Origin of the sequence: Kitasatospora sp. NPDC087271, assembly GCF_044744605.1 — a bacterium.
Classification (GTDB): domain Bacteria; phylum Actinomycetota; class Actinomycetes; order Streptomycetales; family Streptomycetaceae; genus Kitasatospora.
Map to the genome: position 1 here is coordinate 56235 of NZ_JBIUYQ010000014.1, position 57671 is coordinate 113905.

The 57671-nt window shown below is 71.1% G+C and carries 37 protein-coding genes (2 of these 37 cut by a window edge); 17 read left to right on the forward strand and 20 right to left on the reverse strand.

From position 1 onward, the window contains the following. Both ACIO9K_RS23175 and ACIO9K_RS23180 read left to right on the forward strand, forming a co-directional pair. A protein-coding gene (locus ACIO9K_RS23175; RefSeq protein ID WP_400332573.1) for a thiolase family protein crosses the window boundary here: on the forward strand, positions 1–533 show its 3' end. It extends 712 nt beyond the left edge of the window; only the last 533 of its 1245 coding nucleotides appear in the window; its start codon lies off the left edge, out of view; the stop codon is at positions 531–533. A gap of 2 nt (positions 534–535) precedes the next feature. Continuing rightward, positions 536–2665 carry a 3-hydroxyacyl-CoA dehydrogenase NAD-binding domain-containing protein gene (locus ACIO9K_RS23180; RefSeq protein ID WP_400332576.1) on the forward strand — a complete coding sequence of 710 codons (2130 nt, stop codon included), beginning with the start codon at positions 536–538 and terminating at the stop codon, positions 2663–2665. A gap of 75 nt (positions 2666–2740) precedes the next feature. Here the strand turns inward: ACIO9K_RS23180 and ACIO9K_RS23185 are convergent, their stop codons facing one another. From ACIO9K_RS23185 to ACIO9K_RS23195, 3 genes are all read right to left on the reverse strand, one after another. Then, on the reverse strand, positions 2741–4270 hold the full coding sequence (locus ACIO9K_RS23185) for an ArnT family glycosyltransferase (RefSeq protein ID WP_371519210.1): 1530 nt from the start codon (positions 4268–4270) through the stop codon (positions 2741–2743). Positions 4271–4407: 137 nt separating this feature from the next. Then, positions 4408–6315, reverse strand: coding sequence for a 1-deoxy-D-xylulose-5-phosphate synthase (dxs, locus tag ACIO9K_RS23190; RefSeq protein ID WP_400332580.1), 1908 nt, complete (start codon positions 6313–6315; stop codon positions 4408–4410). A 245-nt stretch (positions 6316–6560) separates the two neighbouring features. Beyond that, the gene (locus tag ACIO9K_RS23195; RefSeq protein ID WP_363618753.1) at positions 6561–7739 is read right to left on the reverse strand and encodes an ROK family transcriptional regulator; all 1179 of its coding nucleotides are present in this window, start codon (positions 7737–7739) and stop codon (positions 6561–6563) included. A 417-nt stretch (positions 7740–8156) separates the two neighbouring features. On the opposite strand from ACIO9K_RS23195, the gene ACIO9K_RS23200 reads away from it, so the two are divergent. Both ACIO9K_RS23200 and pepN read left to right on the forward strand, forming a co-directional pair. Next, positions 8157–9866 (forward strand): PQQ-binding-like beta-propeller repeat protein, encoded by a 1710-nt coding sequence (locus ACIO9K_RS23200; RefSeq protein ID WP_400332584.1) that lies wholly within the window; start codon positions 8157–8159, stop codon positions 9864–9866. Between the two features lie 165 nt (positions 9867–10031). After that, positions 10032–12614: an aminopeptidase N gene (gene pepN / locus ACIO9K_RS23205; RefSeq protein WP_371519204.1), complete on the forward strand. Its 2583-nt coding sequence runs from the start codon at positions 10032–10034 to the stop codon at positions 12612–12614. A 173-nt stretch (positions 12615–12787) separates the two neighbouring features. Here the strand turns inward: pepN and ACIO9K_RS23210 are convergent, their stop codons facing one another. The 7 genes from ACIO9K_RS23210 to ACIO9K_RS23240 form a co-directional block, all read right to left on the reverse strand. Next, on the reverse strand, positions 12788–13021 hold the full coding sequence (locus ACIO9K_RS23210; protein ID WP_363580370.1) for a hypothetical protein: 234 nt from the start codon (positions 13019–13021) through the stop codon (positions 12788–12790). A gap of 106 nt (positions 13022–13127) precedes the next feature. Continuing rightward, positions 13128–15263: a 4-alpha-glucanotransferase gene (gene malQ, locus ACIO9K_RS23215; protein ID WP_400332589.1), complete on the reverse strand. Its 2136-nt coding sequence runs from the start codon at positions 15261–15263 to the stop codon at positions 13128–13130. 101 nt (positions 15264–15364) lie between these two features. Continuing rightward, a complete protein-coding gene (locus ACIO9K_RS23220; RefSeq protein ID WP_400332766.1) occupies positions 15365–15757 on the reverse strand; it encodes a DUF3710 domain-containing protein in 393 nt (130 codons plus the stop codon). Continuing rightward, the gene (locus ACIO9K_RS23225; RefSeq protein ID WP_400332592.1) at positions 15717–16088 is read right to left on the reverse strand and encodes a DUF3710 domain-containing protein; all 372 of its coding nucleotides are present in this window, start codon (positions 16086–16088) and stop codon (positions 15717–15719) included. Before ACIO9K_RS23225 ends, ACIO9K_RS23220 begins: the two co-directional genes overlap by 41 nt. A gap of 1422 nt (positions 16089–17510) precedes the next feature. Next, complete coding sequence (locus ACIO9K_RS23230; protein WP_400332595.1) at positions 17511–18539, reverse strand: DUF3710 domain-containing protein; 1029 nt, start codon at positions 18537–18539, stop codon at positions 17511–17513. A 541-nt stretch (positions 18540–19080) separates the two neighbouring features. Then, a complete protein-coding gene (locus tag ACIO9K_RS23235) occupies positions 19081–19332 on the reverse strand; it encodes a hypothetical protein (protein WP_400332598.1) in 252 nt (83 codons plus the stop codon). Beyond that, positions 19332–19838 (reverse strand): hypothetical protein, encoded by a 507-nt coding sequence (locus ACIO9K_RS23240; protein ID WP_400332601.1) that lies wholly within the window; start codon positions 19836–19838, stop codon positions 19332–19334. The genes ACIO9K_RS23235 and ACIO9K_RS23240 overlap by 1 nt, the downstream gene beginning before the upstream one ends. 104 nt (positions 19839–19942) lie before the next feature. On the opposite strand from ACIO9K_RS23240, the gene ACIO9K_RS23245 reads away from it, so the two are divergent. Continuing rightward, positions 19943–21145 carry a helix-turn-helix domain-containing protein gene (locus ACIO9K_RS23245; RefSeq protein ID WP_400332604.1) on the forward strand — a complete coding sequence of 401 codons (1203 nt, stop codon included), beginning with the start codon at positions 19943–19945 and terminating at the stop codon, positions 21143–21145. 713 nt (positions 21146–21858) lie between these two features. On the opposite strand, the gene ACIO9K_RS23250 is transcribed toward ACIO9K_RS23245, so the two are convergent. From ACIO9K_RS23250 to ACIO9K_RS23275, 6 genes are all read right to left on the reverse strand, one after another. Next, a complete protein-coding gene (locus tag ACIO9K_RS23250; protein ID WP_400332607.1) occupies positions 21859–22413 on the reverse strand; it encodes a hypothetical protein in 555 nt (184 codons plus the stop codon). 613 nt (positions 22414–23026) lie between these two features. After that, a complete protein-coding gene (locus ACIO9K_RS23255; protein WP_400332610.1) occupies positions 23027–23278 on the reverse strand; it encodes a hypothetical protein in 252 nt (83 codons plus the stop codon). After that, on the reverse strand, positions 23278–23685 hold the full coding sequence (locus ACIO9K_RS23260) for a hypothetical protein (RefSeq protein ID WP_400332613.1): 408 nt from the start codon (positions 23683–23685) through the stop codon (positions 23278–23280). Before ACIO9K_RS23260 ends, ACIO9K_RS23255 begins: the two co-directional genes overlap by 1 nt. Before the next feature lie 134 nt (positions 23686–23819). Next, a complete protein-coding gene (locus tag ACIO9K_RS23265) occupies positions 23820–25067 on the reverse strand; it encodes a helix-turn-helix domain-containing protein (RefSeq protein WP_400332615.1) in 1248 nt (415 codons plus the stop codon). A 1061-nt stretch (positions 25068–26128) separates the two neighbouring features. Continuing rightward, the gene (locus ACIO9K_RS23270) at positions 26129–26512 is read right to left on the reverse strand and encodes an SMI1/KNR4 family protein (protein WP_363613232.1); all 384 of its coding nucleotides are present in this window, start codon (positions 26510–26512) and stop codon (positions 26129–26131) included. Between the two features lie 62 nt (positions 26513–26574). Beyond that, positions 26575–33909, reverse strand: a complete 7335-nt coding sequence (locus ACIO9K_RS23275) for an RHS repeat-associated core domain-containing protein (protein ID WP_400332621.1) — start codon at positions 33907–33909, stop codon at positions 26575–26577. 305 nt (positions 33910–34214) lie between these two features. Between ACIO9K_RS23275 and ACIO9K_RS23280 the strand changes: the two genes are divergently transcribed. Further along, positions 34215–38558, forward strand: a complete 4344-nt coding sequence (locus ACIO9K_RS23280; protein WP_400332623.1) for a ricin-type beta-trefoil lectin domain protein — start codon at positions 34215–34217, stop codon at positions 38556–38558. A 199-nt stretch (positions 38559–38757) separates the two neighbouring features. Beyond that, positions 38758–42762: a beta-N-acetylglucosaminidase domain-containing protein gene (locus ACIO9K_RS23285; protein ID WP_400332625.1), complete on the forward strand. Its 4005-nt coding sequence runs from the start codon at positions 38758–38760 to the stop codon at positions 42760–42762. Positions 42763–42874: 112 nt separating this feature from the next. Here ACIO9K_RS23285 and ACIO9K_RS23290 read toward each other — a convergent pair whose 3' ends face one another. Beyond that, entirely contained in the window at positions 42875–43519 is a 645-nt protein-coding gene (locus ACIO9K_RS23290) for an HNH endonuclease (RefSeq protein ID WP_363580364.1), read from the reverse strand. A 436-nt stretch (positions 43520–43955) separates the two neighbouring features. On the opposite strand from ACIO9K_RS23290, the gene ACIO9K_RS23295 reads away from it, so the two are divergent. From ACIO9K_RS23295 to ACIO9K_RS23330, 8 genes are all read left to right on the forward strand, one after another. Further along, a complete protein-coding gene (locus tag ACIO9K_RS23295) occupies positions 43956–45137 on the forward strand; it encodes a mechanosensitive ion channel family protein (protein WP_400332628.1) in 1182 nt (393 codons plus the stop codon). Positions 45138–45370: 233 nt separating this feature from the next. Further along, on the forward strand, positions 45371–46561 hold the full coding sequence (locus ACIO9K_RS23300) for an ROK family transcriptional regulator (protein WP_400332630.1): 1191 nt from the start codon (positions 45371–45373) through the stop codon (positions 46559–46561). A 165-nt stretch (positions 46562–46726) separates the two neighbouring features. Beyond that, on the forward strand, positions 46727–48082 hold the full coding sequence (locus ACIO9K_RS23305; protein ID WP_363618758.1) for an ABC transporter substrate-binding protein: 1356 nt from the start codon (positions 46727–46729) through the stop codon (positions 48080–48082). A gap of 23 nt (positions 48083–48105) precedes the next feature. Next, positions 48106–49104, forward strand: coding sequence for a sugar ABC transporter permease (locus tag ACIO9K_RS23310; protein ID WP_363618759.1), 999 nt, complete (start codon positions 48106–48108; stop codon positions 49102–49104). Positions 49105–49145: 41 nt separating this feature from the next. Continuing rightward, positions 49146–50054, forward strand: coding sequence for a carbohydrate ABC transporter permease (locus ACIO9K_RS23315; RefSeq protein WP_371519194.1), 909 nt, complete (start codon positions 49146–49148; stop codon positions 50052–50054). After that, positions 50054–51343: a 6-phospho-beta-glucosidase gene (locus ACIO9K_RS23320; RefSeq protein WP_400332631.1), complete on the forward strand. Its 1290-nt coding sequence runs from the start codon at positions 50054–50056 to the stop codon at positions 51341–51343. Before ACIO9K_RS23315 ends, ACIO9K_RS23320 begins: the two co-directional genes overlap by 1 nt. Before the next feature lie 153 nt (positions 51344–51496). Continuing rightward, on the forward strand, positions 51497–52516 hold the full coding sequence (locus ACIO9K_RS23325) for an N-acetylglucosamine kinase (protein WP_400332632.1): 1020 nt from the start codon (positions 51497–51499) through the stop codon (positions 52514–52516). Between the two features lie 130 nt (positions 52517–52646). Then, positions 52647–53225: a hypothetical protein gene (locus ACIO9K_RS23330; protein WP_400332633.1), complete on the forward strand. Its 579-nt coding sequence runs from the start codon at positions 52647–52649 to the stop codon at positions 53223–53225. A gap of 132 nt (positions 53226–53357) precedes the next feature. On the opposite strand, the gene ACIO9K_RS23335 is transcribed toward ACIO9K_RS23330, so the two are convergent. Continuing rightward, positions 53358–54020: a response regulator transcription factor gene (locus ACIO9K_RS23335; RefSeq protein WP_363618764.1), complete on the reverse strand. Its 663-nt coding sequence runs from the start codon at positions 54018–54020 to the stop codon at positions 53358–53360. Further along, positions 54017–55192, reverse strand: coding sequence for a sensor histidine kinase (locus ACIO9K_RS23340; protein ID WP_400332635.1), 1176 nt, complete (start codon positions 55190–55192; stop codon positions 54017–54019). Before ACIO9K_RS23340 ends, ACIO9K_RS23335 begins: the two co-directional genes overlap by 4 nt. Before the next feature lie 134 nt (positions 55193–55326). On the opposite strand from ACIO9K_RS23340, the gene ACIO9K_RS23345 reads away from it, so the two are divergent. Next, entirely contained in the window at positions 55327–56241 is a 915-nt protein-coding gene (locus ACIO9K_RS23345; protein WP_400332638.1) for an ABC transporter ATP-binding protein, read from the forward strand. Further along, positions 56238–57101 carry an ABC transporter permease gene (locus ACIO9K_RS23350; protein WP_363618767.1) on the forward strand — a complete coding sequence of 288 codons (864 nt, stop codon included), beginning with the start codon at positions 56238–56240 and terminating at the stop codon, positions 57099–57101. The genes ACIO9K_RS23345 and ACIO9K_RS23350 overlap by 4 nt, the downstream gene beginning before the upstream one ends. Positions 57102–57120: 19 nt before the next feature. Here ACIO9K_RS23350 and ACIO9K_RS23355 read toward each other — a convergent pair whose 3' ends face one another. Continuing rightward, positions 57121–57671, reverse strand: partial view of a tyrosine-protein phosphatase gene (locus tag ACIO9K_RS23355; protein WP_400332641.1) — the 3' portion only. Its footprint extends 217 nt past the window's final position; the window shows 551 of its 768 coding nt (coding positions 218–768); the start codon falls outside the window, past its right edge; it ends in the stop codon at positions 57121–57123.

A 57671-nucleotide genomic window follows, 5' to 3' on the forward strand; every position in this document is an offset into this window, starting at 1 on the left:
CCTTCCGCCCGCACGGCAACATCACCGCGGGCAACTCGGCCGGCCTCAACGACGGCGCCACCGCCTCGCTGCTGGCCGCCGAGGACGTCGCCGAGGAGCTCGGCCTCCCGGTCAGGATGCGCCTGGTCTCCTACGCCTTCGCGGGCGTGGAGCCCGAGGTCATGGGCATCGGCCCGGTGCCGGCCACCGAGAAGGCGCTGGCCAAGGCCGGTCTGACCATCGACGACATCCAGGCCTTCGAGGTCAACGAGGCCTTCGCCGTCCAGGTGCTGTCCTTCCTCGACCACTACGGCATCGCGGACGACGACGAGCGGGTCAACCCGTACGGCGGCGCGATCGCCTTCGGCCACCCGCTGGCCTCCTCCGGCGTGCGCCTGATGAACCAGCTGGCCCGCCGCTTCGAGCAGCGCCCGGACGTCCGCTACGGCCTCACCACGATGTGCATCGGCTTCGGCATGGGCGGGACCGTCATCTGGGAGAACCCGCACTGGAGCGGAGCGGAAAAGTCGTCCGAGCTCGAGGGTGGTAAGTGAACATGACGAGCACCACTGAGCTGCTGCAGCACGGCGCCGAGCTGTTCCCCGGCGAGGTCGTCACGACCGCGCACGTGCGCCACCTGGACCTGCCGCTGCAGGCCGGCAAGCTGGCCCTGATCACCCTGGACAACGGCTTCGACCACACCAAGCCGACCACCTTCGGCCCGGGCTCGCTGCTGAAGCTGTCCACCGCGCTGGACCAGGTCGAGGCCGAGGCCGCCGAGGGCAAGGTCGTCGCCGTCGCCGTCACCGGCAAGCCGTTCATCTTCGCGGTCGGCGCCGACCTCAAGGGCGTCGAGCTGCTCAAGGAGCACGCGGACGCGCTGGCCATCGGCAAGGGCGGCCACGAGGTCTTCAAGCGGATCGCCGCGCTGCCCGTCCCCTCCTTCGCCTTCTACAACGGCGCGGCGATGGGCGGCGGCGTCGAGGTCGGCCTGCACGCCACCTACCGCACGGTCAGCGCGGGCGTCCCGGCGTTCTCGCTGCCGGAGGTCTTCCTGGGCCTCGTCCCCGGCTGGGGCGGCTGCACCCTGCTGCCGAACCTGATCGGCCCCTCGAGGGCGATCAAGGTCATCATCGAGAACTCGATGAACCAGAACAAGCAGCTCAAGGGCAAGGACGTGTTCGAGCTGGGGATCGCCGACGCGATCTTCGAGCCGGCCGACTTCCTGGAGCAGTCGCTGCTGTGGGCCGCCAAGGTCCTCAAGGGCGACGTCGTCGTCGAGCGCGAGGAGATCGACCGCGGCAAGGCCTGGGACGACGCCGTCGCCTGGGGCCGCCTGGTCGCCGACGCCAAGGTGCACGGCGCCGCGCCGGCCGCCTACAAGGCGCTGGACATCATCCAGCAGGTCAAGGACTCCGATCTCCAGGCCGGCTTCGACGCCGAGGACGCGGCCCTGGCCGACCTCATCATGAGCGGCGAGCTGCGCAGCGGCATCTACGCCTTCAACCTGGTGCAGCGCCGGGCGAAGCGCCCGGTCGGCGCGCCGGACAAGTCGCTGGCCCGCCCGGTCAGCAAGGTCGGCGTCGTCGGCGCCGGTCTGATGGCCTCGCAGCTGGCGCTGCTGTTCGCCCGCCGTCTGGAGGTGCCGGTGGTCCTCACCGACATCGACCAGGAGCGCGTCGACAAGGGCGTCGGCTACGTCCACGCCGAGATCGACAAGCTGCTCGGCAAGGGCCGGATCGGCCAGGACAAGGCCAACCGTCTCAAGGGCCTGGTCAGCGGCTCGCTCGACAAGGCCGCCGCCTTCGGCGACGCGGACTTCGTGATCGAGGCCGTGTTCGAGGAGATGGGCGTCAAGCAGACCGTCTTCGCGGACCTGGAGAACGTGGTCTCGCCGACCTGCGTGCTGGCGACCAACACCTCCTCGCTGTCGGTCACCGAGATGGCCTCGAAGCTGAAGCACCCCGAGCGGGTCGTCGGCTTCCACTTCTTCAACCCGGTCGCGATCCTGCCGCTGCTGGAGATCGTCCGCGGCGAGCAGACCGACGACGCCTCGCTGGCCACCGCCTTCGGCGTCTCGAAGAAGCTGAAGAAGACCTCGGTGCTGGTCAAGGACGCCCCGGCGTTCGTGGTGAACCGCATCCTGACCCGCTTCATGGGCGAGATCCAGACCGTCATCGACGAGGGCACCCCGATCGCCACCGTCGAGAAGGGCGTCGAGCCGCTCGGCCTGCCGATGTCCCCGATCGTGCTGCTGGAGCTGGTCGGCCCGGCCATCGCGCTGCACGTCTCGGAGACCCTGCACGGCGCGTTCCCGGAGCGGTTCGCCGTCTCCGAGAACCTCGGCAAGGTGGTCAAGGCCGGCAAGCGCGGCTTCTACACCTGGGTGGACGGCAAGCAGGTCCTCGACCCCGAGGTGCTGGAGCTGCTGACCTTCGGCGACACCGTGCTGACCGAGGAGCAGGTCCTGGACCGCGCCCTGGAGGCCGTGGCCCAGGAGATCGGCCTGATGCTGGAGGAGGGTGTCGTCGCCGAGGCGCAGGACATCGACCTCTGCATGATCACCGGTGCCGGCTGGCCCTTCCACCTGGGCGGGATCACCCCGTACCTGGACCGCGAGGGCGTCTCGGAGCGGGTGAACGGCAAGCGCTTCCTCGCCCCCGGCGTGGCTTCGGTGCCCGCGTAACGCGCAGCGCCCCCGCACCCGCCGGAGCCCCGGTGACCTGGACGGTCACCGGGGCTCCGGCGTGTGCGGGGGTGGTCAGCTCTTCTTGAGGCGGTAGACCACGGTGTCGGCGAAGACGCCGACCATCTCGTAGTGGGTGTCCAGCAGGTTCTCGATCCGCGGGACCAGCACCGGCTGGTACGGGGCGATGCCGGAGTCGTCCACCACGACCTCGGGCAGGTTGTCGGCGAGCTCCTTGTCGAAGGTCTGCCAGGCGTTGCTGACGCTGAACTGCTCGCCCACGTTGGCGTTGCCGTCCTTGCCGCCGCTGTAGTTGGTCAGGAAGCCGGCGGTCAGGTAGCGGGTGGCGGGCTTGCGGTCGGCCAGCCAGTACAGCTCGGGGTGCATGCCCCAGACCAGGACGGTGTCCTTGGGGGTGGTCTGGGCGGCGACCGCGGTGGCGACCTCGGTGGTGCGGTTGAGCCGCTCCCCCGGCCAGGCCAGGGCCAGCGCCCAGAAGACCGTCGAGGCGACCGTGGTGTACACCAGGACGGGCTTCCAGCGGACCGCCGAGGTGGCCACCGCCCCGGTGCCCAGCAGCACCAGAGGGGGGATCAGCTGTAGGTAGTAGTGGCCGAAGAAGTGGAAGCCCACGCTGACCGCGACGACCGAGGAGGCCAGCCAGACCCACAGGTCGCCGGTGGAGCCGTGTTCCTCCCCGGCGACGGGCAGCGGCCGGTGGCGGTGCTTGAGCCAGAGCCGGCGCCCGACCGGGAGCAGGAAGCCCAGCCCGGCCGCGACCAGGATGGCCGAGTTGCCGAGCGCGCGGCCGATCATCTGGAGCCAGGCGCCACCGAAGGAGGCGTAGTCCCCGCTGCCGGTGACCACCCAGAACAGGAAGCCCTTGGGCTTGGTCAGGATGACCGCGACCAGCGCTATCGGCAGGATGAAGCCGAAGCCGATCTTGAACAGGGCGGGCGGCCAGCGCACCCCGCGCCGGCGGGCGTCCTGGAACAGCATCCAGAGCACGGGCAGCAGCACCGCGCCGCCGGTCTGCTTGGTCAGCGAGCAGAGCGCCACCGCGATGCCCGCGGCCAGCCAGCGGCGACGCTCGGCGTACCGGAACGCGGCCACCATGGCGGGCAGCATGAAGACCTCGAAGGTCGCCGCCTGGGTGTCCTCCGGGGAGAGCCCGATGGAGACCAGCAGGTAGAGCAGCCCCGCACCGGCCCCGGCCCGGTTGCCCCAGCGGCCGCGGGCGATGGACGCCAGCAGGATCGCGGTGACCAGGTGGGCGCCCACCGCCAGGGTGCGCAGCGGCCACAGCGAGGCGGAGCCGAAGATCGTGAAGCAGGCCTGGTAGAGCCAGGGGAGCAACGGCGGCTTGCGGTCCACCACGGTGTCGTACAGCACTCCGCCGTCGGCCAGCATCCGGGCCTGGGTGGCCAGGAACCCCTCGTCGGGGCTCCAGACGGGCCGGGCGAAGGACGGGATGTGGGTGAGCAGTGCGACCAGCGCGAGCACCGGCACCAGCCTCGTCCAGTACCCGGTCTGCACATGGGTACGGACGCGCTCGGGCAGGCGCTCGGCCAGTCCGGCGAAGCGGAAGCGGGTGGGGGTGGGCACGGATGACAACCTACCGGGCGGGATCGGCGCGGGCGGCGCCGGTCCCGCCTTTCGGTGCGATTGTCAGCTTGTTTCGTGACGAACTGTTACGGAGTTACGACGAACGGTCGTCGGTGGAACGCGTTCCGGGCCCGTTCTCAGGCCTCGACCCGAGCCGCGTCCAGGCTGGCGACCAGGGCCGTCACCTTTCGGGCGATGTCCGGGGCGTTCAGGCCGATCTCGGCCAGGATCTCGTTCCGGCTCGCGTGGTCCAGGAACTCCTGCGGAATCCCGAAGTCGCGCACCGGCAGATCCACGTCCGCGTCGCGCAGCGCCTGCGCCACGGCGGCGCCGACACCGCCCACCCGGCCGTTGTCCTCGATGGTGACGACCACCCGGTGCTCGGCCGCCAGCCCCGGCAGGGCGGCGTCCACCGGCTTGACCCAGCGCGGGTCCACCACGGTGGCGGTGATGCCCTGGGCGGCCAGCAGGTCCGCGACCTCCAGGCTGGTGGCGGCCATCGCGCCGACCGAGACGACCAGCACGTCCGCGCGGTGCGTGCCGCCCGGCTCCTCGGCGGCGCGCAGCACGTCCATGCCGCCGATCCGGCCGACCGCCGGGACGGCCGGGCCGACGGTGCCCTTGGAGTAGCGGACCACGGTCGGGGCGTCCTTGACCTCGACGGCCTCGCGCAGCTGGGCGCGGACCTGGTCGGCGTCGCGCGGGGCGGCCAGCCGCAGGGTCGGGACGATCTGCAGCATCGACATGTCCCACATGCCGTTGTGCGAGGCGCCGTCGTCGCCGGTGACGCCGGCCCGGTCGAGCACGAAGGTGACGCCCAGCCTGTGCAGGGCGACGTCCATCAGGACCTGGTCGAAGGCCCGGTTCAGGAAGGTCGCGTAGACCGCGAAGACCGGGTGCAGGCCGTTGGTGGCCAGGCCGGCGGCGCTGGTGACGGCGTGCTGCTCGGCGATGCCGACGTCGAAGATGCGGTCCGGGAAGGCCTCGGCGAAGGGCGCGAGGCCGACCGGGTGGAGCATGGCGGCGGTGATGCCGACGATGTCGTCCCGCTCGTGGCCGAGCGCGACCATCTCCTCGGCGAAGACCGAGGTCCAGCTCCGGCCGCCGGCGTTCTTGATCGGCAGGCCGGTCTCCGGGTGGATCTTGCCGACCGCGTGGAAGCGGTCCTCGTCGTTGTTCTCCGCGGCGTGGTAGCCGCGGCCCTTCTCGGTGAGGCAGTGCACGATCACCGGGCCGCCGAAGCCGCGCGCCTTGGTCAGCGCGGACTCCAGGGCGGTCAGGTCGTGGCCGTCGATCGGGCCGATGTACTTGAGGCCGAGGTCCTCGAACATGCCCTGCGGGGCGATGAAGTCCTTGAGGCCCTTCTTGGCGCCGTGCAGCGTCTCGAACAGCTGCTGGCCGACCACCGGGGTGCGCTGCAGCGCGTCCTTGCCCCAGGAGAGGAAGCGCTCGTAGCCCTGGGTGGTGCGCAGGGTGGCGAGGTGGTTGGCCAGGCCGCCGATGGTCGGCGAGTAGGAGCGCTCGTTGTCGTTGACGACGATGACCAGCGGGCGGTCCTTGGCGTCGGCGATGTTGTTGAGCGCCTCCCAGGCCATGCCGCCGGTGAGCGCGCCGTCGCCGATGACCGCGACGACCGGGTCCGGCTTGCCGAGGATCTTGTTGGCCTTGGCCAGGCCGTCGGCGTAGGAGAGCACGGTGGAGGCGTGCGAGTTCTCGATCACGTCGTGCTCGGACTCGGCGCGGGACGGGTAGCCGGACAGGCCGCCCTTCATCCGCAGCATCGAGAAGTCCTGGCGGCCGGTGAGCAGCTTGTGGACGTAGCTCTGGTGGCCGGTGTCGAAGAGGATGCGGTCGCGCGGCGAGTCGAAGACCCGGTGCAGCGCGATGGTGAGCTCCACCACGCCGAGGTTGGGGCCGAGGTGGCCGCCCGTCTTGGCGACCTCGGTCACCAGGAAGGTCCGGATCTCCTGGGCCAGTGCGGCCAGCTGTCCCGGCGTGAGCCGGTCGAGATCACGCGGTCCCCGAATGCGGGTCAGCAGGGCCACCCGTTCCTCCTCGTTCAGTGTTCGCGGACCGCGGGCGGTCCGACGGGCGTCGCTGCCCGGTCTGGCGGCGGGCCGGCGGTCGCGGCCGGTGCCGACCGGTCGAGTCTAATGTCCGCTTGCCGGACACCGAGCGGCGCGCCCGGTGCCACCGACCCGTTACCGCCATTCCCGGAGGTCGGCCCGGGGGTCGCGCGTCACCCTGGATTGACGAACGGACGTTCGGGAACGATCCGGGCCGCAGCGGCTCAGCCCCGCCCCAGCGCCCCGGACTCCCCCATCTCGCTCATCACCAGGGCCAGCGCGCCGAGCACCTCGGCCCGGCCGCCCAGCGTGCCGGGGACCACCGAGAGCTGGCGGGCGGCGCTCGGGATGGCGTAGCGGGCCACCGAGTCGCGGATCGGGGAGAGCACCAGCTCACCGGCCTCGGCGAGGTCGCCGCCGAGGATCACCCGGCGCGGGTTGAGCAGGTTGCACAGGGTGGCGACGCCGGTGCCGATCTGCCGGCCGGCGTCGGCGATCACCCGGCGGCAGCCGAGGTCACCCCGATGGGCCAGCTCGACCACCCGGGGCAGGGTGAGGTCCGGGCCGAGGGTCGGGGTCAGCAGGGAGAGCAGGTAGCGGGAGCCCACGAAGGTCTCCAGGCAGCCGCGGTTGCCGCAGCGGCAGACCGGCCCGGCCTCGTCCAGGGTGATGTGCCCGATCTCACCGGCGGTGCCGCCCGGCCCACGGTAGATCTGGCCGTTGACCACCAGTCCGGCGCCGACCCCGCTGGCGACCTTGATGTACGCGAGGTCGCTCAGCCCCCGCCCGGCCCCCCAGACCAGTTCGCCGAGCGCGCCCAGGTTGGCGTCGTTGTCCACGTGCACCGGCATGCCGAGCCGTTCGGCCAGCTCCCGGCCCGGGGCGATGCCCGTCCAGCCGGGCAGGATCGCGGTGGAACCCAGCGCGCCGGTCTCCACGTCGATCGGGCCGGGCACGCCGAGGCCGACGCCGATCACCTTCTCCGGGCGGAACCCGGCCTGCCGGAGCAGCCTTTCCACCATCGCCTCGGCCCGGTCGAAGCCCTGCGCCGCGGAGACGTCCACGTCGATCGGGGCGCTCTCCTCGGCGAGCACCCGGTGCGCGAGGTTGCCGACCGCGACCCGCAGGTGGGTGTGGCCGAAGTCGATGCCCACCACGATGCCCGCGTCCCCGCTGAGCGAGACGCTGCGCGCCCGCCGGCCGCCGGAGGAGGTGTCGGCGACCACGACGGTGCCGCTCTCCTTCAACTCCCGCACGATGTTGGAGACGGTGGCCGCGGACAGGCCGGTGCCGCGGGCGATCTCGGCCTGGGTCAGCGAACCGGCCGTCCGCACCGCGCGCAGCACCCGCTCCAGGTTCGCCCGGTGCAAGGACGACTGCGAGCCCGGTGTGTCCGTCGACATGATCCACCCTCCCAGGGCGGGGACCCCTCCGCCGGGACGTCCCCTTCAACTCCTGAAGGGTAGGGCCTGTGCCGCGGATCGGCGCTGATCGGGCCGGGACGGGGCGACGGGGACCGGCGGCGGGCCCGGGAGCGGCGGGGGAAAGTGGCGGGGGAGGTGGCGGGGGAACGGACGGAAACGGGCCGACGGAGTCCTGGGTTCGACCGAAAAACACCCACCACTAGCATGGTGCCCTATCTCACGCGTCCCCCCGGACCGCGGGGCGGTACCGGCAGGGGGACGCTTCCAGGAATGACGGGGAATCAGATGGCAGGGGATCACCCTACGCCGGGGGCAGGCGCAGTGCCGGGCAGCGGCCCGCAGGACAATCGGGGCGTCTCGTTCGGGCGCCCGCCCGGCGGCGTGGATCCGGCCGCCGTGGCGGACCAGGTGACACAGCTCGACGGCGCGGCGATCCCGGGCCCGGCCTCGCCCGCCGGGCCGCCGCCGGCCCAGCCGCCGGCTCCGCCCGTACAGCCGCCCGCGCAGCCGCCCGCCGCCGGTGCCGGCTACCAGCCGTACGCGCCGACCGCGGCCGCCTTCCCCGGCCAGGCTCCGCCGCCGCCGGCCGGGGCGCCGGTCGGCCCGTACGACCCGATGCCCGGTGGCGCCTACGGCGCGCCGGACGGCGGGCAGGCCTACGGCGCCGGCTACGGATACCCGCAGCAGCAGCCCGGGTACTACCCGGGCGCGCCGCTGCCCCCCGCGCCCAAGCAGCGCAACCCCGTGATGCTGTGGGGCGGGATCATCGGCGGCGTCCTGGCGATCGCCATCGTCGCCGGGCTGGTCGTGCTCCTCAAGGGCAACGACCCCGACCCCACGCCGAACGCCAGCTCCGGCGGCACCACCACGTCCGGTGGCACCACGTCCGGAGGCACCGTCACCAGCGCCCCGACCGCCGACAGCACCAGCGGCAGCACCACCGGTGGCACCGGCGGGGCCGGCTACAACATCGCCTGGAACGCCCCCAAGGCCGCCAACGCGGACAGCGGCTCGCAACTGCTCGGCATCTGGGGCAGCGACAAGGTCGCGGTGCGCGCCGACAGCACCGGCATCCGGGCGTTCAACACCTCCGACGGCAAGGAGGCCTGGAACATCCCGGTCCCGGCCGGCAGCAAGGAGGTGTGCACCGCCTCCTACTCGGCCAACTCGAAGAACATCGCCGCCGTCTCCTTCAACACCGGTGACAGCGACTGCTCCACCATCGGCGCCGTCGACGTCAGCCAGGGCAAGCTGCTCTGGAGCGTCAAGGTCTCCACCGACCGGATGTCCTCGCCGACGCTCAGCGTCACCGACAAGGTGGTCGCCATCGGCGGCAACGTGGTCGGCGGCCTGAACATCGACAACGGCTCGGCGGCCTGGCAGTTCCAGCCGCGCGACAAGGACTGCAGCCTCTACGGCCGCGCGGCCGGCAGCCAGATCGCGGTCAGCGACCGCTGCTACGGCGGCTCCGGCCCGAAGTCGCAGCTGGTCATCGTGGACGCCGACAGCGGCAAGGCCGCCAGCACGCCGATCACCCTCACCGGCAGCATCGAGCGGATCGACAAGGTCGTCCAGGACCAGCCGCTGGTGCTGCTGATGAGCAGCGGCCCCAACGGCGACTACATCCTGCCGTTCGACAAGAGCAACAAGCCCGGCAACCAGATGTCGGTCAAGGAGCCCGGCGCGGACAGCCTGCGGCTGTCCGGCCAGTCCGACGCCTACAGCCAGAACGTGGTCAGCGGCACCACCCTGTACGCCCAGATCACCGGCGCCAAGTCGGCCGTCAACGCGTACGACCTGACCACCGGCAAGCGGATCTGGTCCGCCGCCAGCGCCACGTCCAACCAGGACATCCGGCTGGTGTCCGGCACCGACAAGGACGGCAAGGTCCGCGCCATCGTCAGCCAGGGCTACAACAAGCCCGCCCGGCTGGTGACGCTCTCGCCGGCCGACGGCTCGATGACCGACCTCGGCACCATGGCCATGCCCAACGGCCTGGACATCGGGATGAGCATGTCCGAGTACGTCCTCTCCAGCGACGGCAGCGCCGTGTACGCCTTCCGCCGCGGCAGCTCCGACGCGCCGCTGACCAAGTGGAAGAAGTGACGGCGGGGGGCTGAGCACCCCTCGGACACGAGCCCTCGCGGCTCGTCCTGGCGGGGCGGGAACGGGCGATCCGTCCGGACCCGCCCCGCCTGCGATTTTTCCGGGAGCCCGTCCGTTGGGTCATGGGAGGATTCGCCCCATCAGCCTGACGAAGGAGTGCAGCGAGTGCCCGGCACCAACCTGACCCGCGAGGAGGCCCGCACCCGGGCCGACCTCCTCCACGTGGACGCGTACGACATCGAGCTCGACCTGAGTTCGGCCCGCGAAGGAGGCACCTTCCGGTCCACCACCGTGGTCCGGTTCACGGCCACGACCCCCGGCGCGGACACGTTCATCGACCTCGTCGCGCCGAGCGTCGAGGAGATCACCCTCAACGGCGCGCCGCTCGACCCGGAGAGCTTCGCCGACAGCCGGATCCCGCTGCCGAACCTGGCCGCCGAGAACGAGCTGCGCGTCGTCGCCAACTGCGCCTACACCAACACCGGTGAGGGCCTGCACCGGTTCGTCGACCCGGTCGACGGCGAGACCTACCTGTACACCCAGTTCGAGGTGCCGGACGCCCGCCGCGTCTTCGCCTCCTTCGAACAGCCCGACCTGAAGGCCGCGTTCGCGTTCACCGTGACCGCCCCCACCGGCTGGGTCGTGGTCTCCAACTCGCCCACCCCGACCCCGGTCGGCGAGGGCGCCTCGCAGGTCTGGACGTTCGAGCCCACCGGCCGGATCTCCACCTACATCACCGCGCTCGTCGCCGGCCCGTACGTCGGCGTCTTCGACACCTACGAGAACGGCGCGCAGAAGGTGCCGCTGGGCGTCTACTGCCGCCCCTCGCTGCGCGAGTTCCTGGACGCCGAGGACATCTTCGCCGTCACCAAGCAGGGCTTCGACTACTTCCAGGAGAAGTTCGACTTCCCCTACCCGTTCGCCAAGTACGACCAGCTGTTCGTCCCGGAGTTCAACGCCGGCGCGATGGAGAACGCGGGCGCCGTCACCCTGCGCGACCAGTACGTGTTCCGCTCCAAGGTCACCGACGCCGCCTACGAGGCCCGCGCGGCGACGATCCTGCACGAGCTCGCCCACATGTGGTTCGGCGACCTCGTCACCATGGAGTGGTGGAACGACCTCTGGCTCAACGAGTCCTTCGCCACCTTCGCCGAGGCCGTCTGCCAGGCCGAGGCCCCCGGCTCCAAGTGGCCGCACTCCTGGACCACGTTCGCCAACCAGATGAAGACCTGGGCCTACCGGCAGGACCAACTGCCCTCCACCCACCCGATCATGGCGGACATCAACGACCTGGAGGACGTCCAGGTCAACTTCGACGGCATCACCTACGCCAAGGGCGCCTCGGTGCTCAAGCAACTGGTGGCGTACGTCGGCCAGGACGCCTTCTTCCAGGGCGTGCAGGCCTACTTCAAGCGCCACGCCTGGGGCAACACCCGGCTCACCGACCTGCTCGGGGCCCTGGAGGAGGCCAGCGGCCGCGACCTGCGGACCTGGTCCCAGGCCTGGCTGGAGACCGCCGGCATCAACGTGCTGCGGCCCGCCATCACGCTGAACACCGACGGCGAGATCGAGTCCTTCGCCGTCCTCCAGGAGGCCCCCGCGCTGCCCGCCGGCGCCAAGGGCGAGGCCGTGCTGCGCCCGCACCGCATCGCCATCGGCCTGTACGAGCTCGCCGACGGCGCGCTGGTGCGCACCGACCGGATCGAGCTCGACGTCGACGGCCCGCGCACCGAGGTGCCCGAGCTCGTCGGCCGGCACCGCCCGGCCGTCGTGCTGCTCAACGACGACGACCTCTCGTACGCCAAGATCCGGCTCGACGAGGACTCGATGGCCGTCGTCACCGAGCACCTCGGCGGCTTCACCGAGTCGCTGCCGCGCGCCCTGTGCTGGGCCTCCGCCTGGGACATGACCCGCGACGGCGAACTCGCCGCCCGCGACTACCTGGCGCTCGCCCTCTCCGGCATCGGGCGGGAGAGCGACATCGGCGTCGTGCAGTCCGTGCAGCGCCAGGTCCGGCTCGCCCTCGACGCCTACACCGACCCCGACTGGCGCGAGCAGGGCCTCGCCCAGTGGGCCGCCGCCGCCGAGGAGCACCTGCGCGCCGCCGAGCCCGGCAGCGACCACCAGCTCTCCTGGGCCCGCACCCTCGCCTCCGTCGCCCGCACCGACGGGCAGCTCGGCCTGCTCGCCGGCCTGCTCGACGGCACCGCCGAGATCAAGGGCCTCGCCGTCGACACCGAGCTGCGCTGGACCCTGCTCACCCGGCTCTGCGCCACCGGGCGCGCCGACGAGGCCGCCGTGACGGCCGAGCTGGCCCGCGACAACACCGCGGCCGGCCAGGAGCACGCCGCCACCTGCCGCGCCGCCCGGCCCACCGCCGAGGCCAAGGCCGAGGCCTGGACCGCCGTCGTCGAGTCGGACACCCTCACCAACTACGTCCAGGAAGCGACCATCGCGGGCTTCCAGCAGTCCGACCAGCAGGAGCTGCTCGCGCCGTACGCGGCGAAGTACTTCGCCGCCGTCAAGGAGGTCTGGGAGACCCGCAGCCACGAGATCTCGCAGCAGATCATCGGCGGGCTGTACCCGGCCCTGCAGGTCACGCAGGCCACCGTGGACGCGACCGACGCTTGGCTGGCCGAGGCCGAGCCGGCCCCGGCGCTGCGGCGCCAGGTCGTCGAGGCCCGGGCCGGGATCGAGCGCGCGCTCAAGGCCCAGGCGGTCGACCGGGCGGCGGGCGCCGGGCGCTGACCTGCCGGGGCGCCCGGCGGGGTCCCGGTCGGGGTCCCGTCGGGCGCTGTCGGGGCTCCGACGGACGCCTCGGGGCGCCGGCGGGGCGCCGTCAAGGTGCTGGAACGCCTGAAGGGGCACCGGAGATCTCCGGTGCCCCTTCGGGGTCGTGCAGGTCCTGGTGGACGCGGTGGTTACTTCTTCTTGCCCTTGCCCTTGCCGTACGGCAGGCCCGCGAGGGCGGCGATGATCACGAAGGCGGCGATCGGGATCAGCACGTACAGGCCGATGGTCTGGCCGACGCTCAGGCCAGGACCCGGGTCGTCGCCGTCGTCCCTGGTGAAGGCCATGGCGGGCGACGACAGCAGCATCATCAGCGTGACCGTTGCGGAGACCGCGCCGGCTCGCAAAGCGTTCCTCTTGTCCACGTTTCCAACTTACCCGCCGCTTATGACCCCCCGCGCGTCGGGGTCGGCCTTCCGGAAGGGGGCCGTCCGCGGTGCCGGGGTCAGGCGGCGGGGCCGCACGGCGGGGTCAGACGGCGGGGTGGGCGCCGGGCGGGGCCAGCAGGTGGGCGAGCAGGCGGGCGGCCGGGGTGGCGGCCAGCCGGTCGAGGGTGACCGGGTCGCCGGCTCCGTCGGCGACCGGCAGACGCCAGTTCGGGTACTGGTCCCAGGTGCCGGGCAGGTTCTGCGGGCGCGGATCGCCGACCAGATCCGGCAGCCAGACGCCGACCAGCTCCGCCGGGGTCGCGCGCAGGAAGCGGTACAGCACCGGCATCGACAGCGGCTCGCCCGGCGCGAGCAGCCCCCGCGCGGTCAGCTCGGCCCGCCAGTCCGCCAGCTCGGCCACCGCCTCCTCCTGCTCCTCGCCCAGCGGACGGGCCAGCAGCCCGAGCCGGTGCCGCAGCTCGACGTGCTCGCCGGAGAGCCGGGCGGCGGTGCTCGGCAGGTCGTGGGTGGTGAGGGTGGCCAGGCAGCCCTGGCGCCAGCGGTCCGGGGCGAGGATCTCCCCCGCCCCCTGCCAGTCCCGCTCGAACCAGAGCACGGAGGTGCCGAGGATCCCGCGCGCCGCCAGCTCCTCCCGGACGCCCGGCTCCACCGTGCCCAGGTCCTCGCCGATCACCGCCGTCCCGGCCCGGTGCGCCTCCAGGGCCAGCACGCCGAGCATCGCCTCGGCGTCGTAACGGACGTACGCGCCCTCGGTCGGCGGGTGGCCGTCCGGCACCCACCAGAGCCGGAACAGGCCCATCACGTGGTCGATCCGGACCGCGCCCGCGTGCCGGGCCGCCGCGCGCAGCAGCTCCGCGTACGGGGTGTAGCCGACCGCCGCCAGCGCGTCCGGGCGCCAGGGCGGCAGGCCCCAGTCCTGACCGTGGGCGTTGAAGGCGTCCGGCGGGGCGCCGACGGAGATGCCGCCGGCCAGCACGTCCTGGAGCGCCCAGGCGTCCGCGCCGTCCGGGTGGACGCCGACGGCCAGGTCGTGGATCAGGCCGACCGGCATGCCGGCCTGCCGGGCCGCGCGCTGGGCCTCCGCGAGCTGCTGGTCGACCTGCCAGGCGAGCCAGCGGTGGAACTCGACCCGGTCGGCGAGCTCCCGGGAGGCGTGCCCCACCTGTGGGCCGTCCGGGTGACGCAGCCCCTTCGGCCAGCCGTGCCAGTCGGCGCCGTGCGCCTCGGCGAGCGCGTTCCACAGTGCGTTCCGGCGCAGCCAGTCGCCCTCGCGGCGCTGGTAGGCCTCGTACGCGGCCTGGCGGCCGGGGCCGCGCGGCACCTCGTGCAGCAGTTCCAGCGCCTCGCGCTTGAGCGCCCAGACGGCGTCCCGGTCGATCAGGCCGTCGTGCCCCAGCACCTCGTCGCGCAGCCGGGCGGCCCGGCGGCCCAGCTCCTCCGCCTCGGCGCGCTGGTCACCCGTCAGGTAGGCGTACTCGGGGACGGCCTCGACCCGCAGGTGCACCGGATCGGCGAAGCGGCGGGAGGAGGGGCGGTAGGGGGACGGGTCGGTGGGGGCGGCGGGCGCGGCGGGCAGCGCCTGGTGCAGCGGGTTGATCTGGACGAAGCCCGCGCCGAGGCCGGCGCCCGCCCACTGGGCCAGCTCGGCGAGGTCGCCGAGGTCGCCCATGCCCCAGGAACGGTCGGACAGGACGGAGTACAGCTGGGCGAGGAAGCCCCAGCTGTAGCCGGGCAGCGGGGGCAGCTTCTCCGGTGCGACGATCAGCGCCGCCTGGGCCTTGCCCTCCCCGCTCTCCGCCCTGAGCACGTGCCGCCCGAGCGGCAGGTCCGGCGGCAGCCAGTGCGAGTGGCCGCGCGGCAGCTCCCACACCCCGCCGTCCTCCAGCTCCACGTGCAGCCGCGCGTCGGCCGGCACGTCCAGCGCCGTCCGACGCCCTTGACGGACCACCACGCAGGGCGGCAGCAACCGGGCTTGCTGCGCGGCCCGGTGACGATCCATCGCCTCGCGCGCCTGCTCCGGCGTCCCCGCCGCCACCCCCAGGGCCGCCAGCACCGCGACCAGCGTGCGCGCCCCCACGGTCACACCCCCCGGCCCGGGGTACCGGGTGTCCACCCCGTACGCCTGCGCCAGCGCCACCAGTTCGGGCGGTGGCGGCGGCGCGTCCTGCGTCGGCACCCTCAGCCCGTCGGCTCCGTCACGGTCGAGATAAGCGGCCACTCGCGGCTCCTGCGATGTCTCGGCAACGCCTGGTCAGGACGACCACAGTCCTACCCGGGTGACGGCCCGACGACGCTGCGCGACACGACCGCGCGGGTGGATCAGTCGGGTCGACGCAACGGGATCGGCTGATTGTCCGAGACCGACTGCAGGCCGACGAATCCACTCGGGGACAGGAGCGCGGCGGAAGGCGGATGGAAGGAGGGGACCACCACGATCCGTTCGAAGAACTCGTACACCCACTCGTCACGGGTCTCGGCAGCGCCTCCTTCGCCGGTCACGATCCCCCTCAGCAACCAGCCCGGGCCGTCGCAGCCGAGCACCCGGTTGACGGAGACTCCCCTGACACCCGGCCCCTTCTCCACGGGGACCTCACACCTGAGCTCCACCCCAGCCCGGCCCGCCCAGACGCGGGCCTCGCTTCCCGTCGCCAGGACGCCGGCCGTCAGACGTTCACGTGCCCTTTCCCAGGCATCCGGCCGGGTGGCGTGAATACGCCTGGAGTTGAAGCCCCGCCTGGCGACCCTTCACGACGACGGCCTCCACGAGATCGCCGGACGGCGCCCTGTTCAACTCGATCCTGACGCTCGGCTCCCGGGGAACCCTGAGCCCTCCGAGGTCGATGAGGTCCGTCCCCTGCCAGCCGCGCTCGCTCACGTCCCACGGACCGACCTCCTCGCCCCGCGCCGCCAGGCGGAACGGATCCTCGGCACCGAGGAACTCGTCCGTGGTCTCCTCCACAGCCTGGAGCAGCGCGGTCACCTCGCTCTCGCGCACAGTCCCGGCGTCCAGCAGAACCGCCAGTAGGAGAAGGGTGTTCCGCAACGTGAACAGGCCGTCGCCGCGCCCGACCCGGACTGCGGAGATCCCCGACCAGGGCTGCGACCATCGTGCCGGTCTCGTCCCTGCCGAGACCACGCGCGGCGAGCGCGGGCGCCTCCACCGGGAACTCCTCACCGGCCTCCCGCCTCAGTTGGAGAAGGATTTTCGTCGCAAACAGCAGGACCAGTGCGGGCGTGACCCGGGTCGGTCGGTCTTCCCAGCCCGCCTCGGTCTCGCTCTCGACGGACAGAGAGCCGCGCGTACGGAACTTGTGGAGGACCCGCGCTGCGGATCCGGCCCGCTGACCCATGCCCCCTCGCTCTGGACGGCTCGACGGCACACATCACGGCGATCGCCACCGCAGGACCACCTCGATGGTGCCGCGACCGATCTTGCCTTGCCCTCAGGGGAATTCGCCACACTTCTCTTCAACAAGGCACCGAGCCCGTCGTCATCAAGGAGTTACTCGACCACGCCCACATCGGCGTCACCGCCGCCATACTCCGGCTCCAGCGCGACGCCATCGACCTCCTCAGCCGTGCTCTCGGCCAATCCCCGAAGTCTGTCAGCGAGTCCCGCGACAATGATGCCCCACCGCTTTACGCAGTCCCCGTCCGTCCACGCTTGCCGTCAACTACTGTCGTCGGGACAACAAGCGGCCCCGCCGGATGGTTATCCGACGGGGCTCGGCAACACTCCCTTACCTATTCGACATCAGCTATCCCTCAAGGCGCCCACTGCAACTGAGCGAAGCTCGAAAGGGTCTGAATTTCAGGCAATCGAATCCCGATTGAAAGCTGAGGACCATCAATGGTTGCTGAGCCGGCGGCCCCACAAGCGCATACCAGCGCTGGGCGCAGTTCTAGGGCCTGCACTGCTGACAGGGCGAACGACGACCGGAAACCAGAACGCCCGATGGCGTGGCCGCCGGGCGGCTCTGATGTACAAGGGAGTTCTTACTTACTGAAGACCGGCCCCATCTGCAATTCATGGAGCAGCTCGGTCGCTGCGGCTGCGACCGAGCCACCCGCATCGTCTCGGAGTCCTGCAACGTCCATCGTGATATCCGAAAATGAGCGATCCACAGCAATCTCCCACGCGCCCCTGTGTGCGTACCGGCCCTTGTACTGAGGTAGTGCCAGATCTTCTGACGGACGCCACGCCCCGGAGGCGCGTCGGATGGTCGTCAAAAGTCCCAGAATTTCCTACAGGGACCGCCGCCTGCCCGGCTGGAACGCCGTCAACGGCAATCAGTTGCAGCTCTGGGACTGCCAACCGGCGCCTCCCAGCAGTGGACCACCACCACCCTGCGCACCCGGGTGATCCCCCCCCCCGAGGCCCCCCGAGGCCCGCCGCGCACCCCGCGCGGCGGGCCCGGGTACGTTCGGGGCCAGGGGGCTTCACCGGACCGGAACCGTCAGCCCGTCACTTGGGCATGCGCAGGAGGATCGGACTGTCCGACGGGGGCTTGAGTGAGCCGAACCCGGCTGGCGAAAGCAGCGGGTTGGGGACCTTTCGAAACGACGGGTCCACGACCACCCGCTCGACGTACCCGTAGGCCCAGTCGTCCTGGCCCCCGGGATCAGCGCCCTCCCCTGTCACAACGGCCCGCAGCAACCAGCCGGGCCCCTCGAAGCCGAGCACGAGAACCGTCTGCACCCCTCTATCCCCAGAAGGGAGCACGACGGGGACGTCGCACCTGAGCTCCACCCCAGCCCGCCCTGCCCACTCACGGGCCTCGCCGCCGAGCCCTCGCACGTTCTCCGCGAACGTCTCACGGGCCCGGCCCCAGGCATCGCCCTGAGCCGACCAGTACGCTTGGAGCTGTACCGACGTGGGCTTCCGCCGTACTCCGGCCTCCAACAGATCCGGGGACGACTTGTCCTGCTTCAGCTCGATCTTGCACCCCGGCTCACGTGGGATTCGGAGCCCGCCGAGGTCGATGAGATCGTCTTCCTGCCAACCGTCCTCATTGACGTCCCACGGCCCGACGTCGACTCCCCGTCGGGCCGGGCGAAACGGATTCTCGGCCTGGAGGAACTCATCGGCCATCTCCTCCGCAGCGCCAAGGAGAAAGTCGAGGTCGGCGCCACGGATGTCCTCGTCGTCCGTCAGCACCGCCAGCAGGACAAGAGTGTTCTGCAGCGTGAACAACGCGTCCCGACGTCCGTCCCTGACGGCTCGGAGGTCCCCCGTCAAGCCAGCGACCATCATCTCGACCTCGTTCGGAGCGAGGCCGTGCGAGGCTATCGCCTGCACATCGGCCGGAAACGGCTCACGTTCCTCCGCCCGCAGTCGCAGAAGCGTCTTGACCGCAAACATCAGCACCAGGGCGGGAGTCAGGCTCTCCGGCCGGTCCTCCCAGCGGGCCCTGGACGCCGTCTCCGGAGAAAGTGAACCATCGCGCTGGAACTCGTCCAGGACCTGTCGCGCAGCGCTACCGACGTCGCCCATTTCGCCACCCCTTGACAATCTTCGATGCCCGATAAGCGGTAATGCCAGCTGCAATAACTGCTTCCGTGATTCCAGCGGAGGCGCCACCGTGGTCAAAGGCCTTGACCATTTTCTCGGCTTGGACAGGGGCCCTCTGCATCGTGGACGCCCGTGTCTTCGTCTCCTCCGCGACCTCTTCACTGGCTCGACGCGAGGTTCCAGGGGCCTCAACGGCACGCGTGCCCAGTGGCCGTGCCTGGCCACCCGCGTCGGGGGCGAAGAAATCCGGTACATGCCCCGGGTCCGTCGATCCCCCGGGGCTCTTGGTGACCTCGGAGGCCTCCTCTCCGTTCCCGCAATTGTGCACGAGAACCGGCGTGGTACCTGCGAGCACATAGTACGTGTGCTACGCGACCCCTCCCCACCTGCTTTCTCGCAGGTCAACGGTGGTTTGACGGTCCGTCGGCGTCCGTGGATGTGCGCTGAAGTCCGTGGTTGTTGCCGTCGCTACTGCCGTCAGAGGTATAGACCAGTCGTGCTGTTGTCGGCCGCGCGCGTGATCCTACTGCCACGCTCCGGGCTCGGCACGGACGACGGTGCGCGTGGTCTGCTCGTACGTCTGGTGACCGGTCTGTGCGCAGTGCCCGGCGATCCAGCGCGTCAGCTCCTCGGGGGTGTGCAGCTCGCCGGACGTGGCAGCGCAGTCCCGCTCTTCGCCGGTGACGCAGCGCGCCTCGAAGGTTGGCAGCGCCATGGGGTCGGTCACGGTGGTCAGGTGATACTCGCGGAAGCGGTAGCGGCTGGTCTTGCCCATCAGCTTTTCCCGTCCTCCTCATGCGGCACCGGGATGCGCTGCCCGCGTGAGTCCGCGACCCTGAGCGCGTCCGACAGGGCCTCGGTCAGCCGGCAGGCCAGCCACCGGTACTCGACGCTCGGCGGCATCCGCTCTCCCGGGGCCAAGACGCTCCGGGCGTACTCCAACAGGTCCTCGCCCATGGTGAGCTGCATCGCCTCGATGCGGTCGGCGAGCGTCGAGACGTAGCCCTGACCGTTGGTGCTCAGGTAGCAGGGGCGACCGTCCGTGGCGGTCCACGGAAGCAGCCGCAGTCCGTCGATCGTGCGCTCTGCGTGGCTGTCGCTCTGGTCCGTCGGCGCCTGCTCGTGGTCGGCCTTGCGGTGGCGGTCCTGCATCGCCCGCACATCGGCCAGCCGGGACCGGTCGCGGCCGCGCACGGCTGCACGCGCACGCTTGCGCAGCCTGACACACTCCGCGCAGGCGGAGCCGGAGCGCTCCCGCCGCTGTGTCGTCTTGTGGGCCATGCTGCTTCCCTTCCTTGGGGCCGGGTCTCTTGATCAGGATCCCGTTGGCGTGAACCTTGCGGAGTAGCCAGCGTGTCTGCCTCTACGTCTGCCAAGCTGGCCTGGTGCGGGAGACGGTCGGGGAACTGGTCAGGCGACTGCGCCTAGCGCGCGGTTGGAGTCAGCGGCGGCTCGCCAAGGCGCTGGCCGATGCTGCTCCCGGACGCGTCCCGCCGACGCGAAACGACGTGTCACGCTGGGAGATCGGCACTCGATCCCCCCGCGAGTGGCTGCCCTTCCTCGCACGGGTGCTGGAGGTTCCCCGCGAGATGTTGGAAGCGGCGAAGGCCGTCCAGTCCCCCGAGCCCGCGCCGCGCGTGCTGACCGTGGCCGACTTCCTGCCCGGGAACGACCCACTGTCCGCGCTGACGGCGCGAACGGGTCGCCGGATCGGGGCCGGACAGGTCGCCGACCTGGTCCACCGGGTCCACGGCCTGCGGCTGGCCGACGATGTGGTGTACGGAAAGGACCTGATCGGGCCCGCTCTGCGGGAGTTGCGGGCAGCGGTGAAGCTCTACCGGGAAGGCAGCCACACCCAGGAAGTGGGACGCGAACTGCTGCGAACCATCGGCGAGTTGTCTCAGATCGCCGGGTGGGTGGCCTCCGACGCGGGCGAGTACGCCGAGGCTGAGCGGATCTACCGGCTCGGGATGAGCGCGGCCCGTGCGGCGGGGGACGGGGTGCTGTCCGGGAATGTGGCGGGCTCACTGGCCTACCAGTGGAGCAACACCGGACGTGCGGCGGACGCGGTGCATCTGGCCAACGCCGCTGTGGAGGAGGCCGGTCCGGACGCCCCGCCCAAGGCGCGCGCGCTCTACTTGGACCGTGTGGCCTGGGCGCACACCCGGGCAGGCCAGGATCGCCCGGCGATGATCGCTCTCGGTGAGGCGGGCGAAGCCTTGGCCGAGGACTCGGCCGGTACCGAATCGCCGTCGTACCTGTACTGGATGGACGCCGGCGAACTGCGGGTCATGGAAGCCCGCGTCTACACCGAGTTGCGGCGTCCTCTGCGTGCCGTTCCTCTGCTGACGGACGTCCTCGGTCGCTACGATGCCAGTCACGCACGCGAGTTGGCGCTGTACCTGTCGTGGCTGGCCGTGGCCTATGCCGACGCCAACGAGCCCGAGGCCGCAGCCGGGACGGCAGGCCGCATGCTCGCTCTCGGGCAGAGCGGCAGCGAGCGCACGGCAGAGCGCACGCGGATCGTCCTGGACCGGCTACGGGCCTTCCGCGGCGTACCCGAGGTCGCGGAAATACTGGCCTCCTGACAGCCCGGATCGCCCACCGGCCGGGGTTGGCGCCTCCGGCAGGCTGCGGGCCTGAGCGGGACGGGTCCCTCGTCGATCGGGCAGCTCCGCCGGACCAGGGTTCTCCGGGGGCCGCCAAGGCTCACCAGGTGACGCTTGCGCTCGGCCTTGGCGGCCCCCGGGGGTTCCTGGTACGCCTCCGGGGACCGGCCGGCGAGGGGCACGGCCCGCGACCCGCGACCTCTCACCACGACGGTGCCGCAGCAGTGCTCGGCCCCCGGTCCCTCGGAGGGAGGGCCTGGGGTGAGGTAGAGCCTTGTTGACCACGGCCGCTCTCGCTGGTGTTGCGCGCCCGGACGGGCGGGGGTGCCGCTAAGCGGGGCGGAGACAGGAGCGGGCGGCGGCCCCGCCGGGCCGGAGCGCGCGCGGCCCGCGACAGCGGGCCGCCTTGATCAAGTAAAGAAACTCTGAACAGCTCACCCTCCGACTCTGGTTCCAGCGCGACGCGTGGCACCCTCGGCACCGCCCTCGACGGCCCGACCGGTCCCGAGGCGGCCAGGATCGACGGTGAGGAACCGCCAGCCCTGCGCTGCTCCCGTCTGTTGACGTTGCCGTCAACTACTGCCGTCACCCCACGAAGAGGCCCCACCAGGAGTCACCTGGCGGGGCTTGGCTACCCCAACGACTTGAGGCCCCGTCCGGAGCGGACGGGGCCTCAAACCTGACACTTTGAGCTACACCTGATCCAGCTCCGCGAGCGAAGCGGAGATCAGGTCACTCAGTTCGACCAAGTCGCCGGAAGTCCTCGCCGATTCGAGCGCAAACTTGGCCGCCGGCCTCGCATCGGGATCATTCAATCCGCAAATCAGGAGGAGATCGATTGCCGAACTCCTACAGTCAATGTTCTTGGACATCTCCAAGATCTCGCAATAAGCAGGAAATCCGAGGAGGATACCCTTCAGGCATTCCTTGGTGATCTCTCCTGCCTGCGATTGGAGTTGCTTATGTCCTTCCGAGGCAATGATAGCCAGCGTTTCCAGAGCTCTGGCCAGGGTGTGACCATTGAAGCTGTAAATCCCGTGGACAAGACATCGAGCTGCTGCGGCGGAAGACTCCGACAGGGTACCCGGCGACACGCTCTCGTCCTCGATCCGCTGAACCGCCAGATCCACGTCATCGTCGGATACTGCTTCACGCAGGTCGATGAGTGCGGAGCGCAGGATCAGTGAGTCTTCAGCCCAAAGGCTCCGCAGCGAACTCCAATCATGCCGGTCGATCTCAACCTTCATGCCAGCCCTCCGCTTAGTCAAAGAGCCTAAGGACATCGGTATTGAATGCTGTCCCGGCTGCCGGGAACGCACCACGCCCGTATCTAGATTCACACGAGGAGCAGATTTTTACCTGCTTGAGTTCCGTCGGAGCCTTCCTTGGGCGTACCGCCGAAGTGAACACTATCTTGCTCGGATCGCCCCCAAGTGCGCTCACGACGCACGCCTCGGCACATGCCCCATTGAAAGCGTTGGCGGCGGCGGCAAACTGCCTTGTCTCCGTATTGTATCCAGCCGTGACTACCGCAGGTCGTTTGTTGGTAGGCATTGCTCCGATTTCCCTGGCAAAGCGATCCCTTTCGCCTTGCGCTGCTGTCAGAAGGTCCCCGTCCGAGAGCCCGGAACCATCCTGCGGAGTGCTCGTCGTGCAGTTGTGGACAAGGACCGCCGTGGCCCCCGCCAGCACATAGTACGTGTGCTACGCGACCCCTCTCCACCTGCTTTTTCGCAGGTCAGCGGTGGTTTGACGGTCCGTCGGTGTCCGTGGATGTGCGCTGAAGTCCGTGGTTGTTGCCGTCACTACTGCCGTCAGAGGTGTAGACCAGTAGTGTTGTCGTCGGCTGCGCGCGTGATCCTACTGCCATGCACCGGGCTCGGCACGGACGATAGTGCGGGTGGTCTGCTCGTACGACTGGTGACCGGTCTGCGCGCAGTGCCCGGCGATCCAGCGCGTCAGCTCCTCGGGGGTGTGCAGCTCGCCGGACGCGGCTCCGCAGTCCTGTTCTTCGCCGGTGATGCAGACGGCTTCGAAGGTCGGCAGCGCCAGGGGGTCGGTCACGGTGGTCACGTGGTACTCGCGGAAGCGGTAGCGGGTGGTCTTGCCCATCAGCCTTCCTCGTTCCCGGCAAGGGGGCTGGCGTTCGCAGGTTCACCCTCCTCGGCCGCCTCCTCCTGCGGCGCCGGGATGCGCTCTCCGCGCGACTCGGCGACCCTGAGCGCGTCCGACAGGGCCTCGGTCAGCCGGCGGGCGAGCCAGCGGTACTCGATGGCCGACTGCGCTTTGGCTCCGGAGGCCAGGATGCCCCGGGCGTACTCCAGCAGCTCCTGGCCCATGCCGAGCTGCACGGTTTCGATGCCGTCGGCGAGCGTCGAGATGTAGCCGCTGCCGTCGGTGCTCAGGTAGCAGGGGCGCCCACCCTCGGTGGTCCATGGCAGCAGCCGGGGTCCCGCCATGCCCGACGCCGCTTCGTGCAACTCCCTGCGACGCAGGCGATCCGCGTCGCTCCTCGGCATGCCCATAGTGGATCCCCGGCCTCGGTCGCTGGAACAGGACACGGCGACCGTAACGACCTGACCACACGTCAATCCACGGACCCAGCACGGCAGATAGCAACGCAATGTCCGTGAACTGCCACGCTACGTAGCAGCTATCCGACGACGCCCAGGTAGCCGGCCATCTCGCGCATGTCGCTGGTCAGCGTACGCTTGCGCTTGCTCAGGATCTCCTGCATCGTCTCGGCCGCCGAGTTCTGGTGCCTCAGCCACTCGGGGGCGGCTTCACGAGCGCGGGTCAGCTCGTCCATGGCGGCCGACAGGTCTCCGGTTCGGGTGTGGGCGCGCGCCATGTCCAGGGTGAAGCGGTTCCCGTCGTTCGTGCTGGGCCTGCCCAGTCGCTTCCACGCCTTCGGCGACAGCTCGACCTCTTCGCCCGCTTTGCGCACCACCGCGCGGGCATCGCCGACGACCATGGAGTCTTCGAGCGACTTGATGGCGGCGGTCACCGGTCCGAAGACGGACCAGTGCCGGGAGACGTTGCGGTGCGCCGTGCCGACGGCGGTTGCCGCCACCCGCGCCGCCCTGCGGTACTCCCTGGCCTCGTCCGGGCGGTTGTTACGTGCCGCCGCGGCTGCGGCCTCCATGGCCAACCCTCCCCACACCGCGTAGTGGTCGGGCTCGGCACCAGTGATCTTCGGCTCCACCACGTCCATGCTCTGGGCGGCGATCCGCTCCGCCTCCTCCAGCCGGCCTTGCCGCACCAGCAGCCAGCACATGCAGCCGACTCCGGAGCCAGCCGCGAGCAGGTCCCCGCCCTCCCGGGCGTCCGCGATGGCTCCTCGCAGGGCCGTGTAGGCGATGTCGTACTGCCTCACCTGCGTGAGATACGTGCCGGCCAGGCGCAACGCCTCGGCGCGGGCGAGCAGGGCCTGCCGGTGCTCTTCGCCGCTGTCGTAGTGGGCGACGGCCCGCGCGGCGTCCCGCAACAGGCCGGGCAGTTGGGCGGCGACGCTCTTGTAGCTGTCGGAGAAGTACAGCACCCGCGCGTCTCGAACCGTTCGGGCGTAGGCGCGCAGGTTCGGTTCCTCGCCCACGGCCTGGGCGTCCTGGTCCACGAGCCCGACCGCCGGGGTGAGTGCGGCGCGAAGCTGGATGAGGTTGAGCCGGTTCGGCTCCTCCGCCCGTCCCACGGGCTCCGGTGCGTCGGACGCGACGAGTGCCGCCGTGGGGATGCCCAGAGCGCGGGCCAGAGCGTGAAGCGTCTCCATGCGCACCGTTCCGCCTTGCTCGACCTTCCGGACGGTCGCCGGGGACAGGCCCGCTGCGTGGGCAAGTTCCTCCTGGCTCATCCCGGCGCGGCGCCGGTACTTCCGTACGTTGTCCGCGAGTTCCATCGTCATCTGCTCACCACCTCCAGCGCCACGGTACGCCTGATGGGCGAACTGACCGGGCTCTGTGGGCAGATACCCACCCGAGACGGTGACCCACCGCCACGCGCAACGCCGGGGGCACGCGGTTGACTGGAATGGCGCGGCGCCGGAGCCTCCGGCAGGCTGCGGGCCTGAGCGGGACGGGTCCCTCGTCGGTCGGGCAGCTTCGCCGGACCAGGGTTCTCCGGGGGCCGCCAAGGCTCACCAGGTGACGCTTGCGCTCGGCCTTGGCGGCCTCCGGGGGTTCCTGGTACGCCTTCGGGGACCGGCCGGCGAGGGGCACGGCCCGCGACCCGCGACCTCTCACCACGACGGTGCCGCAGCAGTGCTCGGCCTCTGGTCCCTCGGAGGGAGGGCCTGGGGTGAGGTAGAGCCTTGTTGACCACGGCCGCTCTCGCTGGTGTTGCGCGCCCGGACGGGCGGGGGTGCCGCTAAGCGGGGCGGAGACAGGAGCGGGCGGCGGCCCCGCCGGGCCGGAGCGCGCGCGGCCCGCGACAGCGGGCCGCCTTGATCAAGTAAAGAAACTCTAAACAGTTCTCCAGGGCGCTGCACCCGCCGCCTGATGCGGCACCGGCCAGCTGTCAGCTACGGGGACGTTGCAGACGATGCCTGAACTGTTCCAGGGCTGCTGCCAGGTACTCGCCTGGGCGAGGATTCCTGAGTCCTTGGCCGTTGTGGAGGGTCGGTAGGTTCAGGCTGTGTCGTGTGATCGCCCGATCCCCGCCGCCACACCTCCGCAGCCCTCAGAGCCCGGGGATTCCGGCTGAGGGCTGCCACGACCCGCCTCCCGGCGAAGCCCCCCGTCCGTTGACGTTGCCGTCAACTACTGCCGTCACCCCACGCAGAGGCCCCGCCAGGAGTCACCTGGCGGGGCCTCTGTTCGCTCGCGTTACAGCGTGATCGACGCTCTGCTACCGCGTCCAGGCGAAGCGTTGTGGCAGCCCCCCACACAGCGGGGCAGGGATGCGCTCGGATTGCGAGACAGGATCCGGACCGTAAGCCCCACGAAACAACGGGACTGACAAATCGAATCAAAAGTCCGGATAGGTGTTCACATATTCAGAGTTTAGGAATTCCGTAAAAGATCCCCAATGGCTCATTGGAGCGGCCTCCCCTTCCATGTAGAGGGACACGGGAGGATCTTGCAGGGATGTCGACTCCATCCAATAGACCTGATACCCCTGATGCATGGCAAATACAACAGCACCATCAGGCAGATCTATCCCTCCAGGATTATCGGAGAAAAAATCATCGCCAGCTCGCCGCATGTCGAGGATTACGGGGAAGAAGGCATCGGTTCCACGGAGGATCCCGCCAGCACCACGCCCCATCAGGGACAGGAACTCCCCATACTGTTCAGGGACCCTCCGAATGCCCCACAGGTCGCGAACGCGGTCAATTTCCGCATTGGTCATCCCTGCGACGGAATCAGGGGCAATCCGCCTTACGGTCGCAGCGATATCCGGGATAGAAAGCATCAGCCAACTCCCGTAGAAATATTAATCTGGATTCCAGGAAACGCCTTACTGAACTGACCTATTAGGCCCTCGCAGCTCGGGCAGACGATGCGCTCTGAGTACAGATCTATCGTGCCCTTGGATTCAGGAGTAAGGCGCTGCGCCAACGTTTCGAAAATGTGAGTCTCCGAATCATAAGGTCGAGTGCCGGGGTCAAACCTTCGCGTGACAGGCATGCCAGTCTCTCCAGGGTTTACATGCTTCCCGCTCGTCGCCGTCATGAAATCATTCGACCCATCGACCCGCACCCGCGCCACGGCGATATTCTTGTCCGCCTTAACGCCGAGGCCGTTATTTGCGTTGACCCGGTGATCAGCCGCCATTTCGGCAAGATCGCAGTTGTGGACGAGGACCGGCGTGGCCCCTGCCAGCACATAGTACGTGTGGAGCTGGTTGACGGTCAGGTTGTGTGTGGTGACGGCGTAGGGGTAGTTGCGGACGGACTGGATGATGAGGGTGGTGCCGTCGGGCTGGCGGAGGTGTTCGCCGGGGGTGAGTTCACCGGCGTCGACCCACTGCTGGCGGGATTCGCTCCAGTAGGGGTGGTGGTGAGTCGAGGTGATCTTCGACTGGTGGTCCGCCGGCGGGCCTCGGGGGGCCGCGTCGTCAGTGAGGGTGAGGTCGGTGAAGTCCTTGTCGTCGGGGGTCAGGATGGTGGCGGTGACCGTCTCCGGGCGGGTCTCGCCGGTCTGAGGGTCGGTGGCCATGACGACGTCGCCCTCGTGGATGTCGTCGATGGACTTGAGACTGCCGTCGCCCATCAGCACCTTGGTGCCGGTGGGGAAGCTGTTGCGGCAACCGACGGGCACTTCGTCGGCTTCCTTGGCTACGGCCTTGCTCTCTGTCCCTGCCGCGTCGGTTGCTGTTTCTCTTGCTGCTTTTTCTTCTGCGGCACTGGCTGCCGCCTTTTCGGCTGCCCGTGCTTCCGATGCCGCAGTCCTGGCGGTGACGTAGGCGGCTTCGGCCTCCCTGGCGGTGCGTTCACCTGCCCGGATGGCGTCGTAGGCCTTGTTGATCTCCTTGTAGATCTTCAGCGCTTGGATGCCGACCTTCACGGCTTTGAGGATCTTGCCCCAGGGCACCACGTTGAGCGCAGTGTTGATGCAGCTCATCACGTCGCCCTTGGTGAAGCAGTCGCGAGCGTCGTTGAAACCGATCAGATCGCCGACCAGGTCGACCACCTTGTGCACGAGCTCATCGCGCTTGTGCTTGGCCTCGTTCACGACCTTGTCGGCGGCGTCCATCCGACTCTTCGCGGTCTGCTCCTGCGCCGTGGGCTTGGGCAGCGAGGCCAGGGTGCTGGGCGACCAGGTCGCCGGGGTGATGTAGGAGTAGCCGTGGCCGTCGTCCTTTTCGGCGGCGAGGCCGTTGCACTCGGCCGGGGTGTCACACGTGGGCCTCAGACCGTTGGCGTCCGACTTGTTGATCGGGCTGTTGTTGGCGTACGAGTAGGCGTTCCACTGCTGGGGATCACTGGCGACCGTGATGGGGTCGGGACTGATGAAGCGGCCCGTCTTGGGGTCGTACTCGCGGGCACCGAGGAGGGTGAAGCCGGTGGCCTTCTCCTTGGTGCCGCCGACGAAGCCCTTGTCGCCGGCCCAGACGCCCGCATCCGGCTGGGTGCCGCGTTCGTTGCCGAACGGGTCGGTGGGACGGCGGACCTGGGCAAGGTCATAGGAGTCGAACTGCACGCCGTTGGTGCCGTGTGGGTCGGAACCCTGGTAGGCGAGCGTGGACGTGCCGCTGGTGGTGGTGCGGGTGATGGAGAGGCCGTTGGGCGCCGCGTAGCTGCGGACGTTGGTGACCGCTCCGGTGTTGGTGTCGAGGGTCAGCTGGTCCGCGCCCAGATTGAGCGTGGTCTTGCCCGGGTCGCGGCGGATCAGCTGGTTTCCGGACAGGTCGTACAGGTAGCTGGTGGCGCCGCTCTGGCCGGTGCCGGTGATCTGGTCGAGCTTGCCCTGGGCGTTCCAGGTCAGGTTCCTGGTGCCCGGGGTGTCGGTGATCGAGGTGGTGTTGCCCGCGGCGTCGTAGGTGTACGAGGTCACCCCGGTTCCGGCCGGACCGGTCCGGGTGGACTTCATCAGCGCGTGCGGACCGCCGGTGCCGCCGCCCGTCTTCGGGTCGGAGGACGGGGTGTTGGGGCCGGCGCCGAACGTCTGGGTGGTGGTGACATCCTTGCCGGTGTCGCCGTTGACGTCCTTCTGGACCAGCTTGGTGCGGTTGCCGATGAGGTCGTACTCGTACTGCTGCCAGTAGGGCGCCGGACCGCCGACGCTCGGCTTACCGCCGCTCGCGGACGGGCCATCGGTGTTGGCGCAGGCGCCGACACCGGGAACGCTCGGCTGCGGACGGGTGGTCTGGGTGCCGTTGTCGGTCCAGGCCTGGGTGAGCCGGCCGAGGTAGTCGTGGGTGAAGCATTGCAGGTCGGCGACCAGGCCGTCCTGCGCGTTGCGGGCCGAGGTGACCTGACCCATCGGGTTGTAGGTGTAGTCGATCGCGTCGACGTGTGAGAGAGGGGCGTTCTGCTTGTCGAGCAGTGAACGGGTGACCCGGCCGGTGGCGTTGTCAATGATCATGGTGGAGACGACCTGCGCGCCGGCGCCGCCCACGGTGGTCCGGTACGGCCGGCCGTACGGGTCGTAGCGGACGTCGGCCACGTAGGTCGTCGACGGGGCCAACCCGAAGGCGCTGGACAGGGCCGCGAACTGGCCCATCACGTCCGTGACGAAGGTCAGCTTCTCCCGGCCCATGCCGGCGACCGCCGGCATCAGGGTGTTGGTCAGCCGACCGGCCGTGTCGTAGGTGTTGTCGGTCTGGTAGGTGCCGGCGAGGCCGCCCTCGGCTGCCGGGATGGTGGTCTTGGCGCCGAGTTCGCGGTATCCGATGTCGTAGCCGGTGATCTCCGACTTGTACGCGGTTCCGCCCGCTCCGCCGACGTAGCGGGTCGAGGAGCTCGGCTTGCCCTTGGCGAGGGTGTCGTAGGTCCAGGCGGCGACCTGCTTGGCGGGGTCGGTCGCCGCGCCCTCGTACGCCGCGACGGTGCGGCCGAGCAGGTCGGTGACGGTGGTGGCGCTCTTGCCCCGGGAGTCCGTCGCGGTGACGAGGTTCTTGGCGTCGTCGTAGCTGGTGGTGCCGGTGCCCGAGTCAGGGTCGGTGGACTTCACCGGGCGGCCCAGCTGGTCGTACTCGTACGACCAGAGGTTCCCGGCCGCGTCCTTGCGCCAGGCTTCCCTGCCTTCCGGCGTGTAGCCGTAGGTGGTCTCGTCGTACGCGCCGGTCGGGGTGTTGGCCTTGTACTGGCGCAGCGCGAGCGTGTTGCCGCGGGCATCCTTGACGGTCGCGGACGCATAGCCTCCAGCGGGCGGGGTGACGCGGACCTCGTCTGCGCCCAGGAAGTCGGTGTGGGTGCGCCACTGCTCGACGCCGTAGGACTGGAAGACCGAGTCGGTGACCCGGCCTGCGCCGTCGAACTGTTGAACTGTCTGGGAGGGGATCTTGCTGTCGGGGTTCACACCGCCGTTGGGCAGGAAGAGCTGGCCGCTGGGCTGCGCCTGGTCGTTGTAATAGGCGGCGCTGGTCTTGGTCTGCCGACCCTTGGAGTCGAACAGCGCATCGGTGATCATGCGGCCGGTGGCGCCCGACGGGGTGCTGGCCTGGGTCTGGCGGACGCGACCGAGGCCGTCGTAGATGGTGAAGCTGGAGGTGTAGGTCTTCAGGTCGCCCATCAGCGCCTGGGTGAGCACCTGCGAGGGAGCGTTCGTGCCGTTGACCGAGTAGGAGAACCTCCGGTTCGGGCGGTCCGGAAAGCTACTTCGGTCGTTGCCCGGGCTCCAGCCGGCGGTCGCGCGGCCGAGGGAGTCGAAGTCCTGCTCGCTGATGCGGCCGTTCTCGTCCTGGATCTTGAGCGGCGAACCACGGCCCACATCCAAAGTGCTGACGGTCTGCCAGCCCATCGGATTGGTGTGGGTGACCTGGGTCGGCAGCTGACCGGTGGCCGGGGAGTACGCGGTCTTGGTCTCGGCGCCGGTCGGGTGAGCAGTGTCGGTGCGACTCGGGTCGACCGTGCTGATCACCCGGCCGTAGGCGTCGAAGCTCGCCCGCGCGGTGGCCCGGTAGACCGGCTGACCGGCGGTGTCGTAACGCTCCAGGACCTCGGTGGCGGTCTGCTCGGACTTGGTGCCGGACTTGCCGAGGGGCAGGCCGTCGAAGTACGCCCGGGTGTCGGCGACGGTGTTGTCCTTCGTCGCGGTCCGACCGCAGGCGCCCTTGAGGACCAGAGTGCGCGAGGCTAGCTGCGTCACCGCGCCGTTCGGACCACCGGCGTAGGTGAAGGAGGTACAGAGCAGTTGCTCGGGGTGAGCCAGGTCGCCGTTGTCGTTGACGGTCAACGGGCGGGCGACGGGTGTCGAGTCGTACGTGGTGGAGCGCTCGCTCGTACGCCAGCCGTTGGCCAGCTTCTCCCGGTTGGTCACCTTGGCCGCGTTGACGGCCCGGGCGGTGATCGGCGGCATGCCACTGGACTGCTTGCGGGTGGCCGTGACCGGACCCAGCCACGGGTCGGAGACCGTGGTGGAGAGGACCTCTCCGTTCTCCCCGTTGTAGTTGGTGGAGTCTCGGATGTAGCCGACCAGGACGTTCTCGTCCTTGATGGTGCCGCCGTGGACGTCGGTCACGGACACTTGGCGCGCGGTTCCGTTGGCGAGGACGTCACCGTCCATGCCACGCAGGAACGTGGCGACCGTCTTGGTGCGCGGCGACTCGACGTCGCTGCCGCTACCGGTGAGGGTCGTGACCGTCGCGTACCCGCGGAACTGGTCCCAGGTACGGGTCTTGGGGTCGGCCATCTCGGAGTCGTTGCGGTGCCAGGCCGCGCCGCCGCCGTAGACGTAGTCGGTGACGACCGCGGGCTGGCCGCCGGCGACCGAGTCCTCCTGGGTCACGGACTGCACGACGATCTTGTTGAACCAGTCGTTCACCGGGTCCGGCGCGCTCTGCCCGGGCAGGTACCACTTGACCGGCATGCAGGCCATCGTGTTGCCGTCCTCGGAGGACGGCATCTTCCCGCCCGCTTCGCGCGAGCACTCGGCGGTCCGGTAGACGACGTTGATCAGGCCACCGGTCTCGGTGGTGATCGTCTGAATGCGCGGACGGTTGTACGACTCGATCGAGGCCGAGGTGCCGTCCGGCCGAACGATCTGGCCCTTGACGCGGTTGGCGATCTGCAGCGGCTGGAACGAGACCGCCGGAAGGGTGAGCGGCGTACGGCCGTTGCTGCCGGTGCGCTGGACCGAGTCCAGCCACAGCGACGGGGAGGTGCCGTCACCCGGATCCTGGAAGGACTGCTTGAGGGCGAAGGAGTCGACGGGGCGGTAGGAGCTGCCGGTCCAGACCTCGGTGTCGATCGTCGTGAGACGCTTGGTCGTCCAGAACGTGGGCGAGTAGACGGTGCAGTCGCCGGTCGCGTCGCAGGTCTGGTCGATCGGTGTGTCCGGCCAGGACTTGGCATTGGCCTTGGTCCGCTGCGACGGATCGCAGGTGGTCGTGCCGTTCGGCAGGCAGCGCTCGGCGGTGCGGAACCACACCTGGGCGGCCGGATTGGCCTTGCCCTTGGCGGCGATCTGGTCGGGCAGCCGCTGGCCGTAGCCCACCCAGACCGGGTAACTCGCGCGCTGGTACTTGGCCCGGGGGCCGTTGCCGTTGTTCTGGCCGCCGCCCTGGACGTAGGAGTTCTGCTCCTGCTCGTACCGGTAGGTGATCAGGTTCTGGTGAGGGTCGACGACGTAGTCGAGCGACCACTGCCATCCCATCTGGGACCAGGAGTTGGTGGCCGGCGAGCCGCCCTTCAGGCACGGATCCTGGCCGCCCGGCCAGTAGATCGGCACGGTGGAGACCGAGTTGCTGGCCTGATCGGTGCCGTCGCCGCCGGGCAGGTGGTTCGCGCCGAAGTAGTACTGAGTGCCGTCGACGGTGGTGATCCGCCAGGCTTCGCCGTTCCAGGCACCGTTGGCCTGCCCGGTCAGCCGCTCGACCTTGGTGCCGTCCTCGCCCTGCAGATGCCACTCACAGGAGTCGTCGTCCTTGACCAACTGGCCGGCATGTCCGGCGAGCGAGAGCTGGAGCAGGTCGCCGCCCCAGCACTGGTCGCCCGACTTGTCGATCCCGGCGTCCTTGCATCCCTTGTAGCCGCGGACGATGGAACCCGGGTGCCATTCCCAGCCCTCGCCGATCCAGGACGGCTGGGCGTTGGTGGAAGCGGTCTTGCCGTCCACGGCGGAGGAGTCGTAGCCGAGCGAGACGTCGGGAGCCGGGCCCGCCAGTGCGGAGGGCAGCTCGACGGTGTAGCCGTAGGTGAAGTTGCCCGCGTTGGCGCCGGCCTGCCAGGACGCGGACGGCGTGATCGGCGAGGCGGTGAAGTCACCGCCGCTGCCGCTGGGGGCCGCCTCGGCCGCGAGCGCCACCGTGGACGTGTTCGCCGACGGGCTTCCGAAGGCACCGGCTGCGAAGGACTTGGAGGCGACGCCGGTGGTCGGCTGTGGGAGGTCGACCTCGGCCACCAACCGGCCCGTGGCCTCGTCCTGGTGGGACGGTACGGGGGTGCGCGTGGTGCAACCGGGGGCGCCCGGGGTCGTCAGGGCACACCCGGGCAGCTGGACGATCCGGGCCCGCGAGGCCCAGTTGGCGCCGGCGTTCTTCGCCCAGGGCTGGACATCGATCCCGACCTGGACCCGCCCGGCTCCGCCGCCGTCGCCGGTGTCGCTGAGGGCGACCAGGGCGCCGTTCACGCCGGCAGCAGTGGCGAGGCCCTGGTCGGCCAGGTCGACCTGGATGGTCGGGGCTCCGCCCTTGGCGGCCGGGGTCGACGGGACATTCCGGGGGGCCTGTTGGGCGCCGGCGGATGGCGTGATCCAGACAGGTAGCGAGCCGGCCTGGACCGCGCCCGTGGAAGCGGCTGTCGGGGCCGGCGCGTCATTGGAGGCCGACGCCGCGGTCGCCTTGGCACCCGCGCCGTCGAGCGTGGCGATGGCTCTGCCGGACGGTGGGCTGGAGTCGGCCGGTGGCGACCACTTCTTTCCGGGGTCGGGCGTGCGGCCCGAGACCTTGGCGTCCGAACCCTTCACCGGGAGGGTCTCCGGCACTGGTGTGTTCGGCGGCACCCAGACCTTCGGGGGGTCGGCGGTGCTGGCGACCGCCTCGACCGAGGGGAGCGTCACCACCGACATGCAGACGGCCAGGGCGGCCATCGCGGCCAGCCGCGAACTTCGCGAGCGGGTGAACAGGCGGAATTGACGAGACAATTGACTCCCCCACATATTGCCAAAGCTTGAAGCGGGCCGACCACGTCAGCCCAGGCCACCGGCACTTTAGGGGCACACGACCAATCAAAAGTATGGAAAGCTTAAAATTACTTCATGTGATCCATGTCACTCGGAGAGCAATGCGTCACCACCTCAGACAACTCGGACACCTTGTCGACAAAATGCTTTGACAGTCGAACAGGCGTGAAGGCAGCGTGCGGATGACCTCTACTCGCATCACCAAAGACGACAGGTTCTTCATGCCGAGGCCACAACCTCCATCCCTTTCAGCTTCCAAGCGAACTATGAAAAGCCGGACATTCGGCGCAGCCTTTCTCCCGCTCGCCTGCACGGCCGCGCTCTCCCTCGGTGCCAGCCTGCTGGCCGCGCCGAGCATCGCGTTCGCGGCTCCTCCCGACCGCAACCACGGCCCCGCCGACACCTCCTGGCCATCCCATCCGGCACCTCCGGCCAAGGGCGGCCCGACCGACGCTCGGTCGGCCCAGGCCGAGGCGATACGAGCGGCCCAGGTCAAGGCGAAGAGCACCGGCAAGCCCGTCATCGTCGACGCACTGACCACGGGCAGCAGCCAGACCTCCGCCGACCCGGACGGCACACTGACCAGCGACTCCACCTCGGTCGCGGAGCGGGTCAAGAACGCCGACGGCACCTGGCGTGCCGTGGACGCGACCCTCCGGACCAACCCGGACGGCACACTCGCGCCGACGGCCGTCCCCTCCGCCCTGACCCTCTCCGGCGGCGGCAGCGGACCGCTGGCCACCATGGCGACAGCAGACGGCAAGAAACTGTCACTCAAGGCCCCGTTCGACCTGCCGAAGCCGGAGATCAACGGGAACAGCGCGCTCTACCGCTCCGTCCTGCCCGACGTCGATCTGGAGATGAGCGCCACCACCGCCGGCGGCTGGCGCCAGGTCCTGATCGTCCGCACCGCCCAGGCCGCGACCAACCCGAAGATCAAGAACCTGCACCTGAACATCGTCGCCGACGGGTTGACGGTCAAGGCGGATGCCGTCGGCAACCTGACGGCCGAGGACGTGTCCGGCAAGCCTCGCTTCACCGCTCCGGCACCGGCGATGTGGGACTCCACCCCAGCGACCGCACCCACACCCGCTGCGGCGCCCCAGACCGGAGCCCAGGGCAAGGCCGCCGCAGCGGCCCCCGCAGACAACACGCCGATACCGGTCGAGTCCAGCAGCAAGGGGCCCGGTGTCAACGCCAGGACGGCGCCGATGGCCACCAGCGTGAGTGGCAGCGGCATCGACCTGGTGCCGGACGCCTCGGTGCTCGATCAGGGCACCGGCCCCTGGTACCTCGACCCGGGTTGGAACCCCAGCGTCGACAACGGCGCCCAGGCCTGGGCGCAGGTCCAGGAGGCCTACCCCAGGACCCCGGAGTACAACGGCACCCAGTACGGCCAGGACAAGCCCGCGGCCGGCTACTGCGGGTACATCGACGCGGCCAACCGCTGCGAGAAGGAGGGCCGCGAGCGGGCCTACTTCCAGGTCGGTCTGAACTCGGCGTTCTGGGATTCGACCGTACAGAGCGCCACGCTCTACGCCACCGTCGCGCAGTCGTCGAGCCCTTCCACCTCCACACCGATGGGCCTCTACTCGACCGGGTCGGGCACCAGCAACCCGATCAACCAGTGGACTCGTTGGGAGGCACAGCCCTGCCCTGAGCTGTCGAACTGCTCCAAGGTCGGCATGACCTGGATGAAGGGGGCCGGCGGCATCGAGTTCAACGTCTACAGCCAGATGGCGCAGGCGGCGCGCGAGCACTGGAGCGGCTGGACCTTCCTGTTCGCGCCCGACAACGAGAACTACAAGTTCTACCGCCAGCGGTTCGCCAACAACCCGCACATCGTCGTCACCTACGACTTCACGCCTCGCATCGGCACCCCGGTCATCAGCCCGACCCCGGGATTCGCCCGGGACGCGGCCTACGACCAGTGCCAGACTCCCGGCACCGCCCACCCGTGGGACAACCCAGGCTGGCTCGGCATCAACACCGACATCAACCTGAGCGTGGACACCTGGTCGCCGACCGACGAGCAACTCTGGACCACGTTCAAGATCTGGGACGACGACGACAACGGTTCCTCGAAGCTCTACGAGACCGGCTGGACATCGGGGTGGGGCCGCAAGAACGTGAACGTCGGCTCGCTGATCGATGGTCACCAGTACGGTTGGTTCGCCGCCACCACCGACGGGACGCTCACCAGCGACAACAGCCAGATGTGCTTCCTGCGCATCGACCGGACCCCGCCGACCGCCCGCGTCACCTCGACGGACTTCCCCGAGTCCGGCACGCTCGGCGGCCACCCGAAGCTCGTCGGCCAGAAGGGTGTCTTCACCCTGACCGGCACCGACCCTGCCCCGACCACCGGCGGCCGCTCCTCCGGCCTGGCCTGCGCCCGGTGGACCACGGACCCCGTCCAGGCCGCGGCCACCGGGTGGAACTGCACCGACGGCGGAAACGTCGTCAAGATGAACGGCGACGGCAGCTTCCAACTGGAGTACACCCCCTGGCACTGGGGGACCAACTTCCTCTACCTGCAGACGCAGGACAACGCCGGCAACATGTCACAGCCGGTCGCCTACACCTACTACGTTCCGAGCAACCCCGACGGCCCCGCGCCGATCATGGGTGACATCGACGCCGACAACAAGGCCGACGTCCTGCTGCCGGACGGCACCGGCGCCCTGCGCATGATCGGGGCGAACGCCGACCCGTACGCGGCCCCGAACGCCAAGCCCGTCTCCGCCCCCGGCACCGCCGGCTGGAGCACCGTCCAGACCACGCACCGGGGTTCGTTCAGCGAGCAGAACGTCGACGACCTGATCGCACACGCGCCCGGCGCCGACTCGCTGTACCTGTACGCCAACGACTACATCGCCGCCCACCTGGACGGACAGAGCGCGGTGGCGCTGTCCAAGTCCAGGGACTGTTACCTGGCCGACGGCACGTCGATCACCTGCACCGACTACGGCAACAAGGACACCTGGGCCGGGGTCACCCAGATCGCGGCGTTCGGGTCGCCCACCGGCGACACCGCCGTCAAGAAGGGGACGGGACTGTACGGGCTACCCCGTTCCTCCCTGCTCTTCGTCGAGGGCAGCCGGCTGTGGCTCGCCATGTCGTCCAGCGCCAAGACCCTCGATGGGCCAGCCGTCCTGCTGTCGCAGAGCCAGGCCTGGGACTCCTACGACCTGATCACGCCCGGCCCGACCAAGGGCACGAACGTACCCACGCTGTGGAGCCGGTCCAGGAACGACGGAACCATCCACGCCTACCAGTTGGCCAAGGGCAGCATTCCGGACACCTTCGACAGCTCCGGGTTCACCGACCCCACCAAGGGATGGCTGGCCAACGGGGTCGACCACAGGCTGTACCCGAAGGTCGGCTCCAACGGCGATGTCACCGGTGACGGCGTGCCGGACCTCTGGGCCGTCGACACCAACAACCAGTTGGTCGCCTGGGCTGGCATCGGCACCAAGGCGTCCGACGTCAACAGCGGGCCCACGGTGACCGGTCTGGAGAAGGATCCGGTCGTCCTCGGCAACCTCGACCGCCCGATCGCCAACTGGCTGGCCGCGCCCGACGGCGGCAACACCGTCAAGGACGGCCAGGGCAAGGCCAACGGCACCGCCTCCGGCGTCGGCTGGGGCTGGGACAACGTGGGCGGGAAGGGCACCACGGTCGCGGGCTTCAGCCCGGGCAACGGCTCGAACATCACCACGCAGGGTCCGGTGGTCGACACCCGTAAGAGCTTCACCGTCTCGACCTGGGTGAAGTCCGGCTCGGCAGGCGGCGTCGTCGCCGCCCAGACCGCAAACCACGCCGCCGACTTCATGCTCTACAACGACGGCGGCACCGGGGCCTGGCGGTTCGCGCTGAGCTGGGCCGACGGCGGCGGATGGCCGTTCCACTACACGAGCACCACCAACGCGAACGTGAACTCCCGAGTCGGCGTCTGGACCCAGCTCACGGCCTCGTACAACAGCAAAACCGGGCTGATGTCGCTGTACGTGGACGGGGTTCTCGCCGGAACGGGCTACCACTCGGCCGCCGAGAGCTCCGCACCGTCCGGCCCGTTCGTACTGGGCCGCTACAAGCAGAACGACCAGCCGAGCCCGTCCTTCGACGGCAGCATCAGCAGCACCGCCGTCTACCCCTTCGCGGTGGCTCCCACCGCGCCCGGCACCAGTGGTGTCATCCGGTCGGGCGTCGACGCGAACATGTGCATCGACGACAACGGCTTCGGTACCGCCAACGGCGCCGCGATCCAGTTGTGGGGCTGCCACGGTGACACCTCGCAGCAGTTCTCGCTCGGCAACGACGGCACCGTCCGCGTGCTGGGCGGCTGCATGGCGCCGGTGAACGCCGGCAAGGACAACTACACGAAGATGGAGTACCACGTCTGCGACGGCACGGACCCGCAGAAGTGGATTCCGCTGGCCAACAACGCGCTGTACCACCCGTTCTCGGGCCGCTGCCTGGACCTCCCGGGGTGGCAGGCCGTGAACGGCAACCAGCTCCAGCTGTACGACTGCCACTTCAAGGAGTCCCAGCAGTGGAGCGTCCCGACCCTGCGGACGGCCGTGCTGCCCGCTCCCCCGCGCTCCTGACCTCCACGTCCTGAGTGCACGACAGGGCCCGCCTCGCCAAGGCGAGGCGGGCCCGAGGTGTCTCCGGGGTGGCTCGATCAGGGGATGAACCGGGGCAGACCAGGCATAGCGGGCGGCCGCGTTGACACCGGGTTGGGTAGCTGGTGGGGTTGCGGCGATGTGGTCCAGGCCTGGCGAGGAGGCTCCTGTGGAAGCCCGAGTGTCCGTTGTGGCCGGGCGGCGGCTGCGGCAGCGGTTGGAGCGGAGTGCGGCGTTGCGGGAGGTGCTGCACCACCCGGCGGCGCTGGCGGCGCGGCGGGCCACGGCGCGGACGTGCCGTCAACTGGCGCCCAGGACGGCGGACCGGCTGATCGCCGGCCTCAAGGGGACGGAACCGCTGCTGGCGTCGGGGCGGGCGGAGCGGGCCCGGCGGGCGGCGGGGCGGCCGGGGCGGCGGACGCTGCAGATCGCGGCGGGGGTCGCGGCGGCGGCGGTGGTCGGCGGGCTGCTGGCCGGGCCGGTGCCGTCGGCGGCGTACGCGGCGTCGGCGGGGCCGGAGGTCGTGAACAGCGCGCCGCAGACGCCGCTGGGGAGCATGACGAACCCGCAGGTGTTCCCGCGCCCGCAGGAGCAGACGGTGGCCGGCAAGCCGGTCGCGGTGCCGGCCGCGGTGACGCTGGTGCCGGCGCCGGACGCGGACCTGGGGGCGTTGGACGCCGTCCGGGAGGTGCTGGAGATCGCCGGGGCGACGACCGTGACCCCGGAGCCGGACGCCGACGCGCCGGCCGCCGGGTCGCTGGTGGTGTACGTCGGCGGACCGGCCGAGGCCGCCGGCGGCGGGACGGACCGGACGCTGCGCGCGCTGTCCGCCGCGGCCGGCGGCAAGGACGGCGCCGCCCCCTCGACCGCGGGCATGCCGGCCGGGGGGTACGTGCTGTCGGTCGGTCAGCTGCCGGCCCGGGGCGGCGGGACGTACGGCGCGGTGGTGCTGGCGGGCGCGGACGCGTCGGGCACCTTCTACGCCGTGCAGAGCCTGCGCCAGCTGCTCGCCGCCGTCCCGGCCGGGCAGGGGCAGGCGCCGGGCGCCGCCGGGCTGGGCCTGCCCGGGATCACGCTGCGGGACTGGCCGAGCGGCGCGCCGGTGCGCGGCACCGCGGAGGCGTTCTACGGCAGCCCGTGGACCGCGCAGCAGCGGCTCGACCAGGTGGACTTCCTCGGCCGCTCCAAGCAGAACTTCTACCTCTACGCCCCCGGTGACGACCCGTTCCGGCTCTCCCGCTGGCGCGACGCCTACCCCGCCGCCCAGGCCGACGAGCTGCGCGAACTGGGCGCCGCGGCCCGGCGCAACCACGTCACGCTCGGCTACGCGATCGACCCGGGGCAGTCCCTCTGCTTCAGCTCCGGCAAGGACGTGAACGCGCTGGTGGCCAAGCTGGACGGGCTGCGCAAGCTCGGCTTCACCGCCTTCCAGCTCCAGTTCCTGGACGTCAGCTACGACGAGTGGCACTGCGGCGACGACCGCGACACCTACGGCACCGGCCCGGCCGCGGCCGCCAAGGCGCAGGCCGCGCTGGTGACCAAGGTGCGGGACCGGCTGATTGCGCGCAACCCGGGCCTGGCGCCGCTGTCCGTGGTGCCCACCGAGTACCACAAGCAGGGCGTCACGCCGTACCGCAAGGCGCTGGCCGCGGCGCTGCCGGACGGCGTGCAGGTGGCCTGGAGCGGGGGCGGGGTGATCCCGGAGAAGATCACCGGCGACCAGGCCGCCGAGACCGGCGACCTGTACGGCCACCCGCTGGTCACCATGGACAACTACCCGGTCAACGACGCCAGCCCGGACCGGCTCTTCCTCGGCGCCTACACCGGGCGCGAACCGGAGGTGGCCACCCGCTCGGCGGTGATGCTCACCGGTGCCATGCAGCAGCCGGTGGCCTCCCGGATCGCCCTCGCCACGGCCGGCGACTTCGCCTGGAACCCGGCCGGCTACCGGCCGGAGGACTCCTGGCAGGCCGCGGTGCGCTCGCTCGCCGGCCCGACCGGTGCCGGCAGCACGCCCGCCGGCACCGCCCTGTCCGCGGTCACCGCGCTGGCCGGCAACAGCTCCTCCTCGCCGCTGTCCAAGCAGGAGTCCGGCTACCTGACGCCTCTGCTCGACCGGTTCTGGGCCGCCGCCGAGCCCACCTCGGGCACCGCGTCGGACCTCGCCAAGCTGATAGAGGCCGCCGCGCCCCTGCGGGACGCCTTCGCCGCGATGGCCACCGCCCAGCAGACCCTCGCCGGCACCCAGGCCACCGCCCAGCTCGCCGCCGAGGCCGCGCCCTGGCTCGCCCCGCTGCACGACTACGGGCTGGCCGGGCAGTCCGCGCTGGACATGCTGCTGGCCCAGCACGGCGGCGACGGCGCGGCCGCCTGGAAGGCCCGGGTGGAGCTGAACCGGCTGCGCGAGCAGCTCGCGCAGAACCCGGCCACGATCGGCGCGGGCGTGCTCGACCCGTTCCTGGAGCGGGCCGTCGGGGCCGCCGACAACTGGGCCGGGGTGGCCGGAGGCGGGATCACCCCGACCACCACCATGGGCACCGCGCACGACCACCTGCCCGCGCTGATGACCGACGGCGTGGCCGACACGTTCTACTGGAGCTCCGCTCCCCCGCAGCCCGGCGACGCGGTCGGCGTCGACCTCGGCGGCGGGCGCCCGGTCGGCGCCGTCACCGTGCTGATGGGCTCCTGGGGCAACGGGCCGGACGGCCGGAGCGCGGTCGACGACTACCTCCACGACGGCGTGCTGGAGTACAGCACCGGCGAGGGCGGCTGGAAGCAGCTCGCCGTGGTCAAGAACCAGAAGTCGGTCAGCGCCAAGCTGCCGGCCGGCTCGGTGGTGCGGGCCGTGCGGCTGCGGGCCACCGCCGCCCAGAAGACCGCCGTCGCGGTGCGCGAGTTCACCGTCACCGCGCCCGACGACGCCCCCGCCAGCGTCACCGGCGGCCCCGCCGCGCTGCCCGGCTCCTCGGCGTCCGCGGTGCTGGACGGCAATCCGGACACCGCGTACCGGGCCGCCAAGGCGCCCACCGCGCAGGACGAGCCGCTCACCGTCGAACTGGGCGCCGCCCGCCCGCTCGACCGGCTCACCGTGCTCACCGACCCGGGCGTGCACGCCACCGCCACCGTCTCGGTGCGTCGCTCGGACGGCGGCTGGACGGACATCGGCACCGTGCAGCCCGGCTACAACGAGCTGCCGGCCGGCGGGCAGGCCGCCGACGCGTTCCGGCTGACCTGGAAGCCGGGCGGCGACCCTCCGGTGGTCAACCAGGTGATCCCCTGGTACGCGGACGTCCCGGCGGCCCGGCTCAGCCTGTCCGACCCGACCCTGGACGTGGTGGCCGGCGCCGCCGCGCCCGCCCAGGCCCGGGCCACCGTCGAGGCCGGCCGCCCCGAGGGGACCAGCGGCGAGCTGCGCACCGAGGTGCCGGCCGCGGCCAAGGGCCTGACCGTGACCCCGGCGGCCGGGGTGACCGTGCCGCGCGGCGGCCGCATCGGCGTGCCGCTGCTGGTCAGCGCCGCTCCCGGGACGCCGTTCGGGACGTACCAGGTGCCGGTGGAGTTCGTGGCCGGCGCCACCACCGTGAAGCAGGTGCTCCAGGTGCACGTGGTGCCGCCGACCAGCGGTCCGGACCTGGCGCTCGGCGCGAAGGCCTCCTCCTCGGGCGACGAGACGCCGAACTTCCCCGCCTCGGCGGTCACCGACGGTGACCCGAAGACCCGCTGGTCCTCCCCCGCCAAGGACGACGCCTGGGTGCAGCTGGAACTTCCGCAGGCGGCCCACCTGGGCGCGGCGGTGCTGCACTGGCAGGCCGCGTACGCCGCCGCCTACAGGCTCCAGGTCTCGGCGGACGGCACCACCTGGACCGACGCGGCGACGGTGGACAACGGCAAGGGCGGCGACGAGACCGTGCGCTTCGACGCGCCGGACGCCCGGTTCCTCCGGGTGCAGGGCGTGGCCCGGGCCAACAAGTACGGCTACTCGCTGTGGGGCGTCGAGCTGTACGCCGTCACCCCGCCCGCCCCGTCGCAGCCGCCGGCCGTCCCCCCGGCCCAGCCGGGCGGCGGCACCACCACCGCGCCCACGGCCCCGACCACGGCCCCGACCGCTCCGAGCACCCCGGCCACGTCCCCGGCCACACCCCCGGCGGGCGGGACGACGGGCGGGACACCGCCGCCGAAGCAGTAGCCGCCGCCTCCCCCGCCGGACAACGCGGCGGGCCGCCGTGCTCCCCGGTGGGGGGCGCGGCGGCCCATGAGGCGTACCGACGGTATGACGGGCTGGCCCTTGTGGAGCGGGGTCAGGCGGAGAGCGGTTCGGGCTGCTCACCGCGGCGGACGGGGGCGGAGTGGGCCGAGTGCGCCCGGCCGAGCGGGACGGGGAGGCCCTGCTCGGTATGGTCGTGGTGCTCGTACTCGCCCCATTGCGGGGCGCGCAGCTGGTCGGAGCCGCCGTACGGCTCCAGGTAGGGGCGCCAGCGCGGGTCCTTGATGCCGGTGCCGATGATCCGCCAGGCGAGGCCGCTGGGCGGGGCCGGTGGGCGCTTCATCCGCCAGCCGAGTTCGGTGAGGTGGCGGTCGGCCTTGGTGTGGTTGCAGCGGCGGCAGGCCGCCACCACGTTGTCCCACCGGTGCTGGCCGCCCCGGCTGCGCGGGATGACGTGGTCGACGCTGGTGGCGGCGGCCCCGCAGTAGACGCAGCGGCCGTGGTCACGGGCGAACAGCGCCCGGCGGGTGAGCGGGACGGGCCCGCAGAACGGGACCCGGACGAAGCGGGTCAGGCGGACGACGGACGGCGCCGGGAGGGCGCTGGTGGCGCTGTGCAGAGTGACTTCCGAGTCCTCCAGGCTGACCGCCTTGTGGTTGAGGACCAGGATGAGTGCGCGGCGCATCGATACGACGCCGAGTGGCTCGTAGGACGCGTTGAGGACCAGGACATGCGGCACGGATGCCTCCTTGGACGCCTGCGGCGCGTGGCTCGCGCCGGGACGAGCGGTTGGATCGCACAACTGGTGCGCGATCTCCCCCAGTGTCGCCTTACGCCTTTGTACGGCGCCACCACTCCTGTGTAACGGACCTGGTGTGAACTTCGGGTGTGGCCTCTGTCATAGCCGGTATGCCCTGGGGAAGGTCGGGTTGCACCCGGGTGCCCCCGGGGTGCCGCCCGTGGCCCTCCCGGGGGAGCGCTCGGCCGGTCGGAGCAGCGGTCGACCCCGTCGTCCGGGGGAGCGCACCGGTGCGCTGACGGGGCGTTCGTGTTGCTCCGTACGCCCTTCGGCGTGTCCGGTCGGGTGTTCGGCGCCGGTTAGGCTGAGGCGGACGGTCCGCGGGCCGCGTGCCGCGGCGCGGGCCCGCCACCACCCCTTGCAGGAAGGCCCGCACGTGTTCCGCTCCGGCGCCACCGGTATCGCCGACGCGTCCTCGACGCTCTCCACTCCGACACCGGCGCCCAGCCCGACCGCGCCGCAGCTGCCGCAGCTGGACCTGAGAATCCCGACCAGCGCGCAGGAGGTCAGCGACACCACCAAGCAGGCCGCCAGTTGGTTCGACACGCACTGGCAGGGCTGGCTGGCCGGCGGGGTGCGGATCGTCTTCATCGTGCTGCTGGCCCTGGTGCTGCGCGCCGTGGTGCGCAAGCTGATCACCCAGCTGATCACGCGGATGGCGCGCTCGCACGACCACCACGAGGAGAGCCGGCTCGGCGGGCTGCTGGCCAACACCGGGGTGGTGAACCCGGAGCGGCGCCAGCAGCGGTCGGAGGCGATCGGCTCGGTGCTGCGCAGCGTGGCGTCGTTCTCCATCCTGGGCACGGCCGCGCTGATGGTGCTGTCCGCGCTGGGCGTGAACCTGGCGCCGCTGCTGGCCAGCGCCGGTGTGGCCGGTGTGGCGATCGGTTTCGGCGCCCGCAACCTGGTGACGGACTTCCTCTCCGGGGTCTTCATGATCATGGAGGACCAGTACGGCGTCGGCGACGAGATCGACACCGGAGTGGCCGCCGGCACGGTGCTGGAGGTCGGCCTGCGGGTGACCAAGCTGCGCGGGGCCAACGGCGAGATCTGGTACATCCGCAACGGCGAGGTGAAGCGGATCGCCAACATGAGCCAGGGCTGGTCGACCGCCTCGGTGGACGTGCAGGTCGGGTACAAGGAGGACCTGCTGCGGGTCGAGGACCTGATCCAGGAGACGGCCGAGGCGCTGTCCAAGGAGTCGCCGTACGACGAGCTGGTCTGGGCGCCGGTGTCCGTCCTGGGCGTGGAGTCGGTCGCGGCGGACTCGGTGATGGTGCGGATCGAGGCGCGGACCGCGCCGGGCAAGGCGCCGACGGTGTCCCGGGCGCTGCGCCAGCGCCTGAAGACGGCCTTCGACCAGGCCGGGATCAAGGTCAAGGAGGAGGCCGCGCCGGTGGCCGCCGCGGCGACGGCGGCCCCCGCGACCGGGGTGGTGATCTCCCCCGCGACCGAGCCGGCACCGCCGTCCGCGCTGTCCGACCCGACCTCGCCCCGGTACCGGGCGACCGAGCCGATACCGGCGCCGAGGCCGGCCGACGACCTCGCCAAGCCGTAGGGCCCCCAGGCCCGGCAGCACGAAGCCCCGTTCCCAAGACCCCTGGGAACGGGGCTTCGTGCTGCCCGGTAACGCTTCGGCATCCTCCGGGCCACGGACCATTGACACCCCGCTGACGGGGCCCGTACGGTCCTTCCCAAGCGACTGGAAACTTTCCTAACAGTTCGGCTCCCCGAACCGGCGGGTTCACCCTCGTCGCTCCCCCCACCAGCCGGAAGAGGAGGATTTCGCGCGTGACCAAGACCACCGCCAAGGCCCCCCTCGCCGGCACCCCCAGCCTGCTGCGCGCCATCAACGACCGCGCCGCCCTCGAACTGCTGCTGGAGAACGGCCCGCTCTCCCGCACCCAGATCGGCACCCTGACCGGCCTCTCCAAGCCCACCGCCTCCCAGCTGCTGGCCCGCCTGGAGGCGGCCGGACTGGTCCTGCCGGTCGGCACCACCGCCGGCGGCCCCGGCCCCAACGCGCAGCTGTACGAGGTGAATCCGGCCGCCGGCCACGTCGCCGGGCTGGACGTCACCAACAGCGAGATCAGAGTCGCCGTCGCCGACATCACCGGCTTCACGCTGGCCGAGCACGCCGTGCCGACCAAGGGCGTGCCGGCCGCCGAGACCGTCGCCAAGGTCGCCGCCGCCGTCGCCGAGACCGTCCGCGCCGCCGGACTGGCCGCGGGCAGCCTGCGCACCGCCGCGATCGGCGTCGGCGGCGCCCCCGACCCGGTCACCGGCAAGCTGCGCTACGCCTCCCACCTGCCCGGCTGGCACTCGCCGCGGCTGGTCGAGGAGCTGTCCGAGGCGATCGGCGCGCCCGTGTCGATCGAGAACGACGTGAACCTCGCCGCCGTCGCCGAACAGGCCTCCGGCGCGGCGCGGGGCTCCGAGGACTTCGTCCTGCTCTGGGCCGGTGCGGGCACCGGCGCCGCGATCGTCATCGCCGGCCGGCTGCACCGCGGCTTCACCGGCGGCGCCGGGGAGGTCGGCTACATGCCGGTGCCCGGCTCACCGGTCGCGCGGGACGTGCGCCGCCGCAAGTTCGGCGGGTTCCAGGAGCTGGTCGGCACACCCGCCGTCCGGACCCTGGCCCGCGAACACGGGCTCGGCGCGCCCACCGCCGAGGAGTCGATCGCCAAGGCCCTGGAGACCCCGGGCGCCGGCGACGCCTTCCTCGTCGAACTGGCCGGCCGGCTCGCCGTCGGACTGGCCGCGATCGTCGCCGTCGTCGACCCCCAGCTGGTGGTCCTCTCCGGCGCGGTGCCCACCGCGGGCGGCGAACGCCTGCGCGCCCTCGTCGAGGACGAACTGGCCAGGCTCTCCATCGCCCGGCCCGAGGTCCGCAGCAGTGCCCTGCCCGGCTCGCCCGTCCTGCTCGGCGCCCTGCAACGCGCGCTGGCGGACGCCCGCGAGGCGGTCTTCTCCACCCACTGACAGCCACCCACTGACAGCCGCCCACCGACGCTCACAGACGCCCACCCACCGACGCTCCCCGGTCGCCCGTCACCCCGCACGCACCCTGCACCCACCTCTCCCAACCCCCGAACGCGGGCCCCGAGGCAATGACGCCTGCCCGCGCACCCCCAGGAGGACCTCGAAGTGCACTCCACCACCTCCCGCAGAGGCCGTCGCACGATCGCCGCCGTCACCGGCACCGCCGTCCTGGCCCTGCTCGCCACCGCCTGCACCGGCAGCAGCGAGAGCAGCGGCAGCGACGACTCGGCCAGCGGCAAGGACGTCACCATCACCTTCTGGCACGGCTGGAGCCAGGACAACGAGGTGAAGGCGATCAACGACAACATCGCCGCCTTCGAGAAGGCCCACCCCAACATCCACGTCAAGGCCGTGGACAACATCGCGGACGACAAGGTCAACCAGGCCCTGCGGGCCGGCGGCGACGACGCGCCGGACGTGGTCTCCTCCTTCACCACCAACAACGTCGGCATGTTCTGTTCGACCAAGGCGTTCACCGACCTCAAGCCACTGCTGCAGAAGAGCGGCATCGACCCGGTCAAGACCTTCCCGGCCGCGATGCTCAACTACACGCAGTTCCAGGGCAACCAGTGCTCGCTGCCGCTGCTCGGCGACGCCTACGGCCTCTACTACAACAAGAAGGCCTTCGCCGACGCGGGCATCGCCAACCCGCCGAAGACCTTCAGCGAGTTCGCCGAGGACGCCAAGAGGCTGACCCTCGCGGACGGCGACGGCTACAAGCAGCTCGGCTTCATGCCGCTGTACCACGGCTACGAGTCGACCACCGAGCACTTCCTGGGCCAGTACGGCCCGACCTACTTCGGTGCCGACGGCAAGTCGAACATCGCCACCGACCCGAAGGTCGCCGCGATGCTCAAGTGGCAGAAGGGCATGGTCGACCAGCTCGGCGGCTACACCAAGCTGGAGAAGTACCGCGCCACCTTCGGCGAGGAGTTCAGCGCCAAGAACCCCTTCCTCACCGGCCAGGTCGCGATGGCCATCGACGGCGAGTGGCGCACCGCCGCCCTCGCCGAGAACAAGCCCGACTTCGACTGGGCCACCGCCGCGTTCCCCGTCCCGGACGACCAGGCCGACACCTACGGCCGCGGCTACCAGACCGGCACCATCGTCGGCATCGCCAGCAGCAGCAAGAAGCAGGCCGCGGCCTGGGAGCTGGTCAAGTACCTGACCACCGACACCGACGCGGTGGTCAGCTTCGCCAACGCGATCCACAACGTGCCCAGCACCTTCGACGCGCTCAACTCGCCGAAGCTGACGAACGACCCGAACTTCAAGACCTTCATCGACGTCGCCAAGAACCAGCACTCGGGCACCACCCCGGCGGCCGTCAACGGCAGCGGCTACATCGCCTCCCTGCAGAACCTCGGCTACGACTACGAGTCCGGCAAGCAGCCCGATCTCGCGGCCGGCCTCGCGGCCACCGCCAAGGAGATCGACGCCGCCATCGCCCAGGCGAAGTAGCGGAAACGGTCCACGGAGCTCCCATGTCACTCGCGTTCGGCACCCGCAAGGGCACCGGATCGACCGACCCGGCGGCGCCCTCCACGCAGCACCTGCTGCGCCGGAAGCGCCGCCGGGAGGCGGCCCGCAACCTCGCCTTCCTCTCCCCCTGGCTGATCGGCTTCGGCGTCTTCTTCCTGTACCCGCTGATCTCCACCGTCTACTTCTCCTTCACCAAGTACAACGGCTTCGGCGCCCCCGCCTTCAGCGGCCTGAAGAACTGGGACTACGTCTTCAACGACCTCCCGGCGTTCTGGCAGGGCCTGCGCAACACCGTGTGGCTGGTCTTCATCATGGTGAGCCTGCGGGTCGCCTTCGGCCTCGGCATCGGCCTGCTCATCACCAAGGTCAAGACCGGCGTCGGCTTCTTCCGCACCGCGTTCTACCTGCCGTACCTGGCACCGCCGGTGGCCGCCACCGTCGCCTTCGCGTTCCTGCTCAACCCCGGCACCGGCCCGGTCAACCACTTCCTCGGTGAGCTCGGCCTCCCGCAGCCCGGCTGGTTCGCCAGCGCCGACTGGTCCAAGCCCGCGCTCACCATGCTCGCCATGTGGGGCATCGGCGACCTGATGGTCATCTTCATGGCCTCGCTGCTCGACGTCCCCAAGGAGCAGTACGAGGCCGCCGAACTGGACGGCGCCGGACCCTTCCAGCGGTTCCGGTACGTCACGCTGCCGAACATCTCGCCGATCATCATGTTCGCCGTGGTCACCGGCGTCATCCAGACCATGCAGTACTACACCCAGGCGATCGTCGCCGGGAAGGTCGCCGGCGGCATCGCGGGCAACTCCGGCCAGCAGTTCGAGCCCGGCTTCCCGCAGGGCTCCACCTGGACCCTGCCGCAGATGGTCTACAACCTCGGCTTCCAGCGCTTCAACTACGGCGCGGCGTGCGTCGTCGCCCTGGTGCTGTTCGCCATCTCGATGGCCGTCACCTCGCTCCTGCTCCGCCGCAAGTCCGGCTTCATGGCGAGCGACGACTAGTCCGTGTGCTGCGGACCCAGCGGACCGATGAGGACCCGATCATGACTCTCAGCTCCACACTCACCAAGGCGCCCGCCCCGGCCGGCACCTCCCGCGCCTCCGGCCCGGCCGCCCGGGCGGCCCGCCGCCGCGCGGTGCTCAACTGGGTGGCCGTGCACTCGCTGGCCATCGCCGCCGCCCTGTTCTTCCTGCTGCCGTTCGTCTTCGCCTTCCTCACCTCGGTGATGACCGACCAGCAGGCGCTCACCACCGACTACTGGCCCACCTCCTGGCAGTGGGGCAACTACGGCAAGGTCTGGGACACCCCCGGCTTCCTCACCTGGTGGCGCAACACCCTGCTCTACGCGGGCCTCGGCACCGTGCTGACCATCGTCTCCAGCCTGCCGGTCGCCTACGCGCTCGCCAAGTTCCGCTTCCGGGGCCGCAACCTGGCGCTGATGGCCGTCATCGCCATGATGATGCTCCCGCCGCAGGTCACCGTCATCCCGATGTACCTGTTCTGGGCCAAGCAGCTCGGCCTCGGCGGCTCGCTCTGGCCGCTCATCATCCCGATGGCCTTCGGCGACGCGTTCTCGATCTTCCTGCTGCGCCAGTTCCTGCTGACCATCCCCAAGGAGTACATCGAGGCCGCCCGCATCGACGGCTGCGGCGACCTGCGCACCCTGCTGAAGGTCGTGCTGCCGATGGCCAAGCCGGCCATCGCCGCCGTCGCCCTGTTCCAGTTCTTCTACTGCTGGAACGACTACTTCGGCCCGCAGATCTACGCCAGCAACAACCACGAGGCCTGGACGCTCTCGTACGGCCTGGAGTCGTTCAAGGGCGCCCACCACACCAACTGGAACCTCACCATGGCCGCCACCCTCCTCGTGATGGCACCGGTGATCATCCTCTTCTTCTTCGCACAGAAGGCCTTCATCGAAGGCGTGACACTGACAGGGGTCAAGGGCTGATGTCCGCACTCAAGTTGGCAATCGTCGGCGGCGGTTCGACGTACACCCCGGAGCTGATCGACGGCTTCGCCCGGCTCCGCGACACCCTGCCGATCGGTGAGCTGGTGCTCGTCGACCCGGCCGCCGACCGGCTGGAGCTGATCGGCGGGCTCGCCCGGCGGATCTTCGCCAAGCAGGGGCACGGTGCCGTCGTCACCACCACCGTCGACGTCGAGGCCGGTGTCGCCGACGCCGACGCCGTGCTGCTGCAACTGCGCGTCGGCGGGCAGGCCGCCCGCAACCGGGACGAGACCTGGCCGCTGGAGTGCGGCTGCGTCGGCCAGGAGACCACCGGCGCAGGCGGCCTCGCCAAGGCGCTGCGCACCGTCCCGGTCGTCCTCGACATCGCCGAGAAGGTCCGGCGCGCCAACCCGGACGCCTGGATCGTCGACTTCACCAACCCCGTCGGCATCGTCACCCGCGCGCTGCGCAACGCCGGCCACAAGGCCGTCGGCCTGTGCAACGTCGCCATCGGCTTCCAGCGCAAGTTCGCGACCCACCTCGGCGTCGACCCGGAACTGGTCCGGCTCGACCACGTCGGCCTCAACCACCTCACCTGGGAGCGCGGCGTCACCCTGCTCGACGCCCCGGGATCGGCGACGGGCCGGGAGGTGCTGCCGGAGCTGCTCGCCGCGCACGGCAAGGCCATCGCCGAGGACCTGCACCTGCCGCAGCCCGTCATCGAGCGGCTCGGCGTCGTGCCGTCCTACTACCTGCGCTACTTCTACCAGCACGACGCCGTCGTCGAGGAACTCAGGGTGCAGGGCTCGCGGGCCGCCCAGGTCGCCGAGATCGAGCGGCAGCTGCTGGAGATGTACGCCGACCCGGCCCTCGACACCAAGCCGGAACTCCTCGGCCAGCGCGGCGGCGCGTTCTACTCCGAGGCGGCGGTCCAGCTGATCGCCGCGCTGCTCGGCACCGGCGGCGGGACGTCCGTGCAGGTCGTCAACGCGCCGAACAACGGCGTGCTGCCGTTCCTGCCCGACGACGCCGTCATCGAGGTCCCGGCCGAGGTCGACGCGAACGGCGTCCGGCCGCTCCCCCAGCGGGCCGTCGAGCCGCTGTACGCCGGCCTCATCGCCGCCGTCACCGCGTACGAGCACCTCGCCCTCGACGCCGCCCTGCACGGCGGCCGCGACCGGGTCTTCGACGCCCTGCTCGCCCACCCGCTGGTCGGCCAGCTCGAACTCGCCGACCAGCTCACCGATCGGCTGCTCGCCCACAACCGCGAGCACCTCGCCTGGGCCTGACGGCCCGGGGCCCGGCTTCGCACCCGGGCCCCGTCCGGAAAGCAGCCCGGCCCGCGATATGAGGGTGTCGCGGGCCGGGCACTGCGAGGAGACCGATCACCCCCGGCCGGGGACAACGCCACGGCCGGGCCACGTACGAGCCGCGGGGACCTGATGACCCACCAGCCCGAACCGATCCTGCCCGGCGTCCTCGCCATCGACGCCGGCAACTCCAAGACCGACGTCGCCCTGATCGGCGCCGACGGCACCGTCCACGGCACCGCCCGCGGCGGCGGCTTCGCACCCCAGAAGATCGGCGGCGCCGCCGCCGTCGCCGGCCTCGCCCCGCTCGTCGAGCAGGCCGCCGCCGCGGCCGGCCACCCCGCCTGGAGCGGCGTCCTCACCAGCCACGTCAGCGCCTGCCTGGCCAACGCCGACCTGCCCGTCGAGGAGGAGGCCCTGCGCGCCGCGCTGGAATCCCACCCCTGGGGCGCCAGCAACACCGTCGTCAACGACACCTTCGGCCTGCTGCGGGCCGGCACCGACGGCCCGCGCGGCGTCGCCGTCGTCTGCGGCGCCGGCATCAACTGCGTGGGCCTGCTGCCCGACGGCCGCACCGCCCGCTTCCCCGCCCTCGGCGAGCTCACCGGCGACTGGGGCGGCGGCGGGGGCCTGGCCGTCACCAGCATGTGGCACGCCGTCCGCCACGAGGACGGCCGCGGCGGCCCCACCGGGCTCTCCCGCGCCATCGCCGAGCACTTCGGCCTGCCCAGCGCCGGCGCCGTCGCCGAGGCCGTCCACCTCGGGCACCTGCCGACCAGCCGGCTGCACGAGATCGTCCGGGTGCTGTTCGCCGTCGCGGAGCAGGGCGACGAGGTCGCCCTGGGGCTGATCGACCGCCAGGCCGACGAGATCGTCCGGCTCGCCGTCGTCGCCCTGCGGCGGCTGGAACTGCTCGACGCACGGACCCCGCTGGTGCTCGGCGGCGGCGTGATCTCCTCCCGGCAGCCGCTGCTGCTCGACAACCTGACCGCCCGTCTGGCCGAGGCCGCGCCGCTCGCCGAACCGCGGGTCGTCGTCGCGCCGCCCGTCCTGGGCGCGGCGCTGCTCGGACTCGACCACCTCGGGGCGGGCCCCGAGGCCCAGGCCCGGCTGCGCGAGGCGTACGAGGCGCAGCGGCCCGTCGCCGCCTGACCGTTACGCCGCCCCTCAAGACTCCCGCCGCCGCCGGATCCGCACATCCGGCGGCGGCGGGAACCACAGCCCGTGCACCAGTCGTGTACCTGCGTGACGAGTTCCGCCGCTGTCCGGGGAGACTAGTGCCATGGCCGTGCCCCGAACCCTCCTCGCCGCGCTGCTCTGCTGTACCGCCGCAGCCGCCCTCGCCGCCTGCACTCCCGCCGACTCCGCGCCCACCGTCGCCGCCGCCTCCGCCGCGGCCGCCGCCGACGGGGCGTACGACGACGAGGACGACCTGCTGGGCGACGACCTCGCCGACCCCGAGCCCAGCATGGACACCTCCCCCGTCCCCACCGCCGACTGCGCCACCCCGACCCCGACCGAACGCCCCGGACACACCGTCCTCGTGGTCCTCGCCACCGAGGACGGCGACGTCACCGCCCAGCCCGCCCGCTACTCCTGCGACGAGGCCCGCTACGAGGGGACGGGGACGCCGGCCCGCTACGGCTTCGCGACCGCCGGGGTCGAGGCCACGCTCGTCGACCGCCCGCACGGCGACCCGACCAGAACCGTCCGGCTGGAGGACGTGCTCGGGCACCTGGAGGACTGCCTGGCCGAGCACGAACCCGACGACGCGCCGTACGGGTGCTACGGCAACGTGTACGACGTGGTGCTGGACTCGCACGGGCGGATCATGCGGATCGGGGAGCTGGTCGAACCGTGATCCCGCCGTGGACCGGCTGGGCTCGGGACCGGGCCAGGATCGGCCCGGGACCGGGTCGGAACTGACTCAAGATCGGCTCAGGACCGGCTCGGGACCGGGTCAGAATCGGCTCGGGACCGGCCCGGGACCGGCTCAGGACGGGGCGACGAGGCCGAACTCGTAAGCCTGGATGACCAGGTGGACCCGGTCCCGGGCGTCCAGCTTGGTGAACAGCCGGGCCACGTGCGCCTTGGCGGTGGCCACGCTGATGGTCAGCTCCTCGGCGATCTCGCCGTTGGACAGCCCGCGGCCGACCAGCGTCAGCACCTCGCGCTCACGGTCGGTGATCCCGTCGACCGTCGCCCGGCCGGACCGGGCGGCGGTGGGCTGCGGGCGGGCGGCGAACTCGCCGATCAGCCGGCGGGTGATGCTCGGCGCGATCAGGGCGTCCCCGGCGGCGACCACCCGGACGCCGTCGAGGATGGTCTCCAGGGCGAGGTCCTTGACCAGGAAGCCGGCCGCCCCGGCCCGCAGCGCGCCGTACACGTAGTCGTCGTCGTCGAAGGTGGTGAGGACGAGGACGTGGGTGGGCAGGCCGGGGTCGGCGGTGATCCGGCGGGTGGCCTCGATGCCGTCCATGCCGGGCATCCGGATGTCCATCACGGCGACGTCGGGGCGCAGCCGGCCGACCAGTTCCACCGCCTCGGCGCCGTTGCCGGCCTCGCCGACGACCTCCAGGTCCGGGGTGTCGGCGATGAGCACGCGCAGACCGGTGCGGATGAGCGGCTGGTCGTCGACCAGGACGACACGGATCACGGGGAGACCTCCACGGGGAGCGGCAGTCGGGCGGCGACCTGGAAGCCGCCCGCGGGGCGCGGGCCGGCGCTGAACTCGCCGTGCAGCAGGCCGACCCGCTCGCGCATGCCGGCGATGCCGTAACCGGAACCGGCGGACGGCCCGACGGCTCCGGCGCCGAGGTCGACGACGGTGACGGCGACCTCCTCCGGGCCGTAGTCGACGGTGACCCGGCAGTCCCGGGTGCCGGAGTGCCTGACCACGTTGGTGACCGCCTCCTGCACGATGCGGTAGGCGGCGAGGTCCACCTCGGGCGGCAGCGGGCGGGGCTCTCCGAGGCGGGTGAGCGCGACCCGCACGCCCGCGCCGGCCGTCTGCTCGACCAGCCGGTCCAGCTCGCCCAGCCCCGGGGCGACCTCCATCGGCGCGGACTCCGGTTCGCCCTGGCGCAGCGCGCCGAGCATCCGGCGCAGCCCGGCCAGGGTCTCCCGGCTGGTCGCCTCGATGGCGTTCAGCGCGTTGCGGGTCTCGGCGGGCTGGGTGTCCATGACCCGGCTGCCCATCCCGGCCTGGATCGCGATGATGCCGATGCTGTGGGCGACCATGTCGTGCAACTCTCGGGCGATCCGCAGCCGTTCGGCGGTGATCGCCTGCTCGGTGGCGCGGCTGCGCAGGGCCTCGGCGTGCACGCGGTTCTGCCGGACGGTGTTGCCGACCAGCCAGGCGATCGCGGCGGTCGAGGCGAACGCGGCCTGGGCGACGAAGTCGGTGTGGTAGTCGTTCGCCACCCGCCAGACCGCCAGGACGGCCACCATGGCGACCGGCATCGCGGCGGCGCACAGCGACACGGCCCGGGAGCGGGTGGCCGTGCAGTAGCCGATCGCCACCTCGGCGAGCAGCAGTTGCACCACGGCCGTCTCCTGGATCCGCATGCCGATCGTGAAGACGCACGCCGCCAGCGGGATCGCCACCGCCAGCAGCGGCAGCCGGACCAGCAGCGAGGCCATCAGGATCGTGACCACCGCGGTGACCAGCAACGGCATGTCCTCGAAGTTGCCGTTGTAGCGGAACAGGTGGGCCAGCTCGTCGCTCCGCTGGAAGCCGCGGAACGTGATGACGGCCACCCAGAACGCCGCCACCCAGACGCCCGGCGGCAGGCGCCTGAGCAGGGGCGGACGAGGGTTGGTGATCATCGCCCGATGGTAACGGCGGCCCGCGCGGCGGCACATCGGCCCGAGGGCGTAATCCCCCGGGCCAGTGCGGCGGCCGGCGGTTGTGGCCCTCGGCCCGATGCCCGGCCGGGGCCCCGGACGGCACCGTTGTCCCCGTGATCGAGATCGAGCGACTGACCAAGCGGTACGGCGCCACCACGGCCGTCGACCAGTTGACCTTCACCGTCCGGCCGGGCACCGTCACCGGCTTCCTCGGCCCCAACGGCGCGGGCAAGTCCACCACGCTGCGGATGATCCTGGGACTGCACACCCCGACCGGGGGGTCCGTCACGGTGGACGGCGCGCCCTTCGCGGACCGGCCGCGCGGACTGCGCCACGTCGGCGCCCTGCTGGACGCCCAGGACGTGCACGGCGGGCGCAGCGCCCGGGCCCACCTGTCGGCGCTCGCCCGCGGCAACCGCATCCCGCTCCGGCGGGTGGACGAGGTGCTCGCCGAGGTCGGCCTCGGCAAGGCCGCCGGGCGCCGGATCGGCGGCTACTCGCTGGGCATGAAGCAGCGGCTCGGCATCGCCGGCGCGCTTCTCGGCGACCCGCCGGTGCTGCTGTTCGACGAGCCGCTCAACGGCCTCGACCCGGAGGGCGTGCTGTGGGTGCGCGGCCTGTTCCGCCGCCTCGCCGAGGAGGGACGGACGGTCTTCGTCTCCAGCCACATGATGGCCGAGATGGAGCACACCGCCGACCGGCTGGTGGTGATCGGCCGGGGCCGGCTGATCGCCGACGAGAGCCTGGCGGAGTTCTCCGCCCGCAACGCCGTCACCAGCGTGGCCGTCCGGACGCCCGAACTGCCTTCGCTCGCCGAGGTGTTGCGGGCCGAAGGGGCGGCCGTACGGCAGGCGCAGGAGCCGGACGGCGCGGTGGTGACCGGGCTGCCCGCGGCCCGGATCGGCGAACTCGCCCTGCGGCACGGCCTGGTGCTGCACGAGCTCGCCACCCGTACCTCGTCCCTGGAGTCGGCGTTCATGTCCCTGACCGCCGACAGCGTCGAATACCCGGCAGGAGATGCCCGATGAGTACCGCCGCCCTCGCCCCCGCCCGCCCCCTCACCCGCCCGGCCGAACCGCGGCCCCGGTTCGGCGACCTGCTCGCCGCCGAGTGGATCAAACTGCGCTCGCTGCGGTCCACGTACTGGGTGCTGGCGCTCGCCTCGCTGGCCGCGATCGTGGTCAACCTGAACGCCGTCCACACCGACCTCACCTACATCGACCACCCCCGCCCGCCGGTGCCCGGCTTCCCGCCGTACCGGTACGACCCGCTCTTCCACGGCCTCAGCAGCATCTCCGGCGCCCTGATGGCCGTCGCGGCCGGCAGCCTCGGCGCGATCACCGTGTTCGGCGAGTACACCACCGGCATGATCCGCACCACCTTCGCCGCGGTGCCCGACCGGCGGGGCGTGGCCGTGGCCAAGGTGGTGCTGATCGCCGGCCTCACCTCGCTCGCCGGGGCGGTGGTGTCCGCGGTGTCCTTCTTCGGCAGCAACGCCATGCTGGCCTCCCGGCACGCCGGGCTCTCCATCACCGACGAGGGCTGCCTGCGGGCCGTCCTCGGCTACGCGGCGATCGTGCCCGTCTGCGCGCTGATCGGGATGGCCCTCGGCGCCCTGCTGCGGCACGCCACCGCTTCGATCGTCTCGCTGGTCATGCTGCTGTTCATCGTGCCGATGCTGTTCGGCGGCGACCGCTACCGCTGGCTGAAGGAGATCGGCAACCACCTGCCGCTCGCCGCCGAGGGGAGGCTGACGATCAACCCCAACTCCTCGACGACGATGGGCAAGTACGCGCCGAGCGTGCTGGACTCCTGGATCACCCTGGGCGCCTGGGCGGCCGTCGCGCTGGCGGCGACGGTGGTCCTGATGCGGCGGCGGGACGTCTGAGCCCGACGGAAGCCGGGTGTCAGACGGCCGAGGCCGCCGCGGCGGCCGCCTTGGCGCGGAAGGCGCCGAGGGTGGCGGCGGGGACGCCGCAGGCCGGGAGGAAGGCCTCGGCGCCGCCGTGGCGGGTGCGGACGCGGTCGAGGAAGACGGCCATGGCCTCAGCCGGGGCGTCGAGGAGCGGGGCGGGGATTGTGAGTTCGCGGCCTTCGGAGTCGGTGACCCGGGCGCCGCGGGCGTTGAGCGCGGTGCGGTGGCGCTCGGAGAGGCCGGCGAAGATCTGCGGCAGGGCGTCGGCGGTGCGGGCGTAGTCGGCGACGATCCGCTCGGCGGGCACGCCGAGGAGGTCCAGCAGCAGGGCGGTCAGCAGGCCGGTGCGGTCCTTGCCGGCGGCGCAGTGCAGGAGGACGGCGCCCGGGCGGGCGGCGGCCTCGACGGCGGCGGTGACGGCCTCGGGCGCGGACTCGGCCAGCAGCACGTAGTAGTCGCCGAGGTCGGCGGCGGTGGCCATGGTGCGCATCCGGGCAGCGAGGCCGTCGCCGGTGGGGTTCACCGGGGCGGCGACGACGGCTA

Bases quoted from the DNA above. Each gene is read 5' to 3' on its own strand.
- ACIO9K_RS23180 (WP_400332576.1), top strand. From the start codon at position 536: ATGACGAGCACCACTGAGCTGCTGCAGCACGGCGCCGAGCTGTTCCCC.
- ACIO9K_RS23195 (WP_363618753.1), bottom strand. From the start codon at position 7,739: ATGTCGACGGACACACCGGGCTCGCAGTCGTCCTTGCACCGGGCGAAC.
- ACIO9K_RS23230 (WP_400332595.1), bottom strand. From the start codon at position 18,539: ATGGGCGACGTCGGTAGCGCTGCGCGACAGGTCCTGGACGAGTTCCAG.
- ACIO9K_RS23235 (WP_400332598.1), bottom strand. From the start codon at position 19,332: ATGGGCAAGACCAGCCGCTACCGCTTCCGCGAGTATCACCTGACCACC.
- ACIO9K_RS23240 (WP_400332601.1), bottom strand. From the start codon at position 19,838: ATGGCCCACAAGACGACACAGCGGCGGGAGCGCTCCGGCTCCGCCTGC.
- ACIO9K_RS23250 (WP_400332607.1), bottom strand. From the start codon at position 22,413: ATGAAGGTTGAGATCGACCGGCATGATTGGAGTTCGCTGCGGAGCCTT.
- ACIO9K_RS23255 (WP_400332610.1), bottom strand. From the start codon at position 23,278: ATGGGCAAGACCACCCGCTACCGCTTCCGCGAGTACCACGTGACCACC.
- ACIO9K_RS23260 (WP_400332613.1), bottom strand. From the start codon at position 23,685: ATGCCGAGGAGCGACGCGGATCGCCTGCGTCGCAGGGAGTTGCACGAA.
- ACIO9K_RS23265 (WP_400332615.1), bottom strand. From the start codon at position 25,067: ATGACGATGGAACTCGCGGACAACGTACGGAAGTACCGGCGCCGCGCC.
- ACIO9K_RS23270 (WP_363613232.1), bottom strand. From the start codon at position 26,512: ATGACCAATGCGGAAATTGACCGCGTTCGCGACCTGTGGGGCATTCGG.
- ACIO9K_RS23280 (WP_400332623.1), top strand. From the start codon at position 34,215: ATGAAAAGCCGGACATTCGGCGCAGCCTTTCTCCCGCTCGCCTGCACG.
- ACIO9K_RS23310 (WP_363618759.1), top strand. From the start codon at position 48,106: ATGTCACTCGCGTTCGGCACCCGCAAGGGCACCGGATCGACCGACCCG.
- ACIO9K_RS23315 (WP_371519194.1), top strand. From the start codon at position 49,146: ATGACTCTCAGCTCCACACTCACCAAGGCGCCCGCCCCGGCCGGCACC.
- ACIO9K_RS23320 (WP_400332631.1), top strand. From the start codon at position 50,054: ATGTCCGCACTCAAGTTGGCAATCGTCGGCGGCGGTTCGACGTACACC.
- ACIO9K_RS23325 (WP_400332632.1), top strand. From the start codon at position 51,497: ATGACCCACCAGCCCGAACCGATCCTGCCCGGCGTCCTCGCCATCGAC.
- ACIO9K_RS23330 (WP_400332633.1), top strand. From the start codon at position 52,647: ATGGCCGTGCCCCGAACCCTCCTCGCCGCGCTGCTCTGCTGTACCGCC.
- ACIO9K_RS23340 (WP_400332635.1), bottom strand. From the start codon at position 55,192: ATGATCACCAACCCTCGTCCGCCCCTGCTCAGGCGCCTGCCGCCGGGC.
- ACIO9K_RS23350 (WP_363618767.1), top strand. From the start codon at position 56,238: ATGAGTACCGCCGCCCTCGCCCCCGCCCGCCCCCTCACCCGCCCGGCC.